Origin of the sequence: Alishewanella aestuarii B11 (genome assembly GCF_000280055.1) — a bacterium.
GTDB classification, from domain to species: Bacteria; Pseudomonadota; Gammaproteobacteria; order Enterobacterales; family Alteromonadaceae; genus Alishewanella; species Alishewanella aestuarii.
The window spans coordinates 1-57,671 of sequence record NZ_ALAB01000029.1 but is presented as its reverse complement, the minus strand read 5'-3'; the positions used below and the strand labels follow the sequence as shown (position 1 = coordinate 57,671).

53 protein-coding genes, 1 pseudogene and 2 CRISPR repeat arrays (1 of these 56 running past the window's edge) are annotated in these 57,671 nt (G+C 48.2%); of the genes and pseudogenes, 21 read left to right on the top strand and 33 right to left on the bottom strand.

Annotated elements, in window-relative coordinates; all coding sequences use genetic code 11:
• A protein-coding gene (locus AEST_RS12655) for a cytochrome c peroxidase (protein ID WP_202948021.1) crosses the window boundary here: on the bottom strand, nt 1-345 show its 5' portion. 162 nt of this gene lie to the left of the window's left edge; the window shows 345 of its 507 coding nt (coding positions 1-345); it begins with the start codon at nt 343-345; the stop codon falls past the left edge of the window.
• Between the two features lie 184 nt (nt 346-529).
• Here AEST_RS12655 and AEST_RS17590 point away from each other — a divergent pair.
• A pseudogene (locus AEST_RS17590) lies at nt 530-725 on the top strand (lipoyl synthase); the annotation flags it as partial.
• A gap of 337 nt (nt 726-1,062) precedes the next feature.
• Here AEST_RS17590 and AEST_RS12650 read toward each other — a convergent pair.
• Genes AEST_RS12650 through AEST_RS12630 form a run of 5 tightly spaced genes read right to left on the bottom strand, consistent with a single transcriptional unit; the run spans nt 1,063 to nt 7,465 of the window.
• Nucleotides 1,063-2,097: a cyclase family protein gene (locus AEST_RS12650; protein ID WP_008609524.1), complete on the bottom strand. Its 1,035-nt coding sequence runs from the start codon at nt 2,095-2,097 to the stop codon at nt 1,063-1,065.
• A gap of 32 nt (nt 2,098-2,129) precedes the next feature.
• On the bottom strand, nt 2,130-3,578 hold the full coding sequence (locus AEST_RS12645) for an NAD-dependent succinate-semialdehyde dehydrogenase (protein WP_039925501.1): 1,449 nt from the start codon (nt 3,576-3,578) through the stop codon (nt 2,130-2,132).
• A gap of 20 nt (nt 3,579-3,598) precedes the next feature.
• Nucleotides 3,599-4,951 (bottom strand): sigma-54 interaction domain-containing protein, encoded by a 1,353-nt coding sequence (locus tag AEST_RS12640; RefSeq protein ID WP_008609521.1) that lies wholly within the window; start codon nt 4,949-4,951, stop codon nt 3,599-3,601.
• Nucleotides 4,948-6,291: a permease family protein gene (locus AEST_RS12635; protein ID WP_008609519.1), complete on the bottom strand. Its 1,344-nt coding sequence runs from the start codon at nt 6,289-6,291 to the stop codon at nt 4,948-4,950. The genes AEST_RS12640 and AEST_RS12635 overlap by 4 nt, the downstream gene beginning before the upstream one ends.
• 10 nt (nt 6,292-6,301) lie before the next feature.
• Nucleotides 6,302-7,465, bottom strand: a complete 1,164-nt coding sequence (locus tag AEST_RS12630; protein WP_008609517.1) for an iron-containing alcohol dehydrogenase — start codon at nt 7,463-7,465, stop codon at nt 6,302-6,304.
• A 328-nt stretch (nt 7,466-7,793) separates the two neighbouring features.
• On the opposite strand from AEST_RS12630, the gene AEST_RS12625 reads away from it, so the two are divergent.
• A complete protein-coding gene (locus AEST_RS12625; RefSeq protein WP_008609516.1) occupies nt 7,794-8,966 on the top strand; it encodes a porin family protein in 1,173 nt (390 codons plus the stop codon).
• Nucleotides 8,967-9,101: 135 nt separating this feature from the next.
• On the opposite strand, the gene AEST_RS17205 is transcribed toward AEST_RS12625, so the two are convergent.
• From AEST_RS17205 to AEST_RS12595, 8 genes are all read right to left on the bottom strand, one after another.
• A complete protein-coding gene (locus tag AEST_RS17205) occupies nt 9,102-9,245 on the bottom strand; it encodes a hypothetical protein (RefSeq protein ID WP_008609515.1) in 144 nt (47 codons plus the stop codon).
• Nucleotides 9,214-10,350, bottom strand: coding sequence for a HipA domain-containing protein (locus AEST_RS12620; RefSeq protein WP_008609514.1), 1,137 nt, complete (start codon nt 10,348-10,350; stop codon nt 9,214-9,216). The genes AEST_RS17205 and AEST_RS12620 overlap by 32 nt, the downstream gene beginning before the upstream one ends.
• The gene (locus AEST_RS12615; RefSeq protein ID WP_008609513.1) at nt 10,347-10,784 is read right to left on the bottom strand and encodes a helix-turn-helix domain-containing protein; all 438 of its coding nucleotides are present in this window, start codon (nt 10,782-10,784) and stop codon (nt 10,347-10,349) included. The genes AEST_RS12620 and AEST_RS12615 overlap by 4 nt, the downstream gene beginning before the upstream one ends.
• Nucleotides 10,785-11,303: 519 nt before the next feature.
• Complete coding sequence (locus tag AEST_RS17530) at nt 11,304-11,426, bottom strand: hypothetical protein (protein ID WP_008609512.1); 123 nt, start codon at nt 11,424-11,426, stop codon at nt 11,304-11,306.
• Nucleotides 11,427-11,546: 120 nt separating this feature from the next.
• Entirely contained in the window at nt 11,547-12,884 is a 1,338-nt protein-coding gene (locus AEST_RS12610; protein ID WP_008609510.1) for an ATP-binding protein, read from the bottom strand.
• 182 nt (nt 12,885-13,066) lie between these two features.
• Nucleotides 13,067-13,624, bottom strand: a complete 558-nt coding sequence (locus AEST_RS12605) for a 3'-5' exonuclease (RefSeq protein WP_008609509.1) — start codon at nt 13,622-13,624, stop codon at nt 13,067-13,069.
• A 208-nt stretch (nt 13,625-13,832) separates the two neighbouring features.
• Nucleotides 13,833-15,143 carry a type II toxin-antitoxin system HipA family toxin gene (locus AEST_RS12600; protein ID WP_008609508.1) on the bottom strand — a complete coding sequence of 437 codons (1,311 nt, stop codon included), beginning with the start codon at nt 15,141-15,143 and terminating at the stop codon, nt 13,833-13,835.
• Complete coding sequence (locus AEST_RS12595; protein WP_008609507.1) at nt 15,144-15,398, bottom strand: helix-turn-helix domain-containing protein; 255 nt, start codon at nt 15,396-15,398, stop codon at nt 15,144-15,146.
• Between the two features lie 1,490 nt (nt 15,399-16,888).
• On the opposite strand from AEST_RS12595, the gene AEST_RS12590 reads away from it, so the two are divergent.
• The 10 genes from AEST_RS12590 (at nt 16,889) to cas6 (ending at nt 27,911) form a co-directional block, all read left to right on the top strand.
• The gene (locus AEST_RS12590) at nt 16,889-17,161 is read left to right on the top strand and encodes a hypothetical protein (protein ID WP_008609504.1); all 273 of its coding nucleotides are present in this window, start codon (nt 16,889-16,891) and stop codon (nt 17,159-17,161) included.
• 158 nt (nt 17,162-17,319) lie between these two features.
• A complete protein-coding gene (locus tag AEST_RS12585) occupies nt 17,320-18,417 on the top strand; it encodes a primase/helicase family protein (RefSeq protein ID WP_008609503.1) in 1,098 nt (365 codons plus the stop codon).
• Nucleotides 18,418-18,480: 63 nt separating this feature from the next.
• The gene (locus AEST_RS12580; RefSeq protein ID WP_008609502.1) at nt 18,481-18,852 is read left to right on the top strand and encodes a YkvA family protein; all 372 of its coding nucleotides are present in this window, start codon (nt 18,481-18,483) and stop codon (nt 18,850-18,852) included.
• A gap of 244 nt (nt 18,853-19,096) precedes the next feature.
• Nucleotides 19,097-20,773 carry a Cas10/Cmr2 second palm domain-containing protein gene (locus tag AEST_RS12575; RefSeq protein ID WP_008609500.1) on the top strand — a complete coding sequence of 559 codons (1,677 nt, stop codon included), beginning with the start codon at nt 19,097-19,099 and terminating at the stop codon, nt 20,771-20,773.
• On the top strand, nt 20,770-21,372 hold the full coding sequence (locus AEST_RS12570; RefSeq protein WP_008609499.1) for an RAMP superfamily CRISPR-associated protein: 603 nt from the start codon (nt 20,770-20,772) through the stop codon (nt 21,370-21,372). The genes AEST_RS12575 and AEST_RS12570 overlap by 4 nt, the downstream gene beginning before the upstream one ends.
• A 1-nt stretch (nt 21,373) precedes the next feature.
• Nucleotides 21,374-22,969: a hypothetical protein gene (locus AEST_RS12565; protein WP_008609498.1), complete on the top strand. Its 1,596-nt coding sequence runs from the start codon at nt 21,374-21,376 to the stop codon at nt 22,967-22,969.
• Nucleotides 22,962-24,362, top strand: coding sequence for an RAMP superfamily CRISPR-associated protein (locus AEST_RS12560; RefSeq protein WP_008609497.1), 1,401 nt, complete (start codon nt 22,962-22,964; stop codon nt 24,360-24,362). The genes AEST_RS12565 and AEST_RS12560 overlap by 8 nt, the downstream gene beginning before the upstream one ends.
• On the top strand, nt 24,359-24,850 hold the full coding sequence (locus AEST_RS12555) for a hypothetical protein (RefSeq protein ID WP_008609496.1): 492 nt from the start codon (nt 24,359-24,361) through the stop codon (nt 24,848-24,850). The genes AEST_RS12560 and AEST_RS12555 overlap by 4 nt, the downstream gene beginning before the upstream one ends.
• Entirely contained in the window at nt 24,847-27,027 is a 2,181-nt protein-coding gene (locus AEST_RS12550; protein ID WP_039925499.1) for a TIGR03986 family type III CRISPR-associated RAMP protein, read from the top strand. The genes AEST_RS12555 and AEST_RS12550 overlap by 4 nt, the downstream gene beginning before the upstream one ends.
• Nucleotides 27,028-27,029: 2 nt before the next feature.
• Nucleotides 27,030-27,911, top strand: a complete 882-nt coding sequence (gene cas6 / locus AEST_RS12545; RefSeq protein WP_008609494.1) for a CRISPR system precrRNA processing endoribonuclease RAMP protein Cas6 — start codon at nt 27,030-27,032, stop codon at nt 27,909-27,911.
• A gap of 167 nt (nt 27,912-28,078) precedes the next feature.
• Nucleotides 28,079-28,538: a CRISPR direct-repeat array (repeat unit 37 nt; unit sequence GTCCAACAGCTGCCCCGACATAACAGGGGATTAAGAC).
• A gap of 1,043 nt (nt 28,539-29,581) precedes the next feature.
• Here the strand turns inward: cas6 and AEST_RS12540 are convergent.
• From AEST_RS12540 to AEST_RS12455, 17 genes are all read right to left on the bottom strand, one after another.
• Complete coding sequence (locus AEST_RS12540) at nt 29,582-29,965, bottom strand: hypothetical protein (RefSeq protein ID WP_008609493.1); 384 nt, start codon at nt 29,963-29,965, stop codon at nt 29,582-29,584.
• A 156-nt stretch (nt 29,966-30,121) separates the two neighbouring features.
• On the bottom strand, nt 30,122-30,493 hold the full coding sequence (locus tag AEST_RS12535; protein WP_039925498.1) for a hypothetical protein: 372 nt from the start codon (nt 30,491-30,493) through the stop codon (nt 30,122-30,124).
• Between the two features lie 183 nt (nt 30,494-30,676).
• Entirely contained in the window at nt 30,677-31,048 is a 372-nt protein-coding gene (locus AEST_RS12530) for a hypothetical protein (protein ID WP_008609490.1), read from the bottom strand.
• A gap of 128 nt (nt 31,049-31,176) precedes the next feature.
• A complete protein-coding gene (locus AEST_RS12525) occupies nt 31,177-32,538 on the bottom strand; it encodes a hypothetical protein (RefSeq protein ID WP_008609488.1) in 1,362 nt (453 codons plus the stop codon).
• 51 nt (nt 32,539-32,589) lie between these two features.
• Nucleotides 32,590-33,204: a hypothetical protein gene (locus AEST_RS12520; protein WP_008609487.1), complete on the bottom strand. Its 615-nt coding sequence runs from the start codon at nt 33,202-33,204 to the stop codon at nt 32,590-32,592.
• 70 nt (nt 33,205-33,274) lie between these two features.
• Entirely contained in the window at nt 33,275-33,673 is a 399-nt protein-coding gene (locus AEST_RS12515; RefSeq protein ID WP_008609486.1) for a hypothetical protein, read from the bottom strand.
• A gap of 10 nt (nt 33,674-33,683) precedes the next feature.
• Nucleotides 33,684-34,022 carry a hypothetical protein gene (locus AEST_RS12510; RefSeq protein ID WP_156803896.1) on the bottom strand — a complete coding sequence of 113 codons (339 nt, stop codon included), beginning with the start codon at nt 34,020-34,022 and terminating at the stop codon, nt 33,684-33,686.
• An 85-nt stretch (nt 34,023-34,107) separates the two neighbouring features.
• Nucleotides 34,108-35,301 (bottom strand): PDDEXK family nuclease, encoded by a 1,194-nt coding sequence (locus tag AEST_RS12505; protein WP_008609484.1) that lies wholly within the window; start codon nt 35,299-35,301, stop codon nt 34,108-34,110.
• 282 nt (nt 35,302-35,583) lie between these two features.
• Nucleotides 35,584-35,787 carry a hypothetical protein gene (locus AEST_RS12495; RefSeq protein ID WP_156803895.1) on the bottom strand — a complete coding sequence of 68 codons (204 nt, stop codon included), beginning with the start codon at nt 35,785-35,787 and terminating at the stop codon, nt 35,584-35,586.
• Between the two features lie 52 nt (nt 35,788-35,839).
• Nucleotides 35,840-36,088 (bottom strand): hypothetical protein, encoded by a 249-nt coding sequence (locus AEST_RS12490; protein ID WP_008609481.1) that lies wholly within the window; start codon nt 36,086-36,088, stop codon nt 35,840-35,842.
• A 758-nt stretch (nt 36,089-36,846) separates the two neighbouring features.
• The gene (locus tag AEST_RS12485; RefSeq protein WP_008609478.1) at nt 36,847-37,320 is read right to left on the bottom strand and encodes a lecithin retinol acyltransferase family protein; all 474 of its coding nucleotides are present in this window, start codon (nt 37,318-37,320) and stop codon (nt 36,847-36,849) included.
• A gap of 119 nt (nt 37,321-37,439) precedes the next feature.
• Nucleotides 37,440-38,639 carry a TIGR02221 family CRISPR-associated protein gene (gene csx2 / locus AEST_RS12480; RefSeq protein ID WP_008609477.1) on the bottom strand — a complete coding sequence of 400 codons (1,200 nt, stop codon included), beginning with the start codon at nt 38,637-38,639 and terminating at the stop codon, nt 37,440-37,442.
• 2 nt (nt 38,640-38,641) lie between these two features.
• The gene (gene csm6, locus AEST_RS16845; RefSeq protein ID WP_008609476.1) at nt 38,642-39,832 is read right to left on the bottom strand and encodes a CRISPR-associated ring nuclease Csm6; all 1,191 of its coding nucleotides are present in this window, start codon (nt 39,830-39,832) and stop codon (nt 38,642-38,644) included.
• Nucleotides 39,833-39,936: 104 nt separating this feature from the next.
• The gene (locus tag AEST_RS12470) at nt 39,937-42,570 is read right to left on the bottom strand and encodes a hypothetical protein (RefSeq protein WP_008609475.1); all 2,634 of its coding nucleotides are present in this window, start codon (nt 42,568-42,570) and stop codon (nt 39,937-39,939) included.
• A gap of 66 nt (nt 42,571-42,636) precedes the next feature.
• Nucleotides 42,637-43,326, bottom strand: coding sequence for a macro domain-containing protein (locus tag AEST_RS12465; protein ID WP_008609474.1), 690 nt, complete (start codon nt 43,324-43,326; stop codon nt 42,637-42,639).
• A gap of 17 nt (nt 43,327-43,343) precedes the next feature.
• A complete protein-coding gene (locus AEST_RS12460; RefSeq protein ID WP_008609473.1) occupies nt 43,344-43,961 on the bottom strand; it encodes a DUF4433 domain-containing protein in 618 nt (205 codons plus the stop codon).
• 90 nt (nt 43,962-44,051) lie between these two features.
• Nucleotides 44,052-45,911, bottom strand: coding sequence for a UvrD-helicase domain-containing protein (locus AEST_RS12455; protein WP_008609472.1), 1,860 nt, complete (start codon nt 45,909-45,911; stop codon nt 44,052-44,054).
• Between the two features lie 140 nt (nt 45,912-46,051).
• On the opposite strand from AEST_RS12455, the gene csx16 reads away from it, so the two are divergent.
• The 5 genes from csx16 to yjjJ all read left to right on the top strand — a co-directional run bounded on the left by csx16 (nt 46,052) and on the right by yjjJ (nt 50,776).
• On the top strand, nt 46,052-46,345 hold the full coding sequence (gene csx16 / locus AEST_RS12450) for a CRISPR-associated protein Csx16 (RefSeq protein WP_008609471.1): 294 nt from the start codon (nt 46,052-46,054) through the stop codon (nt 46,343-46,345).
• A 1-nt stretch (nt 46,346) separates the two neighbouring features.
• Nucleotides 46,347-46,628: a CRISPR-associated endonuclease Cas2 gene (gene cas2, locus AEST_RS12445; RefSeq protein ID WP_008609470.1), complete on the top strand. Its 282-nt coding sequence runs from the start codon at nt 46,347-46,349 to the stop codon at nt 46,626-46,628.
• Between the two features lie 9 nt (nt 46,629-46,637).
• The gene (gene cas1, locus AEST_RS16840) at nt 46,638-47,582 is read left to right on the top strand and encodes a CRISPR-associated endonuclease Cas1 (protein ID WP_008609469.1); all 945 of its coding nucleotides are present in this window, start codon (nt 46,638-46,640) and stop codon (nt 47,580-47,582) included.
• A complete protein-coding gene (gene cas2, locus AEST_RS12435; protein ID WP_008609468.1) occupies nt 47,579-47,920 on the top strand; it encodes a CRISPR-associated endonuclease Cas2 in 342 nt (113 codons plus the stop codon). The genes cas1 and cas2 (AEST_RS12435) overlap by 4 nt, the downstream gene beginning before the upstream one ends.
• Before the next feature lie 140 nt (nt 47,921-48,060).
• Nucleotides 48,061-49,074: direct repeats of the CRISPR family, unit length 37 nt; unit sequence GTCCAACAGCTGCCCCGACATAACAGGGGATTAAGAC.
• Between the two features lie 388 nt (nt 49,075-49,462).
• Entirely contained in the window at nt 49,463-50,776 is a 1,314-nt protein-coding gene (gene yjjJ / locus AEST_RS12430; protein ID WP_008609466.1) for a type II toxin-antitoxin system HipA family toxin YjjJ, read from the top strand.
• Nucleotides 50,777-50,924: 148 nt separating this feature from the next.
• On the opposite strand, the gene AEST_RS12425 is transcribed toward yjjJ, so the two are convergent.
• Nucleotides 50,925-54,998 (bottom strand): DEAD/DEAH box helicase, encoded by a 4,074-nt coding sequence (locus AEST_RS12425; RefSeq protein ID WP_008609461.1) that lies wholly within the window; start codon nt 54,996-54,998, stop codon nt 50,925-50,927.
• 82 nt (nt 54,999-55,080) lie between these two features.
• Here AEST_RS12425 and AEST_RS12420 point away from each other — a divergent pair, with 82 nt between their 5' ends.
• Nucleotides 55,081-55,302, top strand: coding sequence for a hypothetical protein (locus AEST_RS12420; RefSeq protein ID WP_008609459.1), 222 nt, complete (start codon nt 55,081-55,083; stop codon nt 55,300-55,302).
• Between the two features lies 1 nt (nt 55,303).
• On the top strand, nt 55,304-55,627 hold the full coding sequence (locus AEST_RS12415) for a cytochrome b (protein WP_008609458.1): 324 nt from the start codon (nt 55,304-55,306) through the stop codon (nt 55,625-55,627).
• On the opposite strand, the gene AEST_RS12410 is transcribed toward AEST_RS12415, so the two are convergent.
• The gene (locus AEST_RS12410) at nt 55,624-56,460 is read right to left on the bottom strand and encodes a DMT family transporter (protein ID WP_238534604.1); all 837 of its coding nucleotides are present in this window, start codon (nt 56,458-56,460) and stop codon (nt 55,624-55,626) included. The genes AEST_RS12415 and AEST_RS12410 overlap by 4 nt on opposite strands.
• A 173-nt stretch (nt 56,461-56,633) precedes the next feature.
• Here AEST_RS12410 and AEST_RS12405 point away from each other — a divergent pair, with 173 nt between their 5' ends.
• Nucleotides 56,634-56,963 carry a hypothetical protein gene (locus AEST_RS12405; protein WP_008609456.1) on the top strand — a complete coding sequence of 110 codons (330 nt, stop codon included), beginning with the start codon at nt 56,634-56,636 and terminating at the stop codon, nt 56,961-56,963.
• Between the two features lie 174 nt (nt 56,964-57,137).
• Complete coding sequence (locus AEST_RS12400) at nt 57,138-57,647, top strand: hypothetical protein (protein ID WP_156803873.1); 510 nt, start codon at nt 57,138-57,140, stop codon at nt 57,645-57,647.
• Nucleotides 57,648-57,671: the final 24 nt, after the last annotated feature.

Genomic DNA, 57,671 nt, shown 5'->3' with positions numbered 1-57,671 from the left:
CATTGCCATCTCAACTTCAGCCTGGATAGGGCCCGCTGCCTGTTCTTTCAGGTTAGCAGCCCGACCATCCCAGAACTGAGCGATAGACAAACTGGAGTTAAATACCGTCGGAGAATTGACTGGCCCAGCCTGCCATTTATGGCCGATAGACGTTTTAAGGTTGTCGGTACCGCCTAACGACAAGTTATGGCAGGTGTTACAGGAAATTATGCCTGACATCGACAAACGCGGATCAAAAAACAGCTTTTTGCCAAGTTCGACTTTTTCAGGCTCGGTAATAACGGCAGGTTTAATGGGTTGTACCGGTTCAGGTCTTGGTGTTGCTGCGTAAGCAGCCAAGGACATAATACAATTAACTAGTATGAGTTTAAAGGCAGGGTTCTTCATTGTGCATCCTATGCTAGTTTCATTTTCTCTAATTTAAATATAGAGTAATTAAAGCGTAGATGGCAACTAAATAGCAGATAGTCTGTTCATAAATGGAGGCTGTAATAAGAACGGCACTAAATGTTCGTGATCTTGCCCTGCTGTAGGCCAGTATTTACAACCCAGTAAGCATCACTTACCTGTTAAACGTTACATACCATCCATGAATTCTACGGAATCAAAAAAACTACCTATTCACTTAGATTTAAGCTCGCAGCATGCGGGTCATTTTTAGGTCAAGTTATAATTGTGATCGTCATGCGGCAGATGAAGGCACTGCTACTTTTAGCCAAATATAAATTAAGGATATTAGTCAGTTATCTCCTCAGTACCAGCAACAGTATACACTTCACTAAGCATTGTTCTTCAATTCAAATTCTCTGGACTGAGATAGCAAAGTATTAAACTACGAGTAACAAAGCTTCTAAAGTGCAGTGGCAGTGTCTTCAGGCAAAAGGTATGACCTCGATGGGAGCCGCCCTAAAGATTGCCAAGGTCGTGACCGAGGACATTGTGACCATTGCGTCACCTGCTTATCGCCCGACAATTGTTCTTGTTTCTAATGGACAGCCCAATGATAGCTGCCGTTTCACCATGAAAGCATTGCATTTCATGATGAAACGGTCGGAACTTAGATTACTTAATAACGATAGGGTTGATCGGTGACCCTGAACCACGTGCCATCTTCAACGGAGCAGCGGTGAACATAAAGGTGTATTGACCATCTTTAGCGCTGTCAGCCGCCAGATCGTCTAACCAATAAAGCTCGCTTAAAACCACGCCCAAGTCGCGAATCAACGCGCCGTGCAATGGAATCACGTAATCAACGCCGTCAATCTTTTGTGGCACCAGCTCGACCGCTAGGTTATCCGCAGCAATCACTGGAATTTCCATCGCATCGACCCATTTCACCAGTTCTTTGCTGTAACAAAGGCCTGGTTCAGTGGTTGCAGTCCATTCCGCATCTGGCGTATCAGTGTAGAAACGACCGACTGAACCTGTACGAATCAACAGGATATCGCGCTTTTCAATGGTCACACCTTGCGCTTTCGCGGTATCTTTCAAATCTTCTAAAGTTACACAGCTACTTGGTGCAAGGCGGCCTGATTTGCCACCTTTAAGTTTACCCACATCCAGCAGTATACCGCGGCCGACAATACCGTGGCTCGCCAGACTACCGATATCAACGTGGTCATGACCGTGAACGGTGCTGTCTGCACTCACGCCACCGTAGACTTTGTCGCCGTACCATGCGTGACCCAAGGCATCCATATGAGTGGTACCTTGCAAATACATAAATACCGCGTCGTCGGAATACTTAACTCCACCCGCAAGCGCATCGAGCTTGCCAGTTGAATACATACTTTCGTCTTGCGTCATATAATGCATGGCCGGCACGCGCCCCGGGAAAACGGGACCCACGCCGTGAATCATCGGTAATTGTAAGGTGAATTTTTTACCTTGCTTGACCGCCTTTACACCACGCAATGCCTGCGCATCGTCGAGATAATTCAGGGCACCGATTTGGTCGTTAGTACCCCATTTACCCCAGTTTTTTGGCATGTCTGCTTGCAGCTTTTCAATTGGAGTTTCGCTCGCAACAGCAACGGCAGCTAGGCTAACAAAAGCTGCGGTAAGTGCTGCCGAGATCAGTGTTTTAGTTGTCTTCATGATAAAAGTCCTTCTTGTTATTGGTGTTATTATCAGTTGTTTAGTTTTATGTACTTCGTTTCGAGGTATTCCTCGATGCCTTGACGGCCGCCCTCACGGCCCATACCCGACGCTTTGATACCTCCAAATGGCACAGCCGCATCGGAAATCAGGCCGCTATTAATGCCTACCATCCCGACTTCAAGCTGCCTTACAGAGCGTTGAATTTGTTCTAGATTCTGTGTAAATACATAGGCTGCCAAGCCCGCGTGCTGACCGCGCAATTGTTGCAATAGCGTGCTGCTATCAATGAAGCGCACTAGTGGTGCCACTGGCCCAAAAATCTCTTCTTGGACACAACGTGCCGAAGCATCGACCTCGGTGATAACCGTAGGTAAATACCAGTTTCCATGGTCACGCCAGCGTTTTCCGCCGCAACGAATTTCACCACCATGCTGGATCGCGTCTGTGACCATTTGTTCGACTTTGTGCAACGCCGCACGATTGATCAGCGGCCCCACCGTCACCTCAGGTTGATCGCCCGTTCCCAGTTGCAACTGTTGCACACGGTCAGTCAGGCGCTGGGCAAAGTCATCATAGACGCTGTCGGCAACATAAAAGGCATTAGCGCAAACACAGGTTTGTCCGGCATTACGGAATTTAGCAGCGATTGCTCCGTCGACAGCAGCATCAAGATCAGCATCGGCACAAACTATGAAAGGAGCGTTGCCACCTAACTCCAGCGATAGGCGCTTAAGCGTCGGTGCACAAGCTGCCATTAAACTGCGTCCTACTGCGGTCGAGCCGGTGAAGCTTAGCTTGCGCACCCTTGACGATTGGGTTAAACGCTCGCCAATCACTTGCGCATCACCCGTCACCACATTGAGCACCCCAGCCGGAATACCTACTTGCGCGGCAAGTTCAGCGAGCGCTAACGCGGTGAAAGGGGTATCGGGCGCTGGTTTGACGATCTTGGTGCAGCCAGCGGCTAAAGCGGGGGCAACCTTACGCGTTATCATTGCCGCCGGAAAATTCCACGGCGTAATGGCGGCGCAAACCCCTACCGGCTCACTTGTCACCAGCATATCTAAAGGTTGCTGACCGTAAGGTAACGCGGCGCCGATATCGAGTAAGGCGGGTTGCGCGAACCACTGGATATAACTGGCCGCATAATCAATCTCACCGAGCGCTTCGGCATAGGGCTTACCTTGTTCGAGGGTGAGGATTCGAGCTAACCGCTTACGCTCGGCCTTAATACTGTTGAACCAAGCCGTAAGCAGCGCACAGCGTTCACGCACGGGCACTTCGCGCCAGTGATAAAATGCCGCTTCGGCCGCTTCAATACAGTCATCGATTTGTTGTACGCCGAGCTGGGGCACAGCACCTAAGCGTTCGCCCGTGGCCGGATTGAATACCGACTGAGTGCTCTTATCAAGCGCGTCGACCCATTTGCCATTGACATAGGCCTGCTGGCGTAACTGCGGTATTTCGTTGTGAAACATCTGCACTTCTTTAACTCCTACTATTGATACGAGCTGCGCTGGTTGAGCCAACGCTTTTGCTTTTTGACCAAGGTCGATTGATCGATGCCGAGAGCCGTCGCTGCTTGCCGTGTGGTACCATACATGGCCATCGCCTGTTCAATCAGTCTCTGTTCCAGCCGTTCAACCTGGTCTTTCAGGCTCAACCCGGGGCTTCTATAACTCTCATTAACTCCTAACTCGATGGGCAATTGCGCAGTGGTTATCAGTGACTGCTCAGCAGTCACCACTAAGCGTTCAGTGAGATTAATCAGTTCACGAATGTTACCCGGCCAGGCATAACGTTGCATCCGTTCAATCACCTCGCGCTGCCAGCGGCAATCGAATTCATACTTGCAGTTAAAATGATGCAGATAGTGTTCTAACAGAGCTTCGATTTCTTCGGCACGTTCACGCAGCGGGGGGAGTTCCAACGGTACAACTCTGAGGCGATACAGCAAATCTTCGCGAAAACGCTGTTGTGCCACCAGTTGATGTAAATCGTGATGGGTAGCAGAAATCAAGCGAAAATTGGTGCGCTTGAATTGCGTACCGCCGACTGGAATAAAGCGATTTTCTGCGATCACCTTGAGCAGTTTGGCCTGCAGACTTAACGGCAAGTCACCAATTTCATCAAGGAATAGCGTGCCATTATTTGCTGCCTCTAAAAGCCCTGTTTTGCCTTTCTGCGAGGCCCCTGTAAACGCCCCCGGAACATAACCGAACAACTCGGCTTCGAGTAGGCTTTCTGGCATTGCCGCACAGTTCAGCTCAATAAAGGGTCCTTTCGCGACGCTACTGTATTCGTGAATGGTGCGTGCCAGAAGCGTCTTACCTGTACCGGTCTCACCTTGAATCAGGATCTTCGCTGCTGTCGGTGCGACCCGCTTAGCCAGATCGTAGCACTGCTGCGTTGCCCGACTAATAATGAAGGGCTCGTGCTCTTGCTCACCACTATAGTGTTCGCGCACATGTAAGATTTGTTCAAGCTGCTCTTCAGCCCGCTTCGCTTGCAGCAACTCGGTCACGTCGCGCACCGTCGACAACACAAATTCAATGCGCCCTTCGCGATCAAACATGGGCGTTCCCGACACTAGTATCTGGTGGTATTCGCCAATGGTTTGGGTCAAGGTGACTGGTCCCTGTTCTTTAAGCACTTCCAGTGTCACCGACCGTGAGATATAGCCGCGTTGCACCACTTCCGACATGTGCAAGCCCGTCAGTGCCTGCCGTGGAATACCGGTGATCCGTTCATAGGCTTTGTTGACCGTTAACGTGATACCATTACCATCGGTGATGTACACGCCATCGCTCATGGCATCAATGATACGCTGTAAGTTGTCACCGGAAATCATGACTGCTGCTCCCGTAAGCGCCAGCCGTATATCAAGAAACACAGCAGTAAGCCGGCAGCGAATGCCCAAGTAGCGCCTTTGACGACTAAGATAGCGGCGATAACGCCGGCGATACCAAGATCACGCTCAGATTGCGCTTCTTGAATGCCGATACGTACACTGACATAGCCTTGAATCAGAAGGGTTAACGCCAACGCGATGCCCAATATGGGTTGTACGAGGCTAACCACGGGCAGCAACAGTAAGCCAGTATTGGTGCCCCAGCGGAACGAACCTGCACCACCGAAAATCGAGTCCATGGCTTGTCGACCTTTTTTGAAGCGCTCGACAATAACTACATGCATCGCCGCCCACAGCGGACCACACATGGTTACATCCGGTCCGATAAAACTCATTCCCAAGTTCCGTGCGCCAAAAATCATGTGCGCACGGTCGGGGTCATAATCAATTTTTTCATCTTGTCGCACTTCATCGGCTTCGTCCAGAATCGCCTTGCTTTGCAGGACATCGCCAAACAGAACGATGTATGCCGCAAGTACTGTCGGGATTGCCGTTATATACATACTCCAAGGTGGCAGGCCAACCCCAAACACGGTGTATTGACTGAACATGGTGACAAAATCGGGCGATGTGAAACCCCATTCGATATCAGGCCATGGTGCTTCTGAGAACAGCGGCGCTAGTACTATCGCCAACGCAATAATCGGGAAAATACCGAGTTTACCGATGGTTGCAAACAACCAATGACGGCTTTGCAGCGCAGTGAAGTGCTTCGAAAAAATCAAGTAAAATGCGATACCTACGGCAATCGAAATCGTAAACGGGTAGCTCTCGAAACGACCACCATCGTCAAACACTACGGCAATGGCTGCCAGACCTGCACCCATGATAATACCAGCCTTCATGGCGCTGGGAATCAATTGCACGACGCGTTTAGCGGCTCCCGACGCGCCAAGGGATATTGCGAACAACCCAAGCATCATTTGGAAGGCAATCAGCGCATGCACCCGCGCCTCACCCTCAGGGAACGCCCCAACATACATCATCAGCAGAGGAATCGCCGGAGTGATCCAACCGGGTACTACTGGGTCTCCGAGCAAATGATGCAGCAAATAAAATAGCCCGTTGATGACCACAATGGCCAACGCTGCCTCAAACGGCATCCCCAACAGCTCGGTCATAAGCGAAATTGCGGCCAAGTCGACCGCACACATCAGTAGACCTTGAAAGTAATCCGGCCATTCAAACCGATAATGAATAAACGGTAACCGCAGTTTAAACGGTCCCAGCGCGAAAAACGGAGCCTCTGCACCAAACGTACGTTGCTTCCATAAAGACATACGGCGCTCCTTAATAGGCTTCTCGATAAATATCTTCGATATCACTCACGGATAGCTCCCGTGGGTTATTGCGCAGCAATCGAGTGACGCCGCTCGCCGCTAAGGCTAGTACCGATAACGCCGATTCCGGAATATTAAAAGCTCGTAATTGTGATGGAATATTTACCGCGTCACACAGGCGCTGAATCTCACTAAGTACATATTCGCCCGCCTCAGCATTGCGGATATCAGGTGCAGCGCCGAAGGCATGTGCGAGTGCGACAAAGCGCCCAGGGCAAGCGGCTTGATTCCAGCGCATCACTGGAACAAACATCACTGCATTACTCATTCCGTGTGACAGGTGGTAGCGTCCGCCCAAGGGGTACGCAAGCGCATGAACCGCACCTACCCCGGCGTTACCAAAGGCAAGGCCCGCCATGAGGCTCGCAGTCGCCATTTCTTCGCGCGCAGCAAGGTCGTCAGGTTGCCGGTAGGCACGCTCGAGCGAGGCACGGATTTTAGTGATCGCCGCTAGCGAATAAGGTTCGGTCAACGCGGTGGCAAAGTTCGACAAATAGCTTTCGACCGCATGCACTAGAGCATCTATACCACTGGCCGCAGTCACGGAGGGGGGGCAGCTTAGAGTCAGTTCCGGCGCTACAATTGCGACATCTGGCAGCAGTTCATTGCTGACTATCCCTTTTTTGATTTGCGCTTCGGTATCGGCCAGAATTGAGATATTGGTAACTTCCGAGCCTGTTCCCGCCGTGGTAGGTAAGCAGATCAGAGGATAACGGCGCGATGCCACTTGATCTTCACCGAAGAGTTCAGACAACGGACGCTCATCACCGACAAAAACCGCGACCGCTTTTGCGGTATCCATAGCGCTGCCTCCACCGACAGCGATAATTCCGTCGCACTGATGTTGGACGAATAAGTCACGGCAGGTCTCTACAACAGCCATTTCTGGTTCTGCAGTAATGGCGTCAAACACCGTTAAATCTGCAATGCCTTGGTCGCGTAATTGTGCGGTGATCTGTGCTGTAATACCCGCGTCACTAACGCCGCGGTCGGTCACTATAAGTGGATTCTGCGTGCCCAACTGACACATTTCTCGATAGAGCTCGCGGCTCGACTGCGCACCGGTTAGAAGCCGCCTTGCAGTTTTGAAGATTTGAACAGATGAAGTATCCATGTGCTTCCTTATTCTTATTTTTGGCCTAGAGCTTTTGCAAACCCCATGCCAACCTTAATTAAATGTTTAACATTATGTTTTTTATAGTTATTTTTAATCTGAATGACTAGATGGAGCGATTGCGTTGATGATTTTGTTCATCAGTTTGCCTTAAGCTGATGAATAATGTCATCATAACTAGCTTTTTGTGAAAAAGATAAATCCTATGAAAACATATAGTTAAGGTTGGTATTCGACTTGGCACAGCCATTGCAGAAAAAAGATGCAACAGGTCGCAGCAATTGCTGATATCTGTCATCAACAATAACAATTACAAGAGGCAATGGTTATGGCACTCAAAACAACTCATCTATATTATTTACCTGCAGTCGTTGCGGCCGCACTTTCCGCATCCGCTGCGGCTCACGCAGAAACCGCAGCACCGGCTTGGGATTTCGAATTTCACGGCTACATAAATGCTCACGCTGTATTCGCTGATTGCGATGACTCCGGCGCCGCTGTGGCTGGCAACGCGTTGCTATGTACCGGCAAAGATGCAACCTCAGTATCGAATGGCTATAGCCCAGCCAGCTTCCAGTTTTCGGCAAGTACGCAGCGAGATGGTTTCGATCTCAAAGCGTTTCTCGCGATTGAACCTGGCACCACCGACAACAGCGCCTTTAACGGGAACGGCGATAATCGTGCCTATCGCGCCTTTTTCACCGTTGGTAACGCCGACATGGGCACCATTAAAGTGGGGCGTGATTATGGGGTATTTGGTATCGATGTCGTGCTAGAAGACATGGCCTTGGGTGGCGTTGGCGCAACAGCTGCTATTCGGAGTCCGTTGAATACCACTCTTGGTGCCGCAGGTTACGGCTATGTGTTTGCCGACCGACTCTCTCAGATCACTTACAGACGCCAGTTAGGTGAGCACTTTCAAGCTGATATCGGGATCTTCCAACCGCTCGACCCAGTAAGCTTTGGTGGTAACGGTTACGTCGGCGACTCCGGCTCTGAACGTCCGGGTATCCACGGACGTCTGCGCTACAATTTCGAGCAAGGCTATATTTCTAGTACCTTTTTCAGCCAAGACGTTGCCACCCCGAACGGTGATTATACCGCACGTGGTATCGACGTAACCGCAGCACTCCAACTCGGCGCGACGCGCTTAGCTGCCTCAGCATTTGATGGCCAAGGTTTAGGCTATTATGGATTACTGGTCGACGGCGCAGATATCAATGGCACGCCGCGCGACACCTCAGGCTGGTTCACCCAAGCCACGCACACTATCGGAGCCACTAAGTTTGGCATTAACTATGGCGTCTCAACCGTAGATTTAGCTGGCGTTGATGCCTTGGTGCAAGTGGAGCAGCAAAGGAAACTGAGTGCAGGTGTATGGCACACACTCTGGACCATGTTCACCATTTCTGGAGAAGTCTCGCGGATGGAAGCAGAAAGCCATGCCGGCGAGAGCATTGAAAATACCGCGTTTAGCGTGGGGCTTGCATTAAGTTTCTAAACGTCCCTGAAAAACCATAGGCCCGCACGCAAGGTGTGGGTCGTTACTCTTGGTTTCGCCCTAAGCTCTATTCCGTTTCCGTGCAGCAAGCATGAGTTGAAGCGAATGTATCACAATAAGGATAAATTATTTTGCTCACAGCTGATTTAGCATTTCCTGAATTTTTAGATGGCGGATCTTCTTCAGCATTTGCATTTCGCAAGCTTTACCGTCATGGGCGGGTTCTGCAGCAACTTGTGCCGCCAACTTATCTGCAGCCGGCATGATTGTCTTTTTCATTTGTTCCATAATTCTTAATGACAGTGCCTCTGGCAATCCAAGCGCCAGCCCAAATTGCAAGACATGGTTTTCTTAACTCACCAAAATGAGCTGCCGCTCCCATTTTCTGAGAGAGCTCTTCAAGATGATGTTTTCCAACCACTGCATAGATACTGGTGCTTAAAAGATCATAGTGAGGCATCAACTGATAGCCTCGGTCAGTTAATCGAAACGATAAGTTCTTCAGATGTGCATCACCATTACCAACAAAGGCGTTGAACAAAGCCCATTTGAAAATAGCTAACCGGGCTGGACCAGGCGCAATACAGCTATCCGCAAGTTTTTTAAGACTTTCGACTGAGCTTGCACTGTATTTTTCTCTGAATGACAGCCCCAGAAGCTGGCATCCATCTATGACATGTAATCGATGAATATCTGGATACTCACCAGACCGATCAAAACGTTTTACGATATGAACCGGTGCAGGAAGATAAATATGGTGTACCTCCGGCACAGACAGGCCACACGCTCTGGCCAACGACATGACAAACCATTCATTTCGAGTAGTAAAGTAATACGCCGAAGCGTCAGTATGTTCAGGCTTTAAAATGTGCGTTGACGGCAACTGGCCAGAAGGTTCATAGAGTTGCCCATCTTTGAAAATCACCAACATTTTGTGTTGCGCGCCCGCAAGCGACATTTTTTTTCGTTCGCTTAGATTTAAAGGAAGCTTTGGTAGGTTTAGGATTCTTTCATTGAGCTCTGCCGGTGTTAGCTCGATAGCCTGTCCGGCATCTAATTTTGCACCTGGTGTTAATAGCGTAAAAGCCCCTGCCGATTCATGGCCAATTGCTGTCAGCAAAGAAAACGCATCACCAGGTTGCACTTTGGCCTCTTTTTCAAGCAAGGTTCTGGCTTGCTCTTCTGGCAATAAATTGTCAAAAAACCATTGCACAGGCCGGGTTGTGGCGCCATCCAGTTGTCTACCGGCTTTGAATAAAAGCCCTGGTATGATGTTGTAGCCATGAGTTAACCATGTACTGTCATACTCAAATCCCCACAACGACGATTCTTCGAATAGCTTTCCAACTAAAGTGCGGTCAAGATAAACGACTAACTCTCTCATGACCGTCGCACCCGTTTGCTGTTCGATACCTTTTCCCATAGTTCAAGGAAGGTCTTTATATCAGTACGCTGAAGTCTCTTACCATCTTCATATAAAACGCCACTCCGATATGTTTTTGATAGTTCCTCTGTTGGGCTATCTGAGGCGACATTATAATTGTGTAAATTACCGCCATGTTTTACCGAGTTTTGATATTTAGCCAGCATGGTGTCAACATCAGGCGGCAGAGTCAGCTCAACCCCAATTCCCAATGATTCTAACACCTGCAACACTTTGCCAATTTGTGCCGTTTCTTTTCCGTTCTCCAAATGGCTTAAAAATGATTGTCCTGCGCTGGAGAGTTGAGCTGCGGTTAGCTGGTCTAAATCCTGAGAAATCCGAGTGATACGAATAACCTGACCAATGTCAGCAACACTTTCAACAGGTATTTTCACTGGGAAACCTCGTTAATTTATTCGAACAAATAAAATAGCTACATTCTTACCTTTAATGTAGAACAATTTGTTCGCTCTAACAAGTTAGTGTCTATTGTTAAGCTTTAAGGTTGTAACTTATGCGAACGGACTATTTATTAAACCTAAAATAAAATGATACGTACCAGCAACAGTAGACACTTCACAAAGCACTGTTCTTCAACTGAAAATTCTCTGGGCTGAGATCGCCAAGAGTACTTTATGAATGCGCTTTAATGTAATCTCAGGTGAGCTTCGCTTTTACATGTATTCGCGTTAACGTTTAATCATTTTATAGGCTGATGAATCATAGAGTGCAAAATCACCCGTGCTCTCATTAGGTTTACCATTGTACAAATCTTTACCACAGTAGGGGCAAAACAAAACTTCAGCGCTTACTGTCCAGATAACTTCGCCAACTGCTTCGAGATAATGGCTTTCTTCCAGATCTTCGTCAGTCGCTTCACGAATTAGACTCAGATACCAAAGTTTTTTTCCACATTAGCTTAACTCATCTTTATACAGATAAGCTCCTGCAGGAAGGTGGTCACATTTATGTTCTTCCATCAGATGTTCCATAGCACTTTGGCGCTGATAGGGGGCTTTCAAAACGCTTCTTTTCATACCTGTTCAAAAAGTTGAGCCTGCGTTTGTAATGGCTCTGCTCTTTTTATGAACAATGTTTTTAATGCTTCAATATGCGCAAGTTGTTCCTGGCTAAGGGGGCCACCGAGAAATCCCGCTTTAGTAAGCATGCCCGGCAAGCACGTCATCAAGATTATCCAGCGTAAAGCCCCGGTAAGACACGTCATAGCTATGACGATTAAGTTGTTGTAGCAAGCTTTTCGATTTCATTATCAGCTTGGTTTCACTATATTTTCTGGATTGCCGTTTCACTTCTGCGATCAGAATTTTTTTATTCAAATCATCGATAGCAACAATATCAATCTCATCTTCCCCTTTGCTATCCCAGTAACTCCCTATCTGGTTGAACTGCTTGGACTCGGCAAGAATGGCTTTAAATAAGTTTTCCAGTTGCTTACCCGAATAGGTGTCAAAATCTCTGTCGATAATCCGCCTGATAAAGTCAAAGTTCTCGATTTCCACCGCGCTGCGATTGCTGTAGATAAACCTGAACCAAAAACTTAGAAATTCATCTGCAATCTCATAGCGAATATCTCGTGAGCTCTCTTTTGCCGTTATAGACCTGATTTTATTGATAATATCAAAGTCCTTTTCGAGCTTTTCCAAATGAACGCCAACCCCGATGGCAAGATAGTTTTCTATTCTCGGCCGGGTGTTATAGCCACTCGCGATTGCGCCGAGAATATCAAAATAGGCTCTGTGCTCTGAACCGAAATCTTCGACTAGGCGATGCATCCCTTCTTTTATAAGGGGTGAGGTATCAGAGATAAGGCTGGAGAGCGGTTCATTTGTCGCATTATTTAGCCATTCAAGATATTTAGGAATACCGCCTGATAAACACCACCATAACAACAAGTCCTCCGGATTATATTTGCCGTTGTCTTGCATAATGGCTTTGATGTAACCGGGAGTAAGCGGATTGATTTTGAAAAAATAATCATCTCGGTTTAGTAAGGGCTGCTTTTCATCCTTGAAGAGTCGAGTCATCAGGTTGTACAAAGAGCCACAGCAAACCAGATGCAGCATCGCGCTTTTTTTGTAACTATCCCAAAGATTCTGCAAATCTGAGAATAAGCCAGGCTCTACTCTTTCGATATCCTGAAACTCATCGATAACGATAGTCAAAGGTACCTTGGTGGCATAATCAAATAAGTATTCGAAAATATCTTTCAGGCTGGTTGGCTGAAAAAACCGCGATTTCAGTTTAAACTCAAGAATGGCAGTAAACTCACTGACCAGCGCTTTTTCAGACTTACGGCCAATAAAAAGGTAGAGATGTTGATGCTTGTTACTGTCGAACGCTTCATTCAACAACCTGGTTTTGCCAACACGGCGACGACCCACTACAACACTGAGTATCCCTTTTGAATGTTCAATGTTGCCGCTGATTTCCCGAAGCGCTGCTAGCTGTGATTCTCTATTGTAAAACTGCTGCACGACATCACCAGTAATATCTTAGTTTCTTCCTGAGGTTTACTGTAACATAGATTACTGTAAAATCAATTACAGAGATTGAGCGGAAAAATGCAAACCTGACATGGTGACTTCTGTCCTGCTAATGTTAAAGCTCGAGCAGTGATTTATGAGGGGCCAGTTTCTTTTTATTCAAGCCCAACGTTTTACAAAGGTATCCATGGCAGCAACCGAGCCATATTGCGCGCATCGTCGATACCACGATGATGTTGGCCTTCAAAGGCAAGGTTATGAAAGGCCAATGCGGCTTGCAAACCAGAGCGACGTTTGGCTGCTCTGCCTTCACGCCACAATTGCTTCAGGTTTTTGTGCTCTAGTGCCATAAAAGCAGGCTCACAACCGTTGTGTTGCCGCTCAGCACCCAGCTGATGCCGATCGTAATCGCCCCAAGACGCCCAGCAAAAAGGCTGATAAGCAGCAAGCCATGCATCTATTACTTTAACTACCTCTGCATAGACCGGCGCGACAGCAACTTGCTGCTGAGAAATTCCGGTTAATTGTGTGCAAAAGGAACTGAGCTGTGGGCGTAACACAGGGCGCACGATAAAGGACTTTGCATCCAGCAACTTGCCATCGGGCTCTGCCACTACACAGCCAAACTCAATAACTTCCATATCCTCAACGGTTTGGCGACGATTAAGACTAGGTACATCACCATCCCAGCAGGTGGCTTCTAAATCGACTATCAGCAGATGTTTGGGCATGTGCTACCATTTCAGAAAATTTTAATAATTCAGCGCGTTATAATAATACTATACAGCTTAAAAGTTTCTTTAAATTGTGTCAGTTAATTTTCGAACCATTACGTATTTCGCTTTGTTCGGCCGTAATTAGTGTTCCTTGGCATCTATTTACTTTTAACGTACAACATTAGCAGTGAAGTTCTAAAAAAGCGTCACTTTGGGTTAGTGATCAGCTAAGTAGTCGCTGGCTATATCTGTGCATACCTTCAAATATCGGTTCAGCTATAAAACTAGGAAAACCAGCGGGCAGTTCATCAGCAACCTTATTAATCACATCTGCAGTCATGCTTCCCATTTCATGTAGTATCCGCTCCATGCTCGATAATGGAAAACCGACTTCACCAGCGGTGTTGAAAAAGTGTTTAGGGCCGATCAACCGGCATTCTGTTTTTCTGCCTTTGGACCCCTTTAATGACATTGCCAAACGCAAGTCTTTTTCATGTAGACCTTTTTTAGAGATTGCAGGGAAGGCGGACAAGATATCGTATAGCGGGGTTAGCCGGTATTGATCTTGCCGTTCAAGAAAAATGGAGAAATTCTTAGCGTGACCATCTGTTGCACCCAGCAGCCAGAATAAAACCTGAGTGCGCATGAAAGTTTCTCTGTCATGCTTGGGATTAGCAGCACCAAGTAGTTCCTGCATTATGGTTGAAATGGCAGGGCCGCCGTCCACCTCATATTTTCTAGCGGGGGAGGTGCCGCTAACCTGGCAGAAATCCTCTTGCGGTAGTCGCATGATCCAGCTGTTGTCAGGCGCCATCTTGCGATCAAAGCGCTCAACCGCCAGTGCTTTAATACCGTCCGCCATCATCATCTGACATTTTGCCGTTTCAAAGCCGTAGGTTTTGGCGATGTTAAGACATAGATACTCATTTTCAACACTGTGTGTCATATCAATCACACGATCATGTGAGCGTATCTCACCTATTGGCAGCTTAATAATGTGCGTTGTTGGTGTAGCCTTATGTGGCAAGCACCATTGGCCTTGATAGAATAATAGTGCCGTTTTTTCCTGAGCACCGGCCAGTGAAATACGAAAATCTTGTGTATCGTCCAGCATACCTAAGGGTTTTTTTGCCTGATAGCCATTTAATATCTTTGCTAGTTCAGTATCTGTTAGCGCACTCGCCTCAATCCGCTTTATGGTAGGCGCAGCTGCACCTGACGGAACCAGCTGTATCGCACCGACACAATCCCTTCCGACCTGGCTAAGGATATCAAAAGGTTCGGTTGAGTTTGCTTTAAAGCGTGCCACCATTCGCTCGCGAATTTCGCGAGAGTCGGGTAGTAAGTTGTCAAAAAAGTTATAGACTTGTGGCCCTGTATAACGTTCTGGTCGAAGTGTTAAGGAAAGCGATAAGCTTCGACGTCCTGGCGAGTTCAGCCAATCAGTATCGTAAGTGAAACTATTCGCACCTCGTCTATCGCGCTGGTATTCACCAACCCTGATCCCATTCATGTAAATATCAAGCGTGTCCATTTACCAGCCCTCCTGCCATGTATCTTGGTCTGGCTGTAAGGATGTTTCGCGGGGCGAGATATCCAGCTGTAGTTGCAAGGCGGCAAGGATTTTGAAAAATGTGGCTAACTTGCAGGATTCAGGTTTGTTCTCAAAATCAGAAATTGTCGCCACCCGAAGACCGACCAGCTGAGCGATCTCTGATTGCGTAACACCCTGCTTTTTGCGATATGCTTTTATAAGAGTGCTAAGTTGTTCTGGACGGGTGATCTGCATCAAACACACTCCACATTGTTAAATGTAATTTGTAATGAGTGTATACGCCTTACCGTAATTATTGTCAATATACGCTAGGGCGTAATTTAAATTGATATACGCTAAGGCGTAATAAAGAATGTTGAGTTTGGTGGTTCATGGCTGAAGCATCGCGGGTATTTATAGCTGTTCAAATGCCAAAAATTCATCTAAAAGTGTCGAAAAAATTCGACATAAAAACTCAGATTTTTTTTCGGTTTTAAAAAATTTTGTCGTAGGCCTCCTGAGGAAAAGGTCAAATTTTTGGTAGCTAAAAGTGACTAAAAATGTGACTAATTGGGTTTAAATGGTTGTGTTTTTGGGTTAATCTAGGTGTCGCTCTTTATATAAGTGCATGATATATATAAAACATTATAATTTGGTGAGATAGGTTTCTGCGCTCCGGAGGCAGAGGTCAGAGGTTCGAATCCTCTCGGGTGCGCCAAACGTCAAAACCGCCATAGGGCGGTTTTCTCGTTTGTGGACCTTGCCGGATGAGAGCCTGTCGTTCGACAAAACGGCAGGAAAGCCGTTTTGGACGTTGCGTAGCAACGCCCGCAGGGCGAGGTACAGGATGTACCGAGTCAATCCTGACGGGTGCGCCAATCAAATCAACCACTTATGCGAAAGCTAAGTGGTTTTTTTGTTTTATGTGCCACGATTGTGCCATGAATGTGCCACCTTCCATTTCAACAATGTTCAGAAATCGAAAAAAACGACCTCTGCTCGAAATCCTGACAGTATTGCTCTATAAAAATGCATTCTAGCGAGCAATCAAAATGCATGCCGCTGCGCTTCATCTTCACTTTATCCGACAGCTTTGGATATATACCCCTTAGTTGCTTAAAGGTTATAGTGGTTAAAAGTTAATCCGCATTCTTTGAAAGCGATTTAGCCTGTTTCTTTTTGGCAACCTTATGGGCTGCGAATAGCGTTAAACCGATGAGGACTATACCAACAAATAAAATTACCAAGCTTAATTGAGCTATTGTCATTTACAGCGCACTCTTAAAACCTCAACCTTATAAATTACTATAGCCGCATTCGCCTGTCTCCAGCCAAAAAACTATAAGCCGCGAACAAAAACTGGTAAAGGCAAGGATACCAAGGCCTTTTGCCACAAGCTGACAAGTTTGTTAAAGCTTGGCTCATCACTTAACGTGCTAAGCTGAGTCTTAAGTACAAAGCTTATATATGGGGAGTTAAGAATGATGTTGCTATGGTTAATTCCAATCAGCTTACTTGTAGTGGGCTTATACATCCTTTGCCGCAAGCACCTGAAAAACAGCTAAACACAAAACTAAACACCTAACTGGATGTCGGTACGGGCTGTCTATGCTTGGCAAAACTTGGCAAGCAGGCATAAATACTCTTCGTCTTTCAAGATGTTCGGGTGTTGGCTGCGCTCCAGTTCACGGCCCGCCTAAGTGCATCTTGAAATCTATTGCGTAAATTACTTTTAGGGAGACTCTATGAGAGATGCTATTGCCAAAGCTTTACCCCCAGCCATCATAATATCCAGCATGTTGTTTTTTGTGTTGCTTTCTAAAAACGCTACTGACACGACCAGCAGTTTAACCTGGTTATTATATGGCACGTTGATGAATCCAATCCTCATAATTGGTCAAGCCGCTTACTTTCGTTATCACGCCAAAACCAAACAGCATAGTATTTTATACGCCATTGTTTATACGTTGTTTTTTGTACCATACACTGTTTTATCCTGGCTCTGCTGGCGCCGTTAAGGCGTATTTCACCGCCATACACTGCACCAACGCCCCATGGTTAATTTGTTAAGCCGAAATAAGCGCAAAACAGCTCCAAACTAACAAGTTTGTTAACCCGCTACGCCTCGAAGATATTTTTTACACTGCCGTTATCCATTAAACCGCAGGAGAGGCTGATGAACAGAACCGCTTATCAACAATGGGAGATGACCAGAGTATTCGAGCTGGCTTTCAATGATATCGCTAAGGCGGCTGCTGAGGTGGGTATTGATGCCAAGGCATTATTGGCTCAATTACCGCCATATTCTGTTCGTTTAACGGGTAATCAGGTGCCAGTGCTGGAAAAGCGTTATCGCGGCACCTGCTCCGTCACTTATTATTTTAATCAAAATCCTGCAGGTGAGCCTTGGCCATTTTTTCGTTTCCATACCTTCAAAGACGGTGGCGTAACCACAGACTTCAATGGCTGCCGCTGGTTGAAGGCAAATCGCGCAGTATTGGAACGTACAAGTCAGGTAGCGCAAATGGCTTCTGAGCCAATAATACTTGAGGCTGCAACCCCGCGTGATTCATCAATTACATTGCCTCAATTCATGGCAGAAGATAAAAGTCGTGCTGAGTATTTTGCTTTGCTACAAAAGGGGTTCCGTTATGCGCCTTCTATAGGGCCTGAGCATCCATATATAAAATCCAAGCTAGCAGGCTATGCCAATCAGCAGTTACTCCGCAGGATTATGCTGCGAAATTTTCGTGGCAAACTGCTGGTGCCTTTAGAGCGCATTAATGGTGAGCATACCGGTTTTCAACTGATCATGCCTGATCGAGTAACAGATAACAAAAGGATCCATGTCGCCTATCCAGGAGCCATGCGCGGCAGTTTTGTTAAAATTTCGGCTGTATCCGGGCTGCGGTATTTTCCAATCATGTTTTGCGAAGGTATTTTTACTGCGCTGAGTTTAGCGCTGGTATGGCCGGGTGAAATACGAGCCGTCTTAAGTTGCCATAACTACACCGGATGCCGGGATCATTTAAACGAGCACGTTTACTTTGCTCATGATAGTGATCTGTATAAGCCGCAAATTGGCAATGTAGGCCTGCAGCATGCCAAAGCCGCTTCGCGGCAGGGTGATATTTTTATAACACCGCAATTCTTACCCATGCACCAAGCTCAAAAACCAACCGACTTCAACGACATGCTGCAGCTTTATGGTGTGAGCTCGTTGCAACAAACCATAGAGCAGGCAATGGTTGAACAATCTGCACTGTCTGGCTGACAAGTTTGTCAGCGGCACCTTTTACAACTCGTACTGGCAACATATCAAAAAAAGGAATGCAGAATGAATGATAAATTTGATCCACACCATGTCGACCTCGGGCCTTATGAAAAGGATTACTCTGAGCAAGGCTTTTGGGAAAAGGTCAGTCACTATTTCCATAAAATCGGTAAAGACGCGCTGCTGTCAGCGTTAACGCTCTACTATGCTGCCAAAGATCCCATTACACCTGATTGGGTGCGAGTATTTCTGTACTCAGCACTGGGTTATTTCATCTCTCCAATTGATGTTGTCCCCGACTTTATTCCGCTGGTGGGGTATAGCGATGATTTGATCATATTGTCAGGAATCTTGTTGTCACTTACAGCATACGTTTCTACAGAGCACGAAGAAGAAGCTGCTGAAAAAGTCATTTCAGTTTTTAACTCGCGCTAATGCACATCGTGGCGATTATCAAAAGGTAGTAAAAATGAACTTGTGTTTAGCCGAAACTTTATGTAAAACAACAATCAAAATGGATTTGCAGTTGGCTGTAATGGACGTTGAAAATAGTTTAATACCTACCTTTCATCTTCAGAGTTCTACCATGCTGTTTGGCTTGGTGACCACACTCCAATGTTTTTTCGCCAGAAATAAATAAAAATCAATTTCTAACAATTACTTATACTGCGAGGTGCTTGTGATTTATTCCTACCTGTTTGAGGCTAAATCGATACAAGCTTACCTGTTTCAATCGGGTAAGTTAAAAGACGTGATTGCCGCCAGTGAGCGGTTAGATCGCATGGTCGATACCACTGAAAGCAGCTTGGTCGGTCAGGTTCTGCGCGCATTGTCATTAACGCACGATCTAACCAATCCAGCAGCAAACCTCGGCGATGTGGATATTAGCTTTTTGCGGTGCAAAGGCGGTGCCCTGTATGCTGGTGCCACGAATAAAGATCATCTGGTGCAATTTCGCCAGTTGTGGACACTCACTATCCAGCAGCTTTTCCCCAGTTTAGTGTTTACCGATGCACTTTGCAGCGGTGAAACCTTAGGCCAGGCCATTGAACAGGGTCATAAGTTATTGGCGCAAGACCGTAATCTGCCGCAGATCACTCTTCCTTATGGCAGTGCCTACAGCGCCAGAGAGCAGCGCTCCGGAAAGGTTGCCGTGCCAGTTTCAAGCTTTGCCAAAAAAGCGGGCGTAGACAGCGCGGAGATGAAAGGGCTCGACGCCGATACACAGCTGCACCGTCAGGCCTATGGGTTGTTTGAACTAAAAACAGTCTCCAACCTACAAGATCGCTTTACTCCCGAAAGCTTGCGGCCTCGCCATTACCCAGTCAATTTAGACAAAGACTTCGAGTTTGATGGTACCAAAGACATTGCACTGATCCACATCGATGGCAATGGCCTTGGCTTGTTACTACGCCAGTTAAAAAGCGCCATGCAAGGCAAGTCCGACAGCGATTACCGCCAAGCTTTCCGCCAATTTTCTGATACTGTGAACAAAGCCACCGAGCTGGCAGCTCAGGACGCCACTGCCTGGTTGGCTGAGCAGTTTCCGGATGCAACCCATACTTTGCCGATGCGCCCCTTAGTATTGGGCGGTGACGATGTCACCTTACTTTGTCACGCCAAGTATGCGCTTCGCTATGCCGAAACTTTCTGCCGGGCCTTTAAACAGCACGCCGATAAAGAGCTGAGGGCGTTAAGTCGTGATTATCAGCTGTCCGTCAAACTGACCGCAAGCGGCGGTGTGTTATTCCATAAAGCCGGGCATCCTTTTGTGCAAAGTCACCACCTGGTGGAATCCTTGTGTGCCAAAGCCAAACAGCTGACTAAGTCCTGCGTACCGGCAGGGCAAACCGGCCCGGCTGCGCTGGCTTGTTACCGTGTTAGCCAGGTTATCTTAACGGACTTAGAGCAAGCCGCTCAGCAAGCGCACCGTTATCCGCTGCAACAAGGGGGCACAATCAACCTGATTGAGATGGCTTACCTGGTCGACGAAAAAGAGGGTGGTGTTAGCTGGCAGCAGCTGCGACAGCTGATTGCATTGTGCGATAAAGCCAAAGGCACCGATGCCAAAGGCTTTACTTTATCGCGTTGGCGCAAAATGGCATCTGAGCTGGCAGCCGGTGATTTCGTCGAGGCCAAGCGTATCTTTGAACGTGGGTTGGAGTTCTTGAAAAAAGGTAACAAAGCCGCTGAGTCCGAATTTATCGAGGCGCTGGCCAATTTGGGTCTGCAGCAAAAGCGTTGGTACCGAGAAACCCGCGAAGGCTATGCAGCGCCCTTAGTCGATTTACTGAACCTGGCGCATTTTGAAGAGGAAATCAGCAGCTGGCAGCACAACAATGGAGAGGTGTTATGAACATCCGTTTATCGTGGAACTTTTTAACCGACTGGCAAAGCGCCGGCGGCCAGGAAGCAGGCGCTTACGCCGACCAATTGTGCATTAAAGACAGCCACCAACTGCCTTACTTGCCTGGCAAAAGCATTAAAGGTTTGCTGCGCGACGCCTTCAGCACGGCCATGCACAATCAATGGTTTGCAGATATGCCTACCAACCTGCTGGCCTTGTTGTTTGGCGATGAAGGGCGTAATGGGCTGGAAAGTCAGGGGGTATTGCAGTTTAGTAATGCGCATTTACCCGCTGCTGAGCGAGCTTACCTGGCGCAGCAACCAGGTTTAAGCCGCCATTTATTCAGGGTGCTACATGCCACCGCCATTAATCCGGATACCGGCGTGGCGCAAAACAGCAGCTTGCGGGCCATTGAAGTGGCCGTGCCAATGCAGCTGGTTAGCGACATCAGCATCAACAGCCATCATCCACACCTGGCGGCGATCCCCGATTGGCAGCAACGGCTTCCTGCCTGCATCGAAGCGGTTTTACCCCTTATCGATGCGGCCGGCTCGAAAAAGCAGCGCGGCTTAGGCCTGGTGGAAGTCAACCGGCTTGCAGGAGACTAATATGAAACGATTTTTTCAGGTAACACTGAACGACGCCGTAGTCCTGAGCTATCAGGCCGGCTCCAGCCACAATCATCTCTGTTTGGATTACATTCCGGGCACCACCTTGCTGGGCGCGCTGGCGGCGCAATTTTACAGCCAACAGCAAAACAATGATCAGGCAGCCTTGGCAATGGAGTTATTTCACAACGGCAGCGTGCGCTTTGGGCCTTGCTATCCGGTTGCGTCATCCTTGCTTAGCTTACCGGTGCCAGCCAGCTGGTATGGCATCAAAGGCCAGCCCGTGGTTAGTCAAAAAGACGGCCAAGCCGAGCTTTGCACCCAGCATGTTAGTAACCAGGCCAGTGCAGATTTTCGCCGTGACGAACTGCTGCAGTATCAGCAATGCCGTGATGGTTTTGTCACCCCTGAGGGCGCATTGGCGGATGTGAAACAACTCTGGTTTACAAAAACGGCTATTGATGAAACCACTGGCAAAGCCAAAAACAGCCAGCTGTTTAACTATGCGGCTTTAGAAGCCGGCCAGGTGTTTATCGGTTGGATAGATTGCAGCGACCAGCACTGGCAACAGCTAGCGCCGATGCTGCAAGGCCAACACCGAATTGGCCGCAGCAAAGGATCTGAGTTTGGCCGCATTAGTATCATGCTGTTACCTGAGGCCGTCGAACCAGCTCCTGAGTGTGCTGGCCGCCAGCTAACCCTCTGGTGTGTGAGTGATCTGCAGGTGCTGGATGCGCAAGGGCAGCCCAGTTACACCCCAAAGCTGAACGAATTACTGCCAGATGCAGGCTTACCAGCGGTTAGCCTGCAGCCAGAGTTAAGCTTTGTGCGTACCCGGCAACAAAGCCTGTTCAACCAAAAAAGAGCCGGTGCCGACAGCGAGCAGCTGTTTATTCGAAAAGGCTCTGTATTGGTTTATCGGCTGGAGCAGCCATTAAGCGCTCACCAATTGCAGCAGCTTAGTCAGGGCGTTGGCATCAACCAGCAACAGGGGCTGGGCTGGGTGCGGGTCAACCCAAGCTGGGCCATGCAAAGCACCCTGACAGGTACACTCGATTCCCTGCGAATTGCGCCACTTGCCGCGACCAATGCACAGGCCGATAAAGCGCCGGCAACCGCTTTTATCCGCTGGTTGCACGCCAAGGCTGGCAGCAATGCCGTGGCCGGGCAAAACAATGAGCAGGCGTTGCAACTGGTACGCGAGCTGTTGCAGGGCTATCTGGTTGCAAGGCGTTACAGTGGTATCTTGCATGCACAGACCTATGGGCCCAACCGCACCCAATGGCAGCGTGTAGCAACCCTGCTAAAAGAACAAGACTCCAACTGGCGCGACACCACCTTTGGCACCGGCAGCGGTAATAAAGCGCACCACATCGCGAAAGCTGAAAACGATCCTTATGGCTGGGGCATCAGCTGGGATAATGGCGAGCGCTTTATTAGCTATGCCAGTTATTGTCAGGCAGTGTTTGCCAATAAAGACGATGCTGCCGTATTACGGGCGCTGGAATTGCTCGGCCGTTACGACGTATCCAATTACGCTGCTCTGAAAAAAGCATGCGAAGCCTTTAAAATCATGTTGGAGGTGGCTCATGACTAAGGTTCATCTAACCCGTTTGGTGCTGGAAACCACCAGCCCCATGGTAATTAGCTCAGGTGAGCGCGAAACCGGCTTTGATAATGCCCTAGCCCGCGATGCTAACGGTTTGCCTTACATTCCGGCCACCGCCATCGCCGGTGTCTGGCGCTCACTTGCCACCCAGCTGGATGCAGCAATGGCAGAGCGCTGGTTTGGCTCTTTACAACAGCGTTCCTTGCTACGCTTGCAACCAGGCTTTTTACACAACTCGGCCAATAAGCCGGTGATGGGTTTGCAAGATCCCGTGGCTTTAAGGGCTGAGCCGCTATTTACGCGCTTGCTGCAGCCTTCGCCGCATCATCGGGATCGGGTTGCCATTAATGACCGCGGTGTGGCCAAAGACACGGCGAAATTCGAACAAATCATGTTACCTGCTGGCCTGCGCTTTAGCACCTCCATTCAATGGACATTGACTGATGCAGCCGACAGCGAGGCATTACTGGCACAGTGGGACCAATTACTGCAGTTGTGGGCAGATCGCCGAATGGCTTTTGGTGCCAGTACCCGCAATGGACTGGGGCAAATCAAATTGGTTGGGTTGCAGGAGCAACTGTTTGATTTAGCCCAAGGCCCGTCGGCGGCAAAAGCCTTGCAACTCGCTGCGCGGGCTGTGCCGACCACGCTTTCGAAAACCCTGGCTGCGGCTTCCACGGCCTTGGTCGCTGATATTCCTCTGCAAGCGCTGGATAACTGGCGTTGCGGCTCAGGATCTGTTCTGCTTGGCAAAGCACCCAAAAGTGGCAGTGTTGCGCTGATAAGTTACAGCGAACCCCGTGTGGAATGGCAGCAGCATCAAGCCAGGTGGCAAACTAAGAGCCCAGTGCTTTGTGGCAGCAGCATCAAAGGTATTTTGGCGCACAGATTGGCGTTCCACTATCGTCGCCATGCAGGTATTTTTGCCGAGCAGATGGCAGAAGAAAGCCATGCCAGCTGGCAGAAGCGCCCGGATGCGCTCGATACCTTATTGGGCTTGGTAGGCGAAAACCATGAAGATGCCCGCGCCGGCTTGCTGTATGTAGATGACAGCAGCATTGACGTAAAGGCCGAAGATACTGTGCTGCGAACGCACAATACCATCGACCGTTTTACCGGTGGCGTGATGCAAGGTGCCCTGTTTACTGAAGAGTTGCTGTACCGTCCTAAATTTTGCGTTCGTTTGTGGCTGCGCAAAACCGATAGCCTGGACGCAACATTAAAAGCGGCCTTGGCCGATACCTTACGTGATCTGACCGAAGGGCTATTGCCTATGGGGGCAGGCAGCGGACGTGGCAGCAGTCTGGTCGCATTGGATAGCAGCCGAGAACTCTTTATTCATCCCGAATTTCAGACCGCACAGCAGGAGAAAATTGCATGACTCTGCCCGCTTACCAAACACTGGCCAGTGACGAAAACAGGGCCATCATCGGTGCAAAATTACCGGCGTTAAAAGCCGGCGATCTGCAAATCCAAAGCGAGCGCCTGCCATACAGTGCGCTGCAGGCCAAAGTGCAGCCTTTTTTAGCCGGCCAAGGCTGGGTAATGTGCCGTGGTGAAGTGCTGCGCCAAACCGAACTGCCTGCCGAGCACGATTTGCTGGAAGCCGAGTATTGCCTGGGCGAACAATCGTTGCATATTCGTTTGGAGCAGCCAGGTCTGTACCGCTGTACCTTATTTACTGCAAAGCCAGAAGGCACACTGTTGTACCGTGACCAACTGGTTCACAGCCGCGAAGGCGGTAAGCAGGTACTCTGTTACCGATTGTGGTGGCAGCTGGGAACTACGGCACCAGACGAGGGGCGTTACCGCCCACTGGCTCAACAATTTCTTGGGTTTTCAACGCTTTCTGCTGCGGAGGATTTATGATCCATACTCCATATCATTTTGTTCCCCTGTCGGATTGGGTGTATATGCCTGATTGGGCGCACCTGGTCAGTCACGATGTGCCATTTGCAGACGGTTACTCCGGCAGCATTGAATACACTTTAACTAATGCCACCCCATTATGTGTTGGCGCAGAGCAGCAAGCGGCGGATGGTAAGCCAACCCAGGTGTTATGGGCGCGGGATCCCAAAGGCAACCCGGTGATCCCGGGTTCCAGCATTAAAGGTATGCTGCGTAGTGTGCTGGAAATTGCCAGCTTTGGAAAATTTCAAACTGTTGATAATCAGCACTTTTCGTATCGGGATATTTCGAGTTCTGACACAGTATATGCAAAAGAGCTGCACGAAACAGAAGTGGTGGCCTACTGGGTTAAATACGACGAAAAACAGCAAGTATGGCAGTTTCGAAAATCGCAATGGTTGCCAGTATTTAACGACGACCTGACTAAGTTTACCCAGCAGTCATTTAAAAATGATCCTGGCGTTACGGTCAAACAAAAATACCAAAAGTGGCCATTGGCCAGTAAAGCCATCCCCTTTACGCCGGGCAATCGTACGATGATGGGTACCCGGGGTAAGCCCGTGACCGTAGCCTGTGCTTCCAGTCTCGGGCAAGGCGACCTTATGGGGTATCCGGTGTTCACAGGCTTTCGTCCAGGCAAAAAAGAAGTTCGTGATGGGCGGCTAGGTTTCAACTACTTATTTCACAGTTCTGACGATACTGCACAGGTTTTTGAGCATGGCACCAAGTTGGTCAATCGGCTGTTTGAAAACCACAACGAAGAGCTGGTGCAGTACTTTAAACAGAACCCGCATCCTGAGTTAGGTATTCCGGTATTTGCCAGAAAAACCAAAAAAGGGGAGCTGATCGCACTGGGTTTTGCCAAAATGCCCCGCAAGCTTTACGAAAAATCGGTGCATGAGCTCGTGCTGGCTCGACAAAAGCTCGCACAGTCGCAGCACATCTTTGACATGGCCGAATTAATCTTTGGCACCTTACGTGAATTTGGTTTTTCATTAAAAAGCCGGGTGGCGTTTTCGGATGCTGTATGCCGTCAGAAAACGGCACTGAGTTTCTCTAAGCCTGTGATTCTAAGTCAGCCTAAAGCCAGCTTTTTAGCCGCCTATCTGGAGCAGGAACCCGCAAGCACGCTGCTAACAACCTACCAATCGCAGGCTCGGCTGAAGGGGTGGAAGCGTTACCCAGTGAAACCAGAAATGGATACCGATATCCCGGCCGATCTGCAGAACAAAGTAAACGTGCAGTCGCAACTCGAATTGATGGCACCCAAAGCCGAGTTTAGCGGCAAGCTGGTGTTCCATAATTTAAAAAAAGAAGAGTTGGCAGCTTTGATTTGGGCGTTACAGCTACCTGCCGATTCTGAGCTTGCATACCACAGCCTTGGTCATGGCAAACCCTTAGGCGCAGGAGCTGTCCGTTTTCATCAGCTGCAGCTGCAAGGTCGTGGCAATCAGAGTCAGCCTTTGCCGAGTGTGGATGAGCTTATTGCCCTCTTTACTGAGCACATGGACCAAGCATACCCAAGCGATGAGCACAGTTGGCGCGTATCTCCTCAGATCACGCACCTGTTGGCTATGGCAGATTTAAAAAACAATGCCGGAAAAAACCTGAGTTACATGGCACTGGCCGATTACAAAAACTGCCGTGGATTGCCCGATTTTAAAAAGCAAGATCAGGTGTTGTCCAGAAAGTCGCCGGCCATGGCTACGCAACCCAAGGCTTTTGCAGCCGGGCGTTTGGCCGATTTAATCAAAGCTGTAGGAGGAGAAAGCGAACTGGCGGTTTCCGAGAAACTGTTATTGCAGCAGCGACAGGAGCAAGAAGCGCAAGCGCAACTGGCTAATGCATCCGAAGCTGGCCGCCTCTTCATGGAATTAAAAGCGAAAATGGAGGGGAGTGAGTTGCAAAAAGATTTAATGAAGCAAAATCCCCTGTTTCCAGACTTGGAAAAGTCGATGCGCCTTTTTATCGATGAAGGTGGAGAGGATATGCTGGCCAAAGAGTTGGTGTTGCTGGTTCGCAATACAGCTAAGTGTAATTACCTGAATCTCAGCCTAAAGAAAAAGGAAAATAAACAAAAGCTCAACGAACGCAATGCACTTATAAATGCGCTGGCGGCAAAATACGGGATAACCTGAACGTGACCTTGTTTCAGCAGGCATTGGCTAATTTTCAGCTACTACACCTCACAATCACCCTGCAATTGCAGGGTGATTGTAGCCTGCCTGCCTATAAGGGTTCGATGTGGCATGGTTGGTTTGGGCATGCGTTAAAACAGGTTAGCGAGCCGGCATTTAACGCGCTCTACCTGCAATACGATCATGAGCAACCCAAACCCTATGCTATAGAGCCCGGCTTTGATCAAAAAACCGAATGGCGTGCCGGTGAGCTAATTCAGTTTAACTTGCGCTTATTTGGTGCAGCCAGTGATTTAGGGCCTATAGTGCATAAAGCCATACTCGCTGGCGAACGCTTAGGCTTAGGGCCTGCGCGCACGGCAGTAAAGTTAGTAGCCTTTAACGCAATCGGGCCGCAGGGGCTGCTGGCGCCTTATCAAACTTGCTCACTTAGCGCGTATTTAGCTAAGCCTTTCGCCACAGCTAGTGCGCAAACCTTAATATTAAATACGCCGCTTAGGCTAAAACAGCAGGGCAAGGTATTACATAATCCGCAGCAGCTTACGGCAAAGCTATTGGCTGCACAGGCCAGAAGACGCTTAATGCAGCTGTATAAATACTGGGTATCAGAAGAGCCAGAGCAGTTAGAGGCGATAAGCCAGTTGCCGCTTGACCTTGGGCAGAGCCAGCTTAGTAACAGTCTGTACTTTGAAGACTGGCAACGGTTCTCGTTAAAACAGCAGGAGTTTATTCCACTGGGTGGTTTTAAAGGAGTGATCACCATTAGCCGTTGCAGCCCGGGTTTGTCTCAGTGGTTAAAAATCGGTGAGCAGCTACAGCTGGGTGGCAAAACCACCTTTGGTTTAGGCAGCTATCAACTGGTACCGGCAATAAATAATAGCTAAGGTTATAACGCCTTAAGCTATACAAGCTAAAGCCTTTTGGCTAATATAGTTTTGCTCTTTAATAATATGCAGATTTGTATAAAAATTAGCCAAATCACTGATTAAAAAGTAATCAGTGATTTTCTGTTGGAACTAATTGTTTTTTAAAATAAAAAAATCATGTTAGAGTCCAACAGCTGCCCCGACATAACAGGGGATTAAGACAACGGTTGTTAACGCTTTCACAGCACCTGCTTGATGTCCAACAGCTGCCCCGACATAACAGGGGATTAAGACTTACTGACGCTGTATCAAAGAATGTAGCAGCATGGTCCAACAGCTGCCCCGACATAACAGGGGATTAAGACATTTCTTGATACATACGAAGTTCTTCCTCTGTGTCCAACAGCTGCCCCGACATAACAGGGGATTAAGACAATAAACATTGAGCAAATCGCTCAGTAATAAAGTCCAACAGCTGCCCCGACATAACAGGGGATTAAGACTGTGGGACCGGGTAAACCCAGTTGCCTGAATATGTCCAACAGCTGCCCCGACATAACAGGGGATTAAGACATGATAGGACAATAAGTCCTAATACTTGCTCATCGGTCCAACAGCTGCCCCGACATAACAGGGGATTAAGACCTTTAAGAGGCGCTGCCAATCCAAGTCCGCGCGTCCAACAGCTGCCCCGACCACACTGCAGGAGCAAGTGTGGAACCGCTTTAGCGGGCCCCGTAGGGGTGAGCCACAGGATGTGGCGAATACTTCACAGGGGATTAAGACTCGCATTCCGGATCTACTGAGCCCCAAAACGCGTCCAACAGCTGCCCCGACCACACTGCAGGAGCGCGTGTGGAACCGCTTTAGCGGGTCCCGCAGGGGTGAGCCACAGGATGTGGCGAATACTTCACAGGGGATTAAGACTCAATCGAGTTTACATACCCAACACCAAAGCCGGTCCAACAGCTGCCCCGACCACACTGCAGGAGCAAGTGTGGAACCGCTTTAGCGGGCCCCGTAGGGGTGAGCCACAGGATGTGGCGAATACTTTACAGGGGATTAAGACAAACTATTTCGCGAAGTGTCGTTCGATGGATTGGTCCAACAGCTGCCCCGACATAACAGGGGATTAAGACTCAATCGAGTTTACATACCCAACACCAAAGCCGGTCCAACAGCTGCCCCGACCACACTGCAGGAGCACGTGTGGAACCGCGTTAGCGGGCCCCGCAGGGGTGAGCCACAGGACGTGGCGAATACTTCACAGGGGATTAAGACGGTCAATCATGTTTCGAAAAACGCCCCGTTGGGGTCCAACAGCTGCCCCGACCACACTGCAGGAGCACGTGTGGAACCGCTTGAGCGGATTCTGCAGGGAGAGCCATAGAATGTGGTGGTTGGTTTGCCTATTAAGCCCACATGCTGGCTTACGGCTCTTGGTGGCTGTTAAGGATAACTGCGCTTACGAGGTAAAGTTTATAAGGAAATAAAATACGATGAGCATAGGGCAATACTTATTAATAAGTGTGTTAACTTGGGTAGCGGTGGGGTATTTAGGCTACAGATTTTTAATAAAACCCAAGCTTAAATCATATGGTAAAGAATAAAGCCGTATTTGCCTAACGCCTTGCCAATTTGCCGGCGCGAAGATTGGTAGCGCCATAAATCAGCGGGAGCAGATTAATTTAGCCATTATGCGTTTCGTCGCGTGCAGGGCTAGCTGCCAAACCCGCTGCAATATACTGCAAAGCCAAATCTTCCTGGCTTAATTGCAGTTGCTCTGCCTGTTGGCGCAACTGTACTAATAGTGGGTTTTCTGGCTCGGTCATTAATACCACGGTATGCCAGCGGTTGTTGGTACATTTGCGTAAGCCGTTGGCAATAAAGCACTCGTCCAGGCTGTCAAAATTTGAAATATCCTTTATTTCCGGATGCATATGATCAACGCTCTGGCTGAGTAAGCGCTTGATATACAATTCTGTTGAGATCTGATGGTATTGTGCGATGCGATCCAGATACTCCGGCGTCATCACATCGTCGCTAAAAGTGATTTGATAAGTTCTGCTCATTTCGTTTCCTCGTGCTGTGGGTTAGGGGAGGCACATGCTTCCTCGCAGGATAAATCTGCTTGCCTGATAGCGTTCCAGGCAGCGCGATGTACCCAAAAAATCACTATTAAGGTGATTGCGGTGCTTAGCCAAAAAAACCACTGCCAAAACAAATCGCTATTGCTCACGGGCTGTAAACTCCTTGAAATCGTTGTAAAGAAGGCGGGCAAATGCCAGTAATACCAGCACGGTAACGGCGAGGTATGGCCAGTTTAGTCCATCGGTAGAGGCTTTCGCCAGGGCATAAAAGTGCACAACTATGAGCAAAGCTGTTGCATGTTTAGCCGCTTCTATACTGACCTTGGGCATCTTTAACCGGTGGGCCATGACCACGGTTAAGGCCATGGCGATAACCGATACAGTGCAGAGCAGCATAAAGTAGTCGTCGCTTTTCAATCCACCGGCCGAAGGCAGTAAGGCCAAGAGTTGCAATACCTGCCAATTGTTCTTAAATGCAAACTGCCCTCGAGTGAGTTTGTTTTTTGTCATGGTTGCTAATCCAGTTAAGCTTTATGAAAATGTTTAAGCCGTTATTCGTTTTCCGAACCCTGTTCTTTTTGCGCGTTAGCGTTAGCTTCAGCACGCTGCTGTTGCCAGCGGATCCACCTTTTGCAATACCATACCAGCACAATACTGATTGCTGTGCTTACTATTAAAAACGTACGGGGAAGGTTAACTTCGATCACGCTGCCTCCAGTAGTGCAGAACATCTCTGACAAAACAGTACAACCAATAGCAAAAGGCGATAGTGGCTATACCAATGTAGATCTTACTATGTATTTCAGCAGTGGCCGGATGTATGGCAGCAATACCGTACACCATGGCAATACTAAGCGTAAAATGCTGGGTCATGTTTAATGCCAGCTGATACTCACCGCAACGAGTTAAGCTAAAGATATAACAGGCTATAAATACAATAGGCAGGGCGAGGATCATTAAGCCATAAGCATTGCTTACAGCCGCCCCCAGTGGCAGTGCGAGATAACACAAGTTTATTTTTTCAGGGTACAAAAGCTTACGACGATTTTGCGTGGTATTCGGCATAGTGGCTCATTCAGTTGTGGTGGTATGAGGTGCCTGACCACTGCCAAGCCCTGTTAGGATCCCTTTTAACGCCAGTTCATCATCTTTATCGTGCACTGTGTAGCGTCTGGCCATGGCGTTGCTCCTTATTAAAAAACATAACCCAGTTTTAAATTGATATCCCAAACATCGTTCCAGCTAATACCGGTTTGTGCGGGTAACACACGCATACTGATGCTGGCCGCGCCTTTAAAGCCGCTGGTGGTCGGGCGATTATTGATGCCCAGCTCAAACCGCTGATAGCTTTGCTTAAAGTTAGCATCACCCAGGCTGATCTCTTTGGCGGCAAATAAATGCATTGCTTCCAGGTAGCCAATACCATAGCGCAAGGTTACGCCAGCAGCAGGAAAGGTCGCCGTATCAGACTCAAACTGCGCACAGCGGTCATTACGGCCGGCTTGCTGGCATATACCAAAGTTCTCGCTATACAGCCCACCATTTACACTTAACCAGTTACGCAGGTGCAGGCTGGCTTGCGCATAGTTACCCTTAACTGCTGCCTTACCGGTTTTATTCAGGCTACTCCATTCGGCTAAGCGGCCGCGGCTGCACAATAAGCAGTCTGTGCCAAAGGCGAACCCAAACCGAAAAAACGGCTCAGTATTGCCAGAGGCAGGCTCTGCTTTTATCAGGTTTGCACCAACAGGTTGCTGCAGTTGCTGTAGCTCCTGCTGAATTTGCTGGTTTCGGGCTGCATTTGGATCAGTTAGCCGCAGCGTGATCTGGTAGCTACCCTGCCAGTTTACCTGATTAACCCGGCTGTTTAGAGCCTGTAACTGGGTTTGCCCTTGCAAGCTTACGTTTGCCAGCAGTAACTGCGCCGGAACATTCAGCTGTTGGCTCCATTGCTGAATATACGGCTGCGCCAGCTGTTCTTGAATAACTTGCTCACACGCCGGCATACTCAGGCTGATATCACAGTAGGTGCTTAAGCTGGTTTCAAAAGATGCCAGCGCCGGTAGCTGTTGTTGCAAATTCAGATACGCCTGCTGATTTGCGGTTAGCTCCTGAAATAGCGCTGCCTCAGCATTCTGCCGCTGTGTTTGGCGAGATACCCGGGCCTGTTCGGCTAACAAGTGCTGTTTAATAGCAGCCGAATCAATGGCGTAGCGGCCCTCGACGGTACACTCAACATGGGTGTTATCCAAAATTCGCAGCTGCTGCGTTGTTTCGCCTTGCAGCCTGGCTGTGCCGTATACGGTGTTTTCAATATACTCGGCGCGGCTTTGGCTAAGCCCTTGTTCGTTCTCAAACAGGGTTGAGGTTACGGTTTTTTGCACAAAACTTTCTGCCTGGCGCGCAGCATCCAGCCTGGCAGCTTGCTCTGCCAGCAAACAAGCCTGGTTGCGTGAGTCGTGCACGGCCGTACCTTTGCCATTAAACAGGTTGCTGGCATAAGCAGTTTGGCTGGCGGTTAAACCTAAAATCACCATCATCAATGTTTTTTGCATATTTCGTCCTCAAAATTGTTGTTTGGGTAGCTAATGATTAACAGGGCCGCACTATTGTGCGGCTACAGCCTGGTTTGCGGCCGCCTGCTCAGCCCGGTAGCGGGCGTTGCGCTGCATTAACTCCTGGTGTGCCAGTTCCAGCGCAGCATTGGCCATCCGTTCGCGATCACGCTCAGCAATATCCAGGTGCAGTAGCACAAAGGCCCGGAAACCATCGCGATCGGCTTTTATCTCGCGCCGTAGCACCTTGGCACCTGATGTGTCCACCTCAGGCAAATAGCGATCTGCCGTGGCGTTAAGCAGCATCGATACCTCGCCGGTCAGGCCGTTATTGCGCCGGTGCGACTTAAATTGCTCTGATAAGAGCAGCTTGGTATTGCGGCCAAGCTCCTCCTGGGCTCGCAAGGTCGCTTCGTCAAAAGCCAATTGCATATCCCGCGAAAAACCGGTACCGCGGCCCAGGCTGCCATTAACATCGCTAACCTTGGTTTCCAGATACCAGGCCGGTGTGGCTTTTAATGTCTGATCACGGTCTTTAACCCGCTGCTTGTACTCGGCTTGCTTTTGTTTGGCCAGTTGCGCTTCCGGGCTGGTGCTGCAGGCGGTTAATGCCAGGCTGCTGAATGCCAGCAGGGTGAAAGCAAAGCGTGTTTTGGTGTTGTGCATGTGTTGCTCCTGTGTTGTTGTTAAAGCTATTTTATGGGCGAACTTAAAAAATCACTGCTTTACAAACTTGTCAGTCTGTTAAGGGGCTAACCAGCACACACTGCAACTGTGCCTTGCCATAGCGACCCTGCCAGCGCGCCAGTTGTTGTACTGGCGGCACAGTGCCTTGCTGCAAATGGCGTGTCTGCTGCTGTCGCTGATAGCGCCAGTCACTGCCATTGCTATCGTTAGTTTGTTGTCGCTGCGACCGATAGTGCTGCGTTAGCCACTGCGACTCAGCGAATTGTGCTTTGGCCCTAAGTTCAGCCAGTTGCCAGCCATGCTCACCTGCTGGCGCACAAGCGCTTATTGCCACCCCCGGCGGCTGCGTTACCCAAGGTGGTACGCGGCTGGCACACGCGGCCAAATGGCATGGCACCAGTAGCAGCAGTAGCTTGTTAATGCTGGCTTTAGCAAAGCTTGCGGACATGGCTTACTGCTTATTCCGGCCTGGCGTTGTTAGCGGTGCGATAAATACACACCACACCAGCCTTGTTAAAGTAAACTGGCTTGGTGATGTCACAGAAATGGGTCATTACCACAATAGGCAATTGCTCATTGCCAAAGCGTTCTGGTTGGAAAGACAGCCGCTGGCCAAATTTGCAGCCAAACACATTAAAGTTCTCATCGATTTTACAAATCTGCTGTGCCAGAAGCTGAGCCTGCTCCAGATCTTCTGCAGCTTGTTTATCAATGTGTTTATCAATGCCGTCGTTGTTGCAGGCCGTTAGTGTTAAAAGCGCGGCGCCAAGGGCCAGGGTGTTTACAAGCTTCATCATCAAAATCCTCTGTTGTTGTGATGAAGCTATTATCGGGGAAAGGCTAAGGTTTTTTTTGGATCACAAGTTTGTGTGGTTGCGCCGCTTATTTAAACAGGGCTAACAGCTCGGCTTTATCGCGGCACAGTGTTACATGATGGCTTTTACAATATTCTTCAAACTGTTGCCGTGCATTTATGTCGTCCTTTTCCAAAAAAAACAATGGGCTTAGTAATAAAACCTTTTTTAGTTTGCCAAAGTTTTCTGCCAGGCTAACCAACTGTTGTACCATTTTATTCGGGGTTTGATCGGGTGCGGTGGTTACTTTAGTTTCAATAACATAGCCAGCGGTATTATGAAAACAAATAAAGTCTAACTCACGGTTGGCGCCTTGCTCGCCGGTAGTAGAGGGTTTTACCCCAAACAATAACTGATTGTTAGGCAGTTTTTCGCTAAGCCAGCTTTGTACCAGTTGCTCCAGCCAGTCACCGCTTAACCAGCGTTTAAATTGGTTGGCCGGGTGTTTTTTGCTCTTGTGGCTATAGAGGGTTAGGGTGGGGTGCTGGTAACTCAGCTGGCCTTGTGAAAATGCGGCCAATGTAGTAAACCAGTTTTGCCAGGCAGTATTTTGCTGGTGCTGCTTTGGAATCGTCAGCTTTATCGCTTCCTGCAATTTACTTGCTGCCCAGGTGGCGGTTTCAGGGGCGGTAACCAGCCAGTGCATGGCAGAGTCGTTTTTAAGATACTGCTGCCAAATTTCGGTAGCTATATTAATAGCTTGCTCGTGCATTGAATAGGGATCGGTTTTATCAGCCGCTAAATCCATTTTATCAATATAGAGCTTTAATGCCTGTTCAGCCGAGATTTCGCTCGTTAACGGGATTTGCTGATAACTTAGAGGTTGGCCGGGTTGCCAGCTTTGCAGGTAATTATGGTTTACGCCTTTGTAATACACCCGTTTAATAGGTAACAAGTCTAATAACACAATAGGGATAACTTTAGTGCCACCGGTGCTATTGAGCTCTAGTTGATAACCTTGGGTTTTTTGCAGTAACTCGTGTTGCACAAAGGCGCTTAGCGCCTGATAGTTCTCCGCATCTTCCGGTAAGTTAGCTTCAATAAGGTTAATGTCAGGCTTTATTGAGTTAATAACCGCGATAAAACGGCTGCGCTGAGGCCAAAAATGCTTTGATGCTAATAAAACAACCGTCTGGTAATCAGCGGCCAAACAGTTATAAAGCTGCGCAATATTATGATCAGAAATAGGGATAAGCAAAGCTGTCGATGGGCTGATTGCCATAGTTTCAATTCATTAAAGATGCACTAAAGCCGACACTGTAGCGCGTGCCTATTTTAATGTCTATGCTGCCTGGCGGGGCACTGCCAGCCCGTTTAGCAGCGTTTACCCTTAAACAACTGTTCAAACAACGAAGCAATACGCTTTTCAATTTCAGGGTTTGCACAGCGCGGGCAGTGGTTTGGGTGCGCGCTGGCTGGAATGCAATCGCTGCCCGGCAGCCAGGTTTGCTGCCAGCCACACTTCTTGCAAAATAGCGTATAAGGCATGGGTTGCACTGGCATATTATGGCTTCCTAATAGCTTTAATGAGATCAGGTCCATGCTTGTATGCAATGTACAGCACGCAGCTTACTACAGCGAAACGTTGCATATCCTTTTGGCCTTGCCGGTAAGCCTGGTAGTCGGTGCTGCGTTCCTTGCTTTCATTAAATTCTTGCTCGGCTTTGTCCTTGCCTAAAAAATCATTAATAAAATCAAAAATCATCACGACACTCCTGAACTTGGGTTGGGTTTTAAAGCGTTACTCATGTACTGTGTGGTTAGTCAAACAGGCTGGACAGGCCCGCCACCCCGGCACTGAATAACGCCAACGGCACGGTAACAGGTGCACTGGCAACACCAAGTGCTGCAGCGCCTACGGTGAGGGTGCCTGCGGCTGCCATACCCATTAAGGCGCCCGTGCCTGTAGCAACAGCGGTACGAGCGGCAGAGCTTTCGTTGCTGCCAGTAATTTTTTTCGATACCTCGTTTGCGGCTAAGCCAATAGCAATTGCTTTGTGGATAGTCATGGTTGTTGCTCCTCGTGGCCGGTTGTATGTATGGTGTGTGTTGCTACTCATCATAACGCGCCTCAGTTTTCTGATGGCCAAAACAAGTTTGTTAACATAACGGGCTTTTAAATGTGCAGCCCTATAGTGAGCGCACTTTTGTAGGCTGTTTGCTTAGGTTACAAACAGTATGTAACAAGCCAGCAAAAAAATGATTGCTACAAGTTTGTAAGCAACTAAGTTGCCCTGCTTAGTGTTTAAGCAAATTGCAGGTACCGATTTAAAGCCGTTACCGGCTGGCGTAAAAGACGCTTTTACTTACCGCTGTGGTTCTATAACGCTTGGCATTATGCCGATAATGCTAAGCGGGATGCCTAGTCACAAGTTTGTGAGCATGGTAAGTTTTTAACGGTGCCATTACCTATTTTTCGCTGTTTAAAACGCGGTTTTTTGGCTTTTTTAAGCTGTTTAAGTAGCGTGCGCAGGCATATGAAAAGCCTAAGGTTTTTGCGCTTTGCGGTGCTGTTTGGTGTTTGAAAGTGGCCTTTTGTTGGTTTTAGGCTATTTCTGGCTGTTTGCACAGACTTTGAGGGTTGCAGCCCTTGACAGACGCGGCCTGCAGAGGGTAGGGTATAAGCATTGCCCGGTTATATTCGCACCTTCCATGGTGCTCAGCCTAAAGGCCCAGCCTGCTGCTGTTGGTGGCTGCTCCTGCAGCCACGCAGACGGGATTAAGCAGTTATGAGGTGTCATTTCGCTTTTGTATGCCAAAAGCGAGGCTAGTCTTGCCGCCACTCGCGCCAGGTATTGGCGCGCAGCTTGGCGCTGGTTTCGTTTTTCAGCAGCCACATAAAATTTTTATTGTTGTCAAAATTGCCGCTTAAACACCCTGCAGTAAATTGATGGCAGTTATTCAAAATTAAATTATACGAACGGCGCTTACCCAGCATAGCGCGGGCGCGATCTGCTACTTGCTGGCTTCCAACAGCCTTGGTATCGCGACTGGATACCAGAATACTGACGCCGGTGGTGCCATCCAGAAATTCTTCCTGGTCAACACTTTCAATCAGCCCCTTGCCATTGAGGTGTGCAATGCGGCCATTACCGAGATAAATGCCGCTGTGCTCGCTAAAACCGAAAGTCAGATCGCAGTACAGCACTGAGCCGGGGATGGGTTGAACTGCATCACGGCAAGCGTCAACCAAGCTTTCAACTAAATTGTAAACCGGAACGGCTAATAACCATTTCACCATCTTGTCTCTCCTCAGTGTTTGTTGAGTTGAGATCATAATGGCGGTGAGGAATATGTGTTTTTCAACAAGTTTGTATTTGAAAAGCCTGCCAGATAGTTTATTGGCAGGCTGCTATGCCATTAAGTTAGCAAGGTTTTGAGCATATAGTTTAGTTTATCTTCAAGCTTATTTTGATCGTTCAGCAGTTGTTGTACATCGGCTTGCGTGCCTGCGCCACCATGTGCCAGTGCATTGCGTAAGTCGCGCAACAATATGTAGGCGCTTCCTTCAGCTGTTTTTCGAAACACCTTATCGCCATCAAGTGTCTTTTGCGTATCTTTACGAATAGCATAATTGTTTTCCTGGCCGGGGTATGCACCACTTTCTCTTACTTTGCGGGTTAAGTAAGCTTCAAAGGCGTAAATACTGGTTCGCAAGTAATCTTTGCGCGTTATGGCATGCTTAGCTTGCGCGCTTTGCCGTTGATAAATGTAGCTTTCATTTACCCAGTCGGTGTTTTTCAGCAAAACCGGTTTTAATAAAGCCGCGGCCGCATCCAGGCTTTCTTCCTGTAGCGCCTGCCTCACCTTTTTAAGTGGGCTGCGCGCCTGATCAGAGCGATGTACGCTCATATAAAAACTGGCTTTTTTCAGATCGGGGCCAATGCTGCTGGTGTTTAGCAAGCTGGCAATATCAGTTAAATCACCCGTATTATTTGCTAGTGTGGCGGCATTTAGCCACTGCTGAATATGTAATAAGCCAGACAAATCAACAAATTGGCCTTGTTTAATGTCTTCGTTATATTCACCATAGCAAATTTGCGATACCCGTACTTCTGGCTTTATGGCTTGCAAATACTGCATGGCTGCATAAGCCATCATGGGTAGGTGCCTAAAGCTATGAGTAATATCTAGTACCACTTCCGCTTGCTCAGTAATCGCATCGGCAACGATATTAAGCATGGCTAATTGCTCACTCTGGTTGCGGGCAAATGGTATTAGCAATAACTTGTATTGACACCGGCTGTGGGCATTAACCTGCTCCATAACATGATCCAACATGCTTTGCGTTACGGTTTGCTCATCCACTGCTTCTAACAGGCTTTCGATAAGTGGCGCCTTAATATCGGCATTAAGTTCCATTTCTTCTAAAAGGCCATCCCACATACTACCGCTGGTACCTAGTATCACCATGCAGTCGGGTTGCAAGCGCTCTTGCAATAAATAACCAAAATAGGCTTGTGGTTTACTTGGGCCTTCGGGCATTTGATAAACAGTGGTGCGATAACTCCCATCACGCTTAGGGCTGCGCCCTAAAAAACTAATTAAATACCTATCCATGTTTACTCCTTAATCATGCCATGCATACTGATGTTAGTGGCCGGGATTTGGATTTGGTAAGGATTGTTTTGGCCATGAGTTTGGGGTACCAGTAGGTTTACCGCTGCTTTAGGTAGCTCTTTGTTTAGCATTTTTTGCAAACTGGAGCGCTTATCACTAAAGTTGTTTTCATCAAACTCATGGTCATGGTTTTGTTGTAGCATGGTTGCTGTTTTATTATCCAAGGCGCCTCGGAAACTCAGATTATCTAGCATTTCTTGTATATTCGTGTGATCGAATTGCTCAGCCTCTAGTAAACATAGCTCTCTTAAAAAAGCCAGAGTAAAACTAGGAGCATTTTTTCTGCCACTTTGGCGGTAAAAACCGGGTTGGTTACTTTGTCTGGCTCTGGCAAACGCAGCCAGCACAGCAAAGTCAGCCTTGCGATTTTTAAAAGCAATTTCTTTCGTGCCGAACACAATGCGAGGATTATCCCGATCAAATATTATCGTCAGTTTTACTTGCTCTGGGCGATTCGCTAACTGAATAGCGTTGACTATGTCGTTGTAGGTGAACTTATCGAAGTCGTTCACCATTTTCGGATCGATCATTCGTTGGCTGATAAGCGGAATTTCAGCCAGCATCACTTCAGCTTTACTGCAATCTAGTGTGATATTTTCACGATTGGTAATGGTTTTGGGTTGAATGGTTGGATAGTAAAACTGTGGGTTAGACTCAAATTGCTCTGAGACTAGCACATGGCTTAAACGATCAAACTCACGACCAAAAATCGACATGGCATAACCTAAAAAGAAGGTCATAGTTTTACGGCCACCCGCAATGGAAGCATGGATCCGTATATTGGTATTTTTAGTATGCTCGGCAACCTCTTTTACAATAAAGTCGGCCAGTGCTTCCTGATCTTCCAGTGTTCTGGCATCTGCAACTTCACGGCCGTTGGCATCTGGGATCACCTTAATGCTATTTTCATCGAATACGGGTACCGGCAGTTGGTACTCGTCGCATAGTGCTTTAAGTTTGCCATCGGTAATTAGGTTTAGCCTGGCCTGCTCTTTACCCACAGAGGTAGTTATAATTTGAATTTCATCTGGCCACTCCAGGCCCTGCTTATGAATGGCATACAGCGTTTCTGTAATTACCTGCGGTGTAGCACCAGTAACGGCAAGCAGTAAGGTTTTATTTGGTTGGTTCATATTTGCGTTTCCTTGCTGAAAGTGGGTTAAGTTGGCTTAGTTTAACCATGTATTTCTGTCAAAGGGCTCAAACAAACTTGTCAGAGCCCTTTTAGCTGATGAAGTTAGTGGAAGTTAAAGGGTAGCAGCTGATTTAATGCCTGTAACCGACCTTGATCATCTTTCGCATTGCTAAGCGCTGCCAGTTTATTAGTGGGTAGATAGGCTGGCCAGTTGGGTTGTTTATCCAGTGCGCAGTTAAGCCCCAAACTTTGCCCTAAGGTTGCCAATACCTGGCCCATCCATATTAATAAGGTACTACCAGCCGCTTCGCAGTCATCAATCGCTTGTTGTAAATACCCGGTGGCCAAACTAGAGTTGCCGCTGCTGACTAGCAGCCAGGCGCGATAAGCATTAATCAGCATCCATGGGTGGGCGCTATCTGTTTGCCAGTTAGGTTCGGCTTGCAAATAGGCTTGCCGTGCCTCGGTAAGCTCTGGCCGGGCTAGCAAATAACGCAGTAATAAATAGTGGCGGAAGCGTTCGCTATTACCGCTGCGTGCCAGCGCGGTAAAGGCTTTGCCAGTTTCCAGCTGCGGGCCAAGCGCTAACAGGGATAAAATGGCCTCATCGGCCTTCGGCTGCGCATGGTCCAGCCAACTTATCGCCTGATAGGTTTGGGTTTGCGTGATCTCCTTTTCAGCCTGTACCGGATCAGACAACTTTCCAAAGCCAGCAATTGCGGCGCTAAAACTGTGTTCTGCCGCAGTATAGTCACCTTTAAATGCAGCAAGTTGCCCCATAGTGGAGTGTAACTTGGCATGATTTAGTAAGCCCGGTACGGCGATGGGTTGCGCCAACCAGTCCTGTAAAAAGGGAATCGCACTATTAAAGTCATAAGCATGGGTAGCGGTTATGGCCACACGTAATAAGGCTTCGCAGGCCTGCGCAGGAATTTCATCGCGTAGTGCTGTGGCCAGTTGCAGCGTATGTTGCATTTTTTGCGGCTCACAGGCACCAAAATGGTTTGCTGCTGCTTGCTGTAAAGATAAATGCTGTAGCTGTAGCGTTTTGGGTAACGCGTATTCACCCGCCGCTAATGCTAACCAATCCAGCGCTTGCTTTAAGCCGGCAGGCGTAAAGTTTTTACTGCTAACCCGGTAGTGCACTTCCTGTAAATATTGTTGCCACTGGCTGGGGTTGGCTTTTGTTGCTGTAAGTTGCTGTTGGCTAAGATACTGCAAAAAGGAGTGTTCTGGTTCGCTACTAAGCAAATTGCACAGCTGAAACCAATCGGCCGCGGCCAGCTGATCTTGGTAGCTAACTTTATGATAAAAGCGTTCAATATTATCCAGTGCCGTATTTTGTAACAGGCACTGATCTCGCCATAGGGTTCTGGCCAGCAGCTTACGTTTTTCCTGGCTTGGGCTACCCCACAAATTGGCAATAGTATCGACATAGCCATTAAAGGGGTGATCTTTTTGCATAATTTCCAGCGTGAGATGCAGCTGGGCAAAGCGTTCCGGTGCCAGCAGTTTTAACTCGTTTTCCAGCGAATCGCACAATGCCTGCAGTTGGGTGCTATCGGTATAGGGGGCACGTTGTTCAATAAATGCCTGCACCCGGGTTGGGCCCTGTATCGGCAACATTAATAAGGCCCAGCGGATATGCTGCTGGATAGCACCAATCCAGCTATAGGTGCTGATATCTTGTACTGTGCTACCAAAGATACCGCTATTACTTTCCAACAGCCTCGCGACTAAAGGTTCAATTTTTTCTAGCGGCTCATCTTTGGCGTGAAACGGTTTTTCCAGCGACGGTAAATTGGCATTTTGCGGTAAAGCCAGGGCCACTATGCGGCCCAATTCTTGTGCGGTTTGATTAAGCTCCAGCGCCTGCTGGTTAAACTCGGTGCCAGTTTCATCAACAATCAGCTGCCAGTGCGGTGACGGCGACAGCGCGCGCAGGTTCTGATGATGCAGATTATTATTTAGCTGATAGTGTGGCAGGCTAAGTTTATACCCCTTATTTGCCCGCCATTTTTGATTTTGTTTTTGTTGCTCTTCACGCAGTTTTTTAGCCGTGATAGCCAAATGCGCTTTAATACGGCCCGACTGCTGTTGCTGCTTGCCAAGCCAGTGCTCTATTTCTGAGGCATCGGCACCACTTTGCCAGAGTTTTTTTAAACCGGCTTCCAGCATAATGGCATGCTTACCTTGCCGTGCCACTTTGTCTAATAGCTGTAAGGCTTCTGGTTGGCTGGCATATTGCTCTTTAGCTTGCAGTAACAGGCGCTCGGCTTCTTCTTTACCCCAAACAAAAAAGCGAAAGATATTATCAAGCAGCTGTTTGGGTAAGGTGGCTTGCTGTGGTTTTTGCGGCTCGGGTTGCTCAGCTGCAATAGTGGCCGCTGGCTGCGCGGCGTTGGTGGTTTCAGGTGCTGCCTGGTTAACGTTGGCTGGCGGTTCGCTGTTAAATGTAACGACAGCGCCATCATTTAAGTTTACCCACTCTGCAGTATCCTGGCTGCAAAGTAACTGTGCTTGCGGTAGGCAATGCTTGGCGGCAAACCAATACAGTGCAGGCGTTGTGCTACTGCCAATAAAACAATCAATAGGCGCACTATTTACCAAGGCGGCGGTTAACTGAGAAACCGCGTGCTGCAGTGTACCCGCATTTAGGCTGGCGTTATGCACAATGCCAACTGTTAGCGCAGAGGGTAAGGTCGTGGGGGCGTGAGGCAATAACACCGCTTTCATTATCATTCCTTTTTTGAAGTTTCGCTGGCAGAATACTGTTAAAGGCTTATTTTTTCTAGTTTTGCCTTAAAACAAGCTGATGTTTTCCGGCGGTGGCTGTTGGCAAAACTGAAACACCTGCTCCAATGTTTTTAAACCAATGCCGGGTAAATCGGCTAACTGGTTAATTTGTGCATAACGGCCTGAACTTACCGCCTGTTGTATGGTTTCCAGGCGTTTAAGTGTGATACCCGTTTGCAGCTTAAGCTGTTGCGCATCGAGTTGTTGTAACTGCTGCGCAAACCGGCCGAACAGTTCATCACTGACGTCGGGTCGATACAGATAAATTTCAACATCGATGTGTTCAGCAACCGGCTTTAGGGTATTTTGCATTAACGTTAACACCTGCTCTGGTGCTAAACCGCCTCTGTCGGCCCCTAATAGTGGAAATGCGATGCTACGTATTCCGCGTTGTGCAAAGGTTTGCCCAAAATTAGCCAGGCCTTGTTCTAGGTAAACCAATTTAGAGGGGTACTTCCACTGTAACTTAGTAGGGAAGTTTAAAATCCAGCGATCTGCCGCTTTGTATAGCCACAGTTTGCCGGGGGCCAGTTGCTTGTCGGCACAAAATTGCTGATAGCGGCTAAACATGTCGGGGTAGCGAAGGCGACACTCTAAGGCAATGCCCGCACCCATAATGCCTTCGCAGTTCACGGTATTTACCAGGGTTTGTGCTTTACTGGTAAAGATATTCCCTTCAATAACAGCCATTGCCATGTAGTGTGTCCTGAAAATTAGAGAAAAAATTTATTTGGTGCGTAAACTGCGGCTAAGCCATATTCTTGCTCGATATGGCTGATTAAGTTAGGGTTGCAGACTTCAGCACCAACAATAGCTGAAGGTGAAATTCGGTTTAGCACCAGAATTTCGGCACTGCGCAGTGCACTACCTTCAGTTAGGTTGTTCCAATAGGACGACATTAGCACATGCCAGGGCAGAAATTCCGGTGCTATGCCCTCATAAAATTTTACGCCATCTGCTGCTGCATTCCGATCCGCAGTAATACAATATTGCTGCGTGAGTTTACAGACATCAATTTTTAACCAAACCAAATGCCTAGCCTGGTGCCGTAATTTAGACATCATAGGATTACGCTGCTGCACAAAGGTGGGGACAAAATTATGCAGTGGTATGCCAAAGATGGTTTTTCTGGCACGGCGAGTTTGGACCTCAGTCATAGAAATATCCTGATAACTAACCAGCTGTTGTTGTAACGCATGTTTACTGAGTAAACCACTGGCACTATTAAAAACCGAAGGTAAATTATTGACATGGGTTAAATGCCAGACATGTGAAAGAACTAAGTCAGGTGCGATTAATGGATCATGATGTTGTAAGGTGGTGTGCAACATAATCAGCTCCTTGGTTAGGGGAGCAGATTAACGCCTAAGAAAGCGTTTTAAGTTGCTGACAAGTTTGTAAGCGGCTGTTGTTCTCGGGCCTTAACTTTGCAGTACGCGGGTGAGTTTTTCAAGGTAGCGCTGGCAGGTATTGCTTAGGTTATTCAAAAGGGTATTGCCCATTAAACGGGAATAAGCCTGTTGCGCATGCTCAAGTTGCATTAGCTCTGCCAGTTTAGCGTTGTTATCGCATAAAATGGTGGTTTGTTGTTTTGCGCGTGTAATCGCCACATAGAGGCTACGCCGCTCTTCTTCTTCCAACTTTTGCGGCTCTTGCCCCCAACTTTCACCTGCCATCACAAATACATGATCGTATTCCAGCCCCTTATGAAAATGTACCGTGCCGAGAACTAAATTGCTGGGTTTAGCTTCGGCTTTTAAGCGAAAGACGCCTTTGATAAAAGAGGCAAACTCGGTAAAGGATTGGGCTTTTTTTTCTGCCAGGATAACTAATTGCTGATAATGGAAGCATTTATCATTGCGGCGCTCTTCACTTAACAACGCATCGTTTTGGATATGATGGATTAAATCGGTTTGCGTATAGTATTCACTCAATACCTGCTCGGCATTGACCGCGTTGTTAGCGATCAATGTAATAGCAATACGCAAATTTTCTAAGGTTCGCCAAACCGGTTTTTCCACACTCTGCTGTAATGACGCAATATGATGTAATACCCTTTCTCGTGGTAACTGGCCAAACTGCGTGGCCAGCGTTTGAATAAACTCCATTTTTACCGGGTGATAAGGCGTTGTGAAAATGGTATGGATGGCGTCAACACGTTGTTCAGCTGCGATGCTGTTGTAGTTCGGCGCGTTTAATATGCCAAGGGCATCAATAAGCTTAAAGCCATCGTGCAAATTCAGACGTTTATCGGCTTTGATGTCATAGGGTAGCCTTTTTAACAGCAGCGCCATTTGAACCGGCTCTAATGCCACCCAGGTAGGTGCAATAATGGCGATGCTTGCACCGGGTTGCTGTTTTTGGAGTTGCTCTAACTGTAAAACTAGTCGATTTACCGGCGCCTCATATTGTTCAAGTTTAATCGCGGTTTGTATTGCGCCGTTACTAACTGTTAGCAAAGGGTGGCGCCGCACATTTTGATGGATCAACTGCTGTGCAGCCAGGGCTTGTTGATGCCCGTAGCGAAAGGTTTGGCTTAGTGTGAACTTGCATTCAGGTAAATGCGGGATCTGACATGTTAAAAACATTTCCGGATGCGCCTGGCGCCACTGATACAGTGTTTGATCCACATCGCCTACTAACATGCCAACCCGGGCATGGGTAGTTAGCATTTCAAAAATACTGAATTGGATTGGGTTCAGATCCTGCGCTTCATCAACCAGCACGGCATCGTAGAAGGGTACGCCAAGTTGCTCAAGTTGATAGGCATAACTTTGCAGCCAGTCATCATAAAATAACAAGCCTTCATGTTTACGTTGTTGTTCGTATAACTTAAAAGCGTGCGATAAAGGTTCATTTGGCGGCACCCGCATTGGATAGTAGGCTTTTTGCTTCGCGACAAAGTCGGCAAACTCATCTAAAGCGTCGAGTGCGGGTTTGGCCTGTAAAAATTGCTGATATATTTTTTTCTGTAATATACGCTGTACCTGCTCAAGGTTTTTTGGCAGGTTTCGCGGTTTAATGGCATGGTAAGCAAGGGAGTGAAAAGTATGAACGGCTACACCCTTAACCTGCATCTTGGTAATCCGCTGCTGAATTTCTTTTCGTACTTCTTTGTTAAAACATAACACTAAAACCTGTTTAAAGCCGTCAGTTGCCAATTTTTCAACATAATTGACTAAGGTTGTGGTTTTGCCGGTGCCCGGGCCAGCAAAAACTTTTGCTAAACCCTGTCTATGGGCGAATATCTGTTGTTGTTCAGCAGTTGGGGTAAAGGTCATAGTATCAAATCTTTCATTACCTATTGATATAAATCGATTATCTCTTTAATGCAAAGCCTGCCTGACGAATACAAACTTGTGAAGCCATAGTTTTGTTAAAAAACCTTGATAATGCCCTCAAGCAATCAGAGGACAACAGCATGACCACATTTTTTATCAGCCGCCACCCCGGTGCTATTAATTGGATTAAGCAGCAAGGGATCACTATTGATCGCTGGGAAACGCATTTGGATCTTGCCGATGTGCAGGCTGGTGATCAGGTTGTTGGGACCTTACCGATCCCTATGGTGGCTGCGCTTAATAAAAAAGGGGCAACTTACTTGCATTTAAATGTAGCGGTACCAGCTAGTTTGCGTGGTCAGGAGTTATCTGAAGAAACCCTGTATGCCTTAGGTGCAACCTTACAGCCGTTCCGGGTTTTAGAGGAGGGCTAACATGCCTCGCCTTAGTAATAGTTTATATGCCTATGATATCAGCAATAACAAACAGCGGCGGCGGGCGTTAAAGCAGCTGCGAAAGGTAGCAGACGTATATCAGGATTCGGTATTTGATTGTCGCCTGACAAAACAAGCACATCAGGTTTTGCAGGGGGCACTACTGGAATTGTTAGAGCCTGGCGAACAGGTGGTATATCTGGCCTTGCCCGCAAACTGCGATATTGAACAGCTTGGAACCGGTATGCAGCCGTTAGGTGAGTTTAGCCTGGTAATTAGTTGAGTAAATACAATGAGCACGCTGGTGATAGAAAAACATGATATTACGCTTGAATACGTGACGGATTGTTTAGTGATCCGCCAGCCTGATGCCCCTGTGCGCACAGTACCACTTAGCCGGTTGAACAAAGTAATTTGTATGCATAATGTGCAGCTTAGTACGCAGTTAATAGGGCAGTTACAGCATCGTGGTATTGATTTTATTGTGTTAAACAATCGATATGTTAATCATAGTTTTGCGCTTTATGCTAATACGCATCAGTATGCTTTAAGGCGATGCCAGCAATATGCCTGGCAGTTAGAGCCTTCGCAGCGTTTACTTATAGCTAAGATATTCTGTGCGCATAAATTTCGTGTGTCATTGCGCTTAGCGCAAGCCGGAGCAGAGCACCGCTTGCAGGCGCAGCTTGGTATGGCACTTGAATCCTTGGCCAAGGTTTCGCAGGAAGAGCAGTTAAGAGGCCTGGAAGGTAGTGTACAGCGTGGGCTATTTCTATACTGGCGTCAGCAACTCGACCCGGCTTGGGGTTTTGAACAACGGATCCGTCGCCCGCCACCTGATCCGGTAAATGCTTTACTATCATTTGCATATACCGTGGTACATCAGGAAGCGGTAAGGCAATGCAAAAAATATGGCTTGGATCCGGATTTAGGCTTTTACCATCGTTTAGCTTATGGTCGCCAATCGTTAGCCTGTGATTTGATGGAACCACTGCGGCCCAAAGTAGAGCAGTGGTTGGTTAAGGTATTGGCTAAGGGTGAATTAAACCGACGGCATTTTAGTAAAAACCGTACCGACGGCTGCTTTTTAGGTAAAGAAGGGCGGCTACTGTTTTACCCGTTATTTGACCAACAGTTGCCAATGTTTAAGCGGCAATTAGCTGCGCATGCGCGTTGGCTGGTAAATTATTTAAAGCAGCCAGACCAAACCGCAACAAATCTTGAGGTAGTGGCATGAAGTGTAAAGAGCACTGGTATCTAATTAGCTATGATATTCGCGAAAAACGGCGGTTGGCCAGAGTGTACCGCTACTTAAAGCGGTTCGCTTTTATGCTGCAAGAGTCGGTGTATTTATTCGCTGGCGATAAAGCAGCCTGGCAAACGCTAAAGCAACAGCTGCTCAAACGCATCAAAAAGTCTGAGGATGATGTTCGGGTATATAAGTTAGATAAAGATAGCTGTTTACACTTTTTTGGTAGCACGCCCTGGCCGCAAGGAGTGTATTTTGCTGGCTACCCTCGCCATACTTTTACACCCTTGCCAGAAGGTAATAAAGATACTGTGGTAATTGGTTGAATTAATACTACAAAGTAGTATAGTTAGACTGCTCTTTAATAAATTATACGCTCAAAAATTAGCCAATTAACTGGTTAAAAAGTAATCAGTTATTTTCTGTTGGAACTAATTGTTTTTTAAAATAAAAAAATCATGTTAGAGTCCAACAGCTGCCCCGACATAACAGGGGATTAAGACGAGAGAAGTGACTGCCGTACACTCTCACACTAGTCCAACAGCTGCCCCGACATAACAGGGGATTAAGACATAATGGAATTAAGTTGCCTGCAGGAGTTAAGGTCCAACAGCTGCCCCGACATAACAGGGGATTAAGACATAGAATTTATCCGCTGGTACAGCGCATCCTGGTCCAACAGCTGCCCCGACATAACAGGGGATTAAGACTTGGCTCATAGCCTCCGCCATAGCCGGATTAACGTCCAACAGCTGCCCCGACATAACAGGGGATTAAGACGGCCCTGGACGTGGGCCTGAATATCGACTAAATGTCCAACAGCTGCCCCGACATAACAGGGGATTAAGACCGCATGATGATGTGGAACAATCTATCGTTGATGGTGTCCAACAGCTGCCCCGACATAACAGGGGATTAAGACTTGGTTATACCACGACCCCCCGCATATTTCATGTCCAACAGCTGCCCCGACATAACAGGGGATTAAGACCTATGCCGCCAACATCATACGCGAGGCTTACGGGTCCAACAGCTGCCCCGACATAACAGGGGATTAAGACGAGGTCGCGGGTTGAGCAGGAGCTGGTTTAGCGTCCAACAGCTGCCCCGACATAACAGGGGATTAAGACGTAGTGCTTTATCTGCTAACACTTGAGGAAGTAAAGTCCAACAGCTGCCCCGACATAACAGGGGATTAAGACTTCCTGCGCTTGTGGCAGATACCGTGGGTTATCGTCCAACAGCTGCCCCGACATAACAGGGGATTAAGACAATTTCAACCAGGTTTAGTACGTTCATATTTCGTCCAACAGCTGCCCCGACATAACAGGGGATTAAGACTCGATCCGTGAGCCTCGGTCTTAACTTGCTTTGGTCCAACAGCTGCCCCGACATAACAGGGGATTAAGACGTAATGGCAGAGATAGTAAAGCTGGCTTGTACGTCCAACAGCTGCCCCGACATAACAGGGGATTAAGACTATAATTGCCGCAGATCATCTCATAAAGCAGCGTCCAACAGCCGCCCCGACATAACAGTAAGCGTCCGGCGATCACAGGTAGGTGTTCTAATTTAAGTGTCCGCTTAATTTTTAGTGGACACTTAGTGTCTTAGATAGCATCACCTGCTGGGTGATTTCGTTTTGGTATAAGGCATTGCAACCGGCATAGGTATTCATAAGTCTCACAGTTGGCAAAAGTGAGCACTATGATGCGTGATCAGTTAGCAAATAAAAGATGTGTTCGCCAGACGCTTACAAACTCTGAAGGTATACGCCAGCTATAAATTAATAATTATCGATGCAAATATTGATGCGGTAATTGTGCTAAGCTTTTATAGGGCACTGAAATTACGAGTTTTAAAGAAATATGCCTAGCTCAGTTATTGATGCAATTATTGATTTTTTACGGCGTGAACCTGCAAATTCAAGCGAAATCGCCAGCTTTTGTGGTTGCGATCGTTCAACGGTGACACGGCATCTGAAGCGACTTGAAAAGCAACTCGTTACGACAGGCCGTGCCCGCTCTACACGTTATTATTTACGCAAGGGAGCAGACGCTGAGTTACCACTTTATCGAGTCACTGAGGCTGGCCAAGCAGAGCTTTTTGGCACTATGGTCGCAGTGATGCCGCGAGGCTACATTGTAAATACACATCATCACGCCGAGTTTTGTTACTACGATGATTTACCTTGGTGGTTGCAAGACTTAAGACCTCAGGGGTTTCTCGGCCGAAATCTCGCCAAGGCGCTTTTCAGAAGAGAGATTGTTGACACTGAAGATATTACTTACTGGAAAGATCAGGATATTTTTAACGCGTTATTGCATGCCAAAGGTGATACACCGGGAAACTTACTGATCGGGACCTTAAGTTATCAGGAATGGCTACAGCATGAACCGATAGCAAGATCTGAAGGTGATTTTGTGATGCTGGCAGAGCATGCCATGTCAGGAGAAGTAGTGGGTTCTTCTGCCGGTGGCGAGCAACCTAAGTTTTGCGCTTTTGTTGATGGTAAACACCGTCTGGTTAAGTTCACTGAACCGGTTATCAACGCGAACAGTCAGCGCTGGGCTGATTTATTGGTGGCAGAGCATCTTGCTTTAAACACCTTAGCGAATGATGGCATTCCAGCAACCTGTTCTAAAATTGTCAGGCGTGAACAACGCACATTTTTAAGTTGTGCGCGTTTTGACCGAATAGGCGAGATCGGACGCAAAGGTCTGGTCTCTTTGCGTATGGTAGAGATGCAATTTGTTGGCAAGCCAGCAGAGTGGCCAGTCATAGCGATGCATTTGCAGCAGGAGAAACAGATCACTGCTGAAGAGGCAGATACCATCTCAATGATTTGGTGTTTCGGCCGGTTGATTGCGAATACAGATATGCATACAGGTAACTTATCTTTTTTCTACTCAGCAGAGGGGGCACTTACTCTGGCGCCTGTATACGATATGTTGCCTATGGCCTTTGCGCCTTTACGCAGTGGCGCTATGGCATCTCACCATAACTTAACCATTAACGCGATTGCTCAAGGCAAACACTGGCGGCAAGCTTATATCCTGGCTGAGCGGTTTTGGGATGACTTAGCCAATCATGTTGAAATATCCCCAGATTTCAGGCGTGTCGCCGAATCGATGCGACTTGAACTTAAGACTATAAAGCGGTTGGTGGATAGGATGGCATGATTAACATAATGGACGCGAACCGGCCAAAATAGTTGACGCCGAACACTCCCATTTGCCATAGCGCGACAATTTCTATAAGCCAGTAGCGCATTAATAGCGACCAGCGCACCGGCCAGCCGCTGCTAACAAAACCGCCATTGCATCTAGGCTATTGCGCCCGCAACAGCTGCAGTAATTGCTCGGTGCTTAAACGTGCTGCCATATCGCCACCTTCTAACAACGAATCGGCGAGCTCGCGTTTTTGCTGGTGCAATGCCAAGATTTTTTGCTCGATGGTGTTCTCAGTTACCAGCCGGTAAATGGTTACCGGCCGGGTTTGACCAATGCGGTGCGCACGGTCTGATGCCTGATCCTCGACTGCGGGGTTCCACCAGGGGTCGAGATGGATCACATAATCGGCTGCAGTCAGGTTTAAGCCGGAACCACCCGCTTTTAAACTAATCAAAAACACCTCGCCATCACCTTGTTGAAAGGCGCTGACGCGCTTTTGGCGTTCGGCAACGGGTGTGCTGCCATCCAGATATTGATAGCGAACCTGTTGCTGTTCCAAATACTGCCGCACCAGTGCCAGATGATCAACAAACTGGCTGAATACCAGCACTTTATGCTGGTTATCCAGAATTTCCGTTAAGGTTTCTGCAAATACCTGTAGCTTACTGCTGCTTAACTTATAATCCGGCACAACCAAGCTTGGGTTACAGCAAAAACGGCGTAACTTCATAATTTCAGCCAGCACTTGCATTGCTTGGCCGCCCTCGGTACTAGCCAGTTGCTCTATTGCTTGTTGGCGTAACGCTTCATATAAATGGCGCTCATCGTCGCTAAGCTCAACCGCTAGGGTGATTTCGGTTCTCGATGGCAACTCGGTTAATACCTGAGTTTTGGTGCGGCGTAGCACAAAGGGGCTAAGCAGTTTCTTTAATAGGGCGCGGGTTTCAATGTCACCCTTTTCAATCGGTGTAGCGAAGCGTCGGTTAAATTGCTCCTTACTGCCCAGCAAGCCAGGGTTAAGAAAATGAAATAAACTCCACAGTTCGCCAAGATGGTTTTCTATTGGTGTGCCGCTAAGTGCCAGACGGAAATCAGCGTTAAGTGCTATCGCGGCTTTCGCTCGCTTGGTGCTATCGTTTTTAATGGCCTGTGCCTCATCCAGTACCAGTGTGTGCCATTGCACAGCAGTAAATTGCTCAGAGTTATTTTGCAGCATGCCATAGCTGCAGATCACCAGATCAAAGGGACCGACGGTAGTGAGATCACGGTTATCATAGAACCAGTGGATCTTTAAGGTTGGGGCAAAACGTGCAGCCTCAGTTTGCCAGTTATTGGCAACCGACACAGGCGCCACAACAAGCGCAGGACCTTCTGCGGCACGTTGTAATAACAGTGCCAGAGTTTGCAGGGTTTTGCCGAGCCCCATATCATCCGCCAGGCATGCGCCAACGCCCCAATGTGCTAACTTAGCTAACCACTGAAAGCCCTGTAATTGATAATCACGAAGCTCTGCCTGCAAGGTATTTGGTAACGCTGGCTGCAATTTCTCCATCTGCTGTAGCCGCTTAACTTGCCCTTGCCAGGCTTTGTTGCTGCTAACGTGTTGCGCGTCTTGTGTAAGCTCGGCAACAAAAGGTGCCGTGAAGCTACTTAGTTTTAGCTCACCTTGTTTGCCTGGGTTCGCCAGTGCAGCCATATCTTTTAACTGTTTTCGGAATGCCGCACTCAGTGCCAGGTAGCCCTGATCGGAAAGGGGAATGAAACGGCTACTCGTTTGTTGGACCAGTTCCAGTAAAGTTTTTAATGAAAGTACCTTATCTTGGTCTAAGACTAATTCACCCTCTATCTCCAGCCATTGGCCTTGCTGCCGAATGTTCATCCGAAAATCGCGCGTATCAGCTTTATTCGTGATTCTAAAGGGTTCGCCCTCAGGCCAGACCAGGCTAAAGTGCTCGGCAGGTAAATTCTGTAGCTCGCTTAATAATTCCAGGCAATGTTCTGGCTCGGGCAGGAGCCATTGGCTGCCATCAAATTCGCTTTGCTGCAGGCTGGGACAGGTTAAATTCAACGTCGCCAGATGCTGCTGCTCTGCTTTCAGGTTGCGTTCTGTCTGCACTGGCTCGCCAGCCTGCTCACCTACCAGCAAGGCATTGCCTTTGCCGGGGCTAAATAAAGCGCTACCATCTAGTGGTTGCACCAATGGCTGTAACCTCAGGCCATCCTGGTAACGCGATAAGTAAAGTTGCAAAGTCGAGTTGGGTGCTATGGCTTTTAGTGCACTTGGCAGGCTAACGGCATCGGCTTGTACCGGGATGCTGGGCGCTAATTTACTCACTGTGGCCAGCAATAGTTCTTTTCCGGCAGCAGGTACGGTTAATCCCGGACCAATAATTTGCATTATTTGCGTAATCTGCGGGCTAAAGTCGTAAACCAGTATTTTATTCGGCCCGGCCAGCTGCCAATTTTGGTCGCTATATGCCGCTTCTTCCGGTTCCAGGCTAAGCTGGTACTGTTGCTGATGTTGTTTTACTTGCAGGTAAAAGGTACCGGCCTCAACCTGAATGGGTGTATCCGGTTTACCCTCCCAAAACACTAATGGGTGCCCCACTAACTGGCGTAGCGCTTTTTCAGTATCAATTTCATAATTTAGCGCGCCATAGTACCCCTGATACATCGGCTCAATACAGGCGATCACTTTTTTATCTGCTGCAGTAACAAAGGGGAGCTTGTCATCTTCCTGAGCCAAACGCTTTAGCGCGACTACGCGGCCAGCCGACCATTGCCCTTTAGCATTGCGTTTTTGTTCGCGCGGCTCGATGCTGGTGTAAAAATTATTAGCCTGCACAAACCAGCATAAGCGGCTACTTTGGTTATCAGATGACGTGTTTTTTGTGGTTTGGGTGAGCAAATTTAACGCATTAAGCGCGCGCTGCCATTGTGCTTCTTTTTGCATTAACTGACAAAGGGGCTGCAGTTGCCGTTGTTGGTGCCAGTCTGGCCATAAGCGGTTTTGCCCATAGGCAGCCGCAATGACGGCATCCAGCTCGGCGGCAACCCAGCTATAGCCGCGGGCCTGATATAACTCCCGCATCCTTAGTAGCTTAGTTTCAATGACCTCTGACAAGGCATCCTGCCAAAACAGCGCCAAAATGTAGAATAAGCCATCTAAACCAAACGGAATCATATCCGGGTCCCAGTCCGGGCGATAGTGATTGGTGGACGTTTGTTCTAACTCATCAACCAGGCGCAGCCATTGCTGGTAGCAGATGCCGTCGTTAAGTTGCAAGCCGGTTTTGACTTGTGCTTTTAGGCGTTTATGACTCTCCGGAGTGGCAGATCCCAGATACGCCAGCATCGCAAACCAGCCGTCAAGATGTCGGAACTGAAGTTTACGTTTACCCGAATGTTTTTTAAGTTGCTTCTCCAGATTTTCTAACGCACTAACGGCCTCGGTGGTTTTGCCTTTTAACACCAGCATAGCACTATGCAGAAAGCCTGAGTATTGTCCAAGATCCGGGGCCTTGGTTTGGAGCTGGTCGGTAAGTAGCAGATACCAATGATAGAGTTGTGCCACATCGCTATCATGCGGCACGCGCTTTAGATACGCCTCAGTTGCACGGTATAGATGCGGACAATCGGGTAAACGATAGAGCGCCGTCAGCATACTATGTAGTATCACAGAGTGCTGTATTTCCAGTGGCATGGCGCTGAAAAAGGCGCTGCCATCTGCCGGATCGGTCATAAAGCATAACGGGTAAAGGCCACCATCGGGCTCGGTATCAAAATACCCATCGCTATGATGCAACAGGTTGGGATAGTTGCCTTGTAACATATCCAGCCACATCTGGCGGCGGTAGTAGCTGCGCTGCTGTTTAACATAATAACTGCGGTGATTGCGGCTGATCCAATCCCTGGCTTGACGCTGCCATGCCATGCTCTGGCTGTGTTGTTGGACGTAGCTAAATACGTTAAATAATGTGGCAAGATTATCTTGAGTATTGAGTTGATAACCTTCTTTGGCAGTTTGCTGAACCCAGCCCTGTGCTTTCAGGTTTTGCAGCGCAGCTTTGATATCGGCAGACGTTAAGGCTTTACCGCTATCCCCTCTGGCTCCGGTTAGCCGGATAATATCTAACCATTTGCTTTGTGCCATGGGCTCTTGTAACAAGGCCATCATAATAAGCAGCGCGCGTTCTAATTCAGGTAGTGAAGCAACAGCAGTACGTTTCATAAAGATTTGGTGTGGATGATAATTAAAAATGGGATGATATTACCACTACACTCCCGCACTTATTACAATTACTTGGTGTCAGATGCCCCATTTTATCGTTGATAACAGCAGCGACTTTGCTGAGCAGGCGAAACAAAAAATTGCCGAGTTTAATGCGCAGCATTGGGATGCCAGCAAGCGCCAGGCCTTGGGTTTAAAACAACTTAATGCGAACGGCGAAGTGGTGGCCATGCTGGCCGGGCGCACCTTTGGCAACTGGTTTTATCTGGAATCCTTCTGGTTGCACACCAAAGTTGCCGGATAGTGTGCCGAAACTGCAGCAACTTGCAGCGAAACTCACGCAACTTGGCTTTTACGGTTTGTTAATTGTAATGCCGTTGTCCGGTTATTTAATGCAAAATGCAGCCGGTCGCCCGCTGGAGCTGTTTGGATTGTCGCTGCCATCCTTGCTCAATACCGATTTAGCGTTATATGGCCTGTTGCGCGAAATTCATGGCTGGGCCGCACTGCTGTTAGTGCTGCTTATTGTGGTGCACATTATTGCCGCGCTCTATCACGGTCTGATCAAGCGGGATGGGGTGTTTAGCAGTATGGTCAAAGTGTCCGTTACTGCTAACCGCAAACCCTAAGCCCACATCACTGCGATGGCTGCCAGGACTATCAGAGCCAGGCCACCGTGATCGGTTCGTTGCAGCTTTTCTTTAAAGAAAAAGGCGGAGATCAGCAGCATAAACAACACTTCGACCTGGCCCAGTGTTTTTACCAACGCGACCGATTCCAGGCTCATGGCGGTAAACCAGCCAATTGAGCCGATGCAGCTGCTGATACTGATCAACAGAGTCAGCCGCGGGCGTTGCCACAGAGCCAGCAAGGTGCTGCGCTCGCGCCACAGCAGATAGCTGAGTAAGATCAGGGTTTGCAGTAAAATCACCACCAACAGCACCCAGGCTGCACCGTGTGGGAAAGGTAGCCCCAGCGCCAAACTGGCTTGCCGCACCCAAAGCGAGGTTAGCGCAAAGCTTAAGCCACTGCTGATGCCAAGTAATAACACCGGCCACGATAGCTGTCGCCAGCTGGCGCCGCTTAGCAAGAATACGGCTACCGCACCCAGTAGTACCCCGACCCAACCCAGCAAACTTAGCGATTCACTAAAAAAGGCGACTCCCAGGATCGCAGCCAGTATGGCTTCACTTTTCGCCAAGCCGGCGCCAATGGCGTAGTTGCGCAACTTAAACAGTTTGACCATTAAGGCGGTGGCAATAATTTGCGCAACAGCGGCACCGACAATAAAAAAAACAAAGCGGTGGTTGAAGGTAGGCAAGGCCACGGGTTGCCATTGATAAAGACCCGCCAGATACAACGCTGCCAGTGGCGAAGCCCAGATAAAGCGTGCCAGCGTCACGCCAGCGACACTGACGTCTTTACTCAACTGTTTTTGAAACGCATTGCGCCAGGCCTGCATAAAGGCTGCCAGCAAGGTAAAGGGGATCCAAAGCACTGCAATTACTCATAAGACGTCAAGATGGCTATGCTAACCGATGTTGCACTAACACAGAAGAGAGCGGTCTAACTTTGCATCAGCAACGTATCTGGTTGTAAGGGTCATTTGCCATAGCCACGCCAAAGGAGGCTGAAATGTTTATTCTGTTAACAGCCTTGTGCTGTACCGCAGTACTGTATGCGCTTTATCAGACGCTGGGTAGCTTTTGGGCTGAGCGGCATGCCTACCAACATGCCCGCCGTCATGCTCATAAAACCCTGCATGATCAGGTATTGCGTCAGGCATTGCAGGAAGCGGATGCAGCCGGATTAGGGAGTACTTTTCGTGCCTATGTCAGTGGGGTGATGGTAGTGACTGGTCAGGTCAGATTACAGGTTGGCCAGCTATTGTGGATCTTTGAGCAACTGGAGCAGGGTAAACGCTTTGACCCGGCGCAACCGGTACCCCGTTTTACCAAAGCCTGACGCTGCTGGGGACATGACCGTTTTACCGCGCCTGTGTGTGTACTGGTCAGACCCTGAGGTATCCCCACGAAATAGGATGATAAAACAAAGGATTAAATAAATTGGTATAGGAAGGGAACATTCATGGCGCTCGATGATCAGATCTTTCGCCAAAAAAAACAATCAGGAATCGCCATGAATGTTCAGCACATCCTAACCAATTTCATTCACGCTGTCACACCTTCTATGCATAGTGCCCGGCGCAAGGCGCTACAAAATATAGTCTTAAGTGCCTCGACCCAGCAGCAACTCACAGTCACTTCGCTTGGGCGGAACCTTGACACGCAAGCCTATGAAAAGCATCGAATAAAAAGTGCTGATCGCCTGCTCTCCAATACGCAACTTTTTTATGAGTTACCGCACATTTATCAGCAACTGGCCCGATATTTTGCAGGTTATCAAGCACAGCCAGTGATTTTGGTCGACTGGTCAGACTTAGAGCCCGGTCAGCAGTTCTTCCTGCTGCGCGCCGCATTGGCATGTGAGGGGCGCTCGATAACCCTTTATGAGGAAGTGCATTCCCTGGCGACTAAAGATAAACCCCAAACTCATCAGCAATTTCTAAGGCGCCTTCACGCAATACTACCGGCAAGCTGCAAGCCCGGTTATCGTTACAGACGCCGGATTTCGTGGCCCTTGGTTTAGGCAAGTACTGGATATCGGATGGGA

Excerpts from the sequence above, each read along its gene's own strand:
- AEST_RS12595 (WP_008609507.1), bottom strand. The coding sequence starts at position 15,398 with ATGCAGATCACCCGTCCAGAACAACTTAGCACTCTTATAAAAGCATAT.
- AEST_RS12565 (WP_008609498.1), top strand. The coding sequence starts at position 21,374 with ATGAAACGATTTTTTCAGGTAACACTGAACGACGCCGTAGTCCTGAGC.
- AEST_RS12455 (WP_008609472.1), bottom strand. The coding sequence starts at position 45,911 with ATGACCTTTACCCCAACTGCTGAACAACAACAGATATTCGCCCATAGA.
- cas2 (WP_008609470.1), top strand. The coding sequence starts at position 46,347 with ATGCCTCGCCTTAGTAATAGTTTATATGCCTATGATATCAGCAATAAC.
- AEST_RS12570 (WP_008609499.1), top strand. The coding sequence starts at position 20,770 with ATGAACATCCGTTTATCGTGGAACTTTTTAACCGACTGGCAAAGCGCC.
- AEST_RS12520 (WP_008609487.1), bottom strand. The coding sequence starts at position 33,204 with ATGCACAACACCAAAACACGCTTTGCTTTCACCCTGCTGGCATTCAGC.
- AEST_RS12515 (WP_008609486.1), bottom strand. The coding sequence starts at position 33,673 with ATGTCCGCAAGCTTTGCTAAAGCCAGCATTAACAAGCTACTGCTGCTA.
- AEST_RS12625 (WP_008609516.1), top strand. The coding sequence starts at position 7,794 with ATGGCACTCAAAACAACTCATCTATATTATTTACCTGCAGTCGTTGCG.
- csx2 (WP_008609477.1), bottom strand. The coding sequence starts at position 38,639 with ATGGATAGGTATTTAATTAGTTTTTTAGGGCGCAGCCCTAAGCGTGAT.
- AEST_RS12540 (WP_008609493.1), bottom strand. The coding sequence starts at position 29,965 with ATGAGCAGAACTTATCAAATCACTTTTAGCGACGATGTGATGACGCCG.
- AEST_RS12460 (WP_008609473.1), bottom strand. The coding sequence starts at position 43,961 with ATGTTGCACACCACCTTACAACATCATGATCCATTAATCGCACCTGAC.
- AEST_RS12490 (WP_008609481.1), bottom strand. The coding sequence starts at position 36,088 with ATGACTATCCACAAAGCAATTGCTATTGGCTTAGCCGCAAACGAGGTA.
- AEST_RS12580 (WP_008609502.1), top strand. The coding sequence starts at position 18,481 with ATGAATGATAAATTTGATCCACACCATGTCGACCTCGGGCCTTATGAA.
- AEST_RS12600 (WP_008609508.1), bottom strand. The coding sequence starts at position 15,143 with ATGGACACGCTTGATATTTACATGAATGGGATCAGGGTTGGTGAATAC.
- AEST_RS12420 (WP_008609459.1), top strand. The coding sequence starts at position 55,081 with ATGCCCCATTTTATCGTTGATAACAGCAGCGACTTTGCTGAGCAGGCG.
- AEST_RS12590 (WP_008609504.1), top strand. The coding sequence starts at position 16,889 with ATGAGAGATGCTATTGCCAAAGCTTTACCCCCAGCCATCATAATATCC.
- cas2 (WP_008609468.1), top strand. The coding sequence starts at position 47,579 with ATGAAGTGTAAAGAGCACTGGTATCTAATTAGCTATGATATTCGCGAA.
- AEST_RS12535 (WP_039925498.1), bottom strand. The coding sequence starts at position 30,493 with ATGACAAAAAACAAACTCACTCGAGGGCAGTTTGCATTTAAGAACAAT.
- cas1 (WP_008609469.1), top strand. The coding sequence starts at position 46,638 with ATGAGCACGCTGGTGATAGAAAAACATGATATTACGCTTGAATACGTG.
- AEST_RS12620 (WP_008609514.1), bottom strand. The coding sequence starts at position 10,350 with ATGAGAGAGTTAGTCGTTTATCTTGACCGCACTTTAGTTGGAAAGCTA.
- AEST_RS12425 (WP_008609461.1), bottom strand. The coding sequence starts at position 54,998 with ATGAAACGTACTGCTGTTGCTTCACTACCTGAATTAGAACGCGCGCTG.
- AEST_RS12605 (WP_008609509.1), bottom strand. The coding sequence starts at position 13,624 with ATGCCCAAACATCTGCTGATAGTCGATTTAGAAGCCACCTGCTGGGAT.
- AEST_RS12630 (WP_008609517.1), bottom strand. The coding sequence starts at position 7,465 with ATGGATACTTCATCTGTTCAAATCTTCAAAACTGCAAGGCGGCTTCTA.
- AEST_RS12645 (WP_039925501.1), bottom strand. The coding sequence starts at position 3,578 with ATGTTTCACAACGAAATACCGCAGTTACGCCAGCAGGCCTATGTCAAT.
- AEST_RS12510 (WP_156803896.1), bottom strand. The coding sequence starts at position 34,022 with ATGATGAAGCTTGTAAACACCCTGGCCCTTGGCGCCGCGCTTTTAACA.
- AEST_RS12525 (WP_008609488.1), bottom strand. The coding sequence starts at position 32,538 with ATGCAAAAAACATTGATGATGGTGATTTTAGGTTTAACCGCCAGCCAA.
- csx16 (WP_008609471.1), top strand. The coding sequence starts at position 46,052 with ATGACCACATTTTTTATCAGCCGCCACCCCGGTGCTATTAATTGGATT.
- AEST_RS12400 (WP_156803873.1), top strand. The coding sequence starts at position 57,138 with ATGAATGTTCAGCACATCCTAACCAATTTCATTCACGCTGTCACACCT.
- csm6 (WP_008609476.1), bottom strand. The coding sequence starts at position 39,832 with ATGAACCAACCAAATAAAACCTTACTGCTTGCCGTTACTGGTGCTACA.
- AEST_RS12410 (WP_238534604.1), bottom strand. The coding sequence starts at position 56,460 with ATGCAGGCCTGGCGCAATGCGTTTCAAAAACAGTTGAGTAAAGACGTC.
- AEST_RS12640 (WP_008609521.1), bottom strand. The coding sequence starts at position 4,951 with ATGATTTCCGGTGACAACTTACAGCGTATCATTGATGCCATGAGCGAT.
- AEST_RS17530 (WP_008609512.1), bottom strand. The coding sequence starts at position 11,426 with ATGAAAAGAAGCGTTTTGAAAGCCCCCTATCAGCGCCAAAGTGCTATG.
- AEST_RS12585 (WP_008609503.1), top strand. The coding sequence starts at position 17,320 with ATGAACAGAACCGCTTATCAACAATGGGAGATGACCAGAGTATTCGAG.
- AEST_RS12635 (WP_008609519.1), bottom strand. The coding sequence starts at position 6,291 with ATGTCTTTATGGAAGCAACGTACGTTTGGTGCAGAGGCTCCGTTTTTC.
- AEST_RS12530 (WP_008609490.1), bottom strand. The coding sequence starts at position 31,048 with ATGCCGAATACCACGCAAAATCGTCGTAAGCTTTTGTACCCTGAAAAA.
- AEST_RS12465 (WP_008609474.1), bottom strand. The coding sequence starts at position 43,326 with ATGGCAATGGCTGTTATTGAAGGGAATATCTTTACCAGTAAAGCACAA.
- yjjJ (WP_008609466.1), top strand. The coding sequence starts at position 49,463 with ATGCCTAGCTCAGTTATTGATGCAATTATTGATTTTTTACGGCGTGAA.
- AEST_RS12650 (WP_008609524.1), bottom strand. The coding sequence starts at position 2,097 with ATGAAGACAACTAAAACACTGATCTCGGCAGCACTTACCGCAGCTTTT.
- AEST_RS12550 (WP_039925499.1), top strand. The coding sequence starts at position 24,847 with ATGATCCATACTCCATATCATTTTGTTCCCCTGTCGGATTGGGTGTAT.
- AEST_RS12485 (WP_008609478.1), bottom strand. The coding sequence starts at position 37,320 with ATGGTGAAATGGTTATTAGCCGTTCCGGTTTACAATTTAGTTGAAAGC.
- AEST_RS12555 (WP_008609496.1), top strand. The coding sequence starts at position 24,359 with ATGACTCTGCCCGCTTACCAAACACTGGCCAGTGACGAAAACAGGGCC.
- AEST_RS12470 (WP_008609475.1), bottom strand. The coding sequence starts at position 42,570 with ATGAAAGCGGTGTTATTGCCTCACGCCCCCACGACCTTACCCTCTGCG.
- AEST_RS12405 (WP_008609456.1), top strand. The coding sequence starts at position 56,634 with ATGTTTATTCTGTTAACAGCCTTGTGCTGTACCGCAGTACTGTATGCG.
- AEST_RS17205 (WP_008609515.1), bottom strand. The coding sequence starts at position 9,245 with ATGAAAAAGACAATCATGCCGGCTGCAGATAAGTTGGCGGCACAAGTT.
- AEST_RS12505 (WP_008609484.1), bottom strand. The coding sequence starts at position 35,301 with ATGGCAATCAGCCCATCGACAGCTTTGCTTATCCCTATTTCTGATCAT.
- AEST_RS12560 (WP_008609497.1), top strand. The coding sequence starts at position 22,962 with ATGACTAAGGTTCATCTAACCCGTTTGGTGCTGGAAACCACCAGCCCC.